This window comes from Nocardioides agariphilus (genome assembly GCF_015352445.1).
GTDB lineage: Bacteria > Actinomycetota > Actinomycetes > Propionibacteriales > Nocardioidaceae > Nocardioides > Nocardioides agariphilus.
Window position 1 is genome coordinate 55381 of sequence record NZ_JADKPO010000013.1, and the last position, 56918, is coordinate 112298.

The window sequence follows — 56918 nt, forward strand, 5'->3', positions numbered from 1 at the left end:
CGACCGACCACCGCACCTGGTCGTCTCACCCGGCCGGACGGTCTTCCACGACATCCGCGACGGCCGGTGCTACGGCATCCTTCAGCTCGGTCAGCCGGCGTGGATCTCCGAACGCACGGGACTGCCCGTCGTCTCCGACCTGCGCTCGCGTGACGTCGCGGGAGGTGGGCTGGGCGCGCCATTGGGCAGCACCCTCGACTCGCTCTGGCTGGCCGGCACGGGTGGGCCGCGGGTCGCCCTCGACCTCGGGGCCATCGCCTCGGTCTCCGTCGTGGGTGACGAGGGCCAGGCCGTGCGGGCGTGGGACCCCGGTCCTGGCACCTGCCTCCTCGACGCGGCGGCGGCCCGTGTCACCGAGGGCCGCCTCAACCACGACGTCGACGGAGCTCTCGCGTCGGCCGGCGAGGTACGACCGGACCTGCTGTCAGTCCTGTGGGAGCACCCGCACTTCAGCGGCGACCAGCAGGTCGCCTTCGCCGAGTCGTTCTCGCCCGGCTACCTCGACGATGTGCTCGAGCGCGTGCCCGATGTGTCCGGTCCCGACCTGCTGGCCACGTTGACCGAGCTCACCGCGGCCACCGTGGCGCGCGCCCTGGCGCCGTACGGCGTGATGGAGGTCGTCGCGTCAGGTCGGGGAGTGGCCAACCCGGCGTTGATGGAGGCCCTGCGGGCGCACCTCGACGGCGTACCCCTCGTCCCCAGTGGCGAGCGCGGCATCCCGGCCGAGGGCAAGGAGGTGGTGCTCTGGGCGCTGCTCGGCTTCTTGACCTGGCACGGCCTGCCCGGGAGCACCGTCGCCACTGGAGCCCTGGAGCCGCGCGTCCTCGGCCGGATCACCCCCGGCCTGGAGCCGCTGCGACTGCCCAAGCCGGCCACCTGGCCGCCCCGCAGGCTGCGCGTCGTCACCCGCCAGGACCCCGAGGCGCCCGAGGTGCGCCAGGAGGCCTGGTGACGACCCTGAGGGAACACCGGCTTCCTCGCGGTCGTTGAACAGGCGTCCGATCGATAGAGTCGTGAAGACTGGTGCGCGTCACAGCGACGCCACCTCGGCCTCCAAGGAGGAGACCAGCATGCAGTCCAACAACCCCGTGTTCCGTCGCTCGGAGGCGTTCAACGGGCAGGCCAACGCCTACGGCAACCAGTCCTACGCCGGCAACGGCGCCCCCTACGCCGGCTACGGCGACCCCGCGACGTGGGGCACCGGCACCCCTGGCGGGACCGGCACCTACATCCCCACCCCGACCAAGCGGATGACCATCGACTCGGTCGTCCAGGCGAGCGCCATCTCGTTCGCGGTGGTCCTGGTCACCGCGATCGCCACCTGGGTGCTCACCCCCGAGATCACCACCACCACGACCAACTCCGACCTGTCCTCGCTCTTCGCGGCGATGACGATCGGCAGCCTCGCGGCCTTCGGCCTCTCCATGGTGAACTCGTTCAAGCGGGTCGTCAGCCCGGCACTGGTGCTGGCGTTCTGCGTGGCCGAGGGCGTCGCCCTCGGCGCACTGAGCAAGTTCTTCGACGCCAGCTTCGGGTCGCCGGACAACCACATCGTGATCAACGCGGTGATGGGCACCTTCGCAGCCTTCGCCGGCACGCTGGCGGCCTACAAGTTCTTCAACATCAAGGTCGGCGCCAAGTTCCGGACCTTCGTGATCGCTGCCATGTTCGGCATGGTCGGCCTGTCGGTCCTCGAGCTCGTGCTCGGCCTCTTCGGCTCTGGCACCGGCCTGTTCGGGGTCACCGGCCTGGGCATGCTCACCGCGTTCGCCGGTCTGGCCCTCGGTGTCTTCATGCTGATCCTCGACTTCGACCAGATCGAGCGAGGCATCGCCGCCGGTGTGGACGAGCGCGAGTCGTGGCGGGCGGCCTTCGGCCTGACCGTCGCCCTGGTCTGGATCTACACCAACCTGCTGCGGATCCTGGCGTTCTTCCAGCAGGACTGAACGACCGCTCCTAGCTAGGTCTACCCGGGAGGCCGGGGGTCATGGGACCCCCGGCCTCTTGGCTTGTCCGGACCCAGCCGGGTCAGGTCAGCGGGCTCTTCCTCGGCCTCGGGCCCTTCGGTGGCGAAGGTCGGCGTCTGGCGCCGGTGCCGCAGCTCGACCCACAGGCCTCGGACGCCACGCCGCGAGCCACCGACCTCGGTCCCGTCGATCTCGGTGCCGGCGGTCTTGACCGCCTGGATCGCGGCCGTGGTCACCGGCAGCACACCCTCGCCGCGGCGTGCCTCGGGCTCCGCCTCGTCGTCGGGTGCGAACCCAAGAGCCGCCAGCGTGGACGGCAGCATCACGTCGACCAGCCGGCGGTAGCCCTCGGCCGACGGGTGGAAGCGGTCGGGCCCGAACATGATCGCCGGCGCCGCCTCGAACTCCGGCCCGAGGACCGAGGCCAGCGAGACCGTGCGCCCGCCCTCCTCGACGACCGCGATGGTCTGAGCGGCGGCGAGCCGGTGGGACCAGGCGCGGCCGACCTGCTTGAGCGGCGGGGCGATCGGCTTGACGGTGCCCAGGTCGGGACAGGTGCCGACCACGACCTCCACGCCCGCGGTGCGCAGCTGCCGCACCGCCTCGGACAGGTGACGCACGGACTGCGAGGGCAGCACGCTGTGGGTGACGTCGTTGGCGCCGATCAAGATGACCGCGAGATGGGGTCCCACGGGCAGGGCGCGCGCGACCTGGGCGCCGAGGTCGGAGGAGCGGGCACCGATGAAGGCGTAGGAGCGCAGGTGGACGCGTCGGTCGGCCTTCTCGGCGATGCCGCTGGCCAGGAGGGCGCCGGTGGTCTCCACGACCCGGCTCACGCCGTACCCGGCTGCGGCGGAGTCGCCGAGCAAGGCGATCCTGATGGCCGGACTCGGCCGGCCCCGGCCGTACCAGCCGGTCGCGTCAGGCGGCGGGCCCGTGGTCTCGCCGATCGCCCGGCGAGCCAGCTTGGCCTCGGCGCGCAGCAGGCCGTAGAGGCCCGCACCGAGCACCGAGAGTCCACCGCCGCCGTACGCGGCGGCTGATGCCAGCTTGCGTGCCGCCCCCGCCTTCCCCACCTGATCAGGTTATCCGCCGGGCAGAGCCCGGCTGTGATTCGCGAGCACCCGCCGGGTCCGCCTAGCCTGCGGGAGTGCAGTACGTGAACTCCTTGCTCGAGCTGATCGGTCACACCCCCTTGCTGCGCCTGTCGGCCTCGCTCGACGGCGCCGGAGGGACGGAGGGCGCGGGGCCGCTCGTCCTGGCGAAGGTCGAGTACCTCAACCCCGGCGGTTCGGTGAAGGACCGCATCGCCGAGCGAATGATCGATGCGGCCGAGGCATCGGGTGAGCTGAAGCCCGGCGGCACGATCGTCGAGCCGACGTCCGGCAACACCGGAGTCGGGCTCGCGATGGTCGCGCAGCGCCGGGGCTACCGATGCGTCTTCGTCTGCCCCGACAAGGTCAGCGAGGACAAGCGCAACGTGCTCAAGGCCTACGGCGCGGAGGTCGTGGTCTGCCCGACAGCCGTCGCGCCCGAGCACCCCGACTCCTACTACAACGTCTCCGACCGGCTCGCCTCGCAGCCGGGTGCCTGGAAGCCCGACCAGTACTCCAACCCCAACAACCCGCGCTCCCACTACGAGACCACCGGCCCCGAGATCTGGGAGCAGACCGACGGGCGCATCACGCACTTCGTGACGGGGATGGGCACCGGCGGCACCATCAGCGGCGTCGGCCGCTACCTCAAGGAGCAGAACCCCGCGATCCAGGTGATCGGCGCCGATCCGTCCGGATCGGTGTACTCCGGCGGGACCGGCCGCCCGTATCTCGTCGAAGGCGTCGGCGAGGACTTCTGGCCCGAGACCTACGACCGCGACATCGCCGACCGGGTCATCGAGGTCAGCGACGCCGACTCGTTCGCGATGACGCGGCGCCTCGCCCGCACCGAGGCACTGCTCGTGGGCGGCTCCTCGGGGATGGCGGCCCAGGCGGCCAAGGTGCTGGCTGCCGAGCTCGCCGAGACTCCTGAGGGCAAGGACGCCGTGATCGTGGTGCTCCTGCCCGACTCGGGGCGTGGCTACCTCACGAAGATCTTCAACGACGAGTGGCTGGCCCAGTACGGCTTCCCCGTCGACGGCGCCGCTGGCTCCGGGCGCACCGTCGGCGAGGTGCTGCGCGGCAAGTCCGGCCGGCTGCCGGACCTGGTGCACACCCACCCCAACGAGACCATTGCCGAGGCCGTGCACATCCTCGAGGAGTACGCCGTCTCGCAGATGCCTGTCGTGCGCGCAGAGCCCCCCATCGTCGCCGCCGAGGTCGCCGGATCGGTCTCCGACCGGGTGCTGCTCGACAAGCTGTTCACCGGCCAGGCCAAGCTGACCGACCCGGTCGAGGAGCACATGTCGCCGCCACTGCCGACCATCGGCTCGACCGAGCAGGCGACCGACGCCGTCACGCTGCTCGAGGGCGCCGACGCGGTGCTGGTCCAGGAGGACGGCAAGCCGGTCGGCGTCCTGACCCGGCAGGACCTGCTGGCCTACCTGGTGCGCGGCTGAGCCACCGGAACCAGAGAAGTGGCTGGGGGTGGGACCTGGACCAGGTCCCACCCCGGCGTGACGTGCGCACAGCCCCCTGTGCCGTCGTCCTGCCACAGCTGAAAGCCTGTGCCGTTCAAGCCCCCCAGCTCTGAACGGCGGTTCAGCCAGTACGAAAAAGATAGCGGTTGCGTCCGACTTGTACGAAGAAACGGCGCTTTTCGGTGCATTACCGCACGATTTCGACCGTATCCGGACTAGTCCTCCCCGAAATCCGTACCGTGGCCCAGCAGGTGTGGGGGGTCAGCGGGCGGCATCGCGGCACTCAGCGGGTGTGCAGTCGACCCACCGCTTCAGCCGCGCCATCAGGTCCTGGGCCCACGGCTTGTCATGGTCCTCGGCGAAGACGTTGACGTCCTCCCACGGACGGTCGTAGCGGTAGAGCTCCCAGGCGTAGTCGGTGCCCTGCCAGGAGGGGTCGAGGTCCAGACGCACCAGCAGTCCTCGCGCGCCGCGCACCGCGACGTAGGACGGGATGATGTCGATGGTGCCGCCGGACCCGGTGTCGAGGTCCACCTCGCCGGGCGCCGACTTGGCGTAGGTGTGTTCGAAGAACGCGTACCTCGCCGTGGCCGCCCCCGGAGTCGCCAGGGTCTCGGCGAAGGAGATGCCCGAGCGGAACGGGGCGGGCTCCAGACCCGCCAGCTCCTCGAAGGTCGGCGCCAGGTCGATGTTGTTGACGAACTGGGTGCGTTCGCCCGGCACGACTCCCGGGCCGGTCACGATGAGCGGCACCCGGGTGTCGGAGTCGTACGGCGCACCCTTGCCGCCGTTGAGCTGGTGCTGGCCGAGGTGGAAGCCGTTGTCGGCGGTCAGCACCAGGTAGGTGTCGGGGCCGATGGCCTGCCGGATGCGGGCCACCATCCGGTCGATGGACTGCACCATCCGGGCGCGGTCCTGGTACTGCCGCAAGGCCTTTGCGTCCGTGAGCGTGATCTCGTTGGTCCGCCACGCCGGCGCCGGAGCCGTGCTGCCGTCCGCACGCAAGTAGGTCGGCTGGTTGTCCTCGCGCGGGTCGCCATAGCCCTTGAGGTCCTTCAGTCGCAGATCGGCACACGCCTTCGCCCCGCAGTTGCCTCCGGGGTGCAGGCGGCTCGGGCGGTCGGCCATCGCGGCAGGGAACATGTGCTGGCCGGGATAGGCCGGAGCCAGCTGGGCGTGCGGACCGTAGACCGCGACCTCCAGGAAGTACGGGCGTCGGTCGCCGGCGTGCTTGGCGATGAAGGCGATGGCCTTGTCGGCGGCGACGTTGGTGGCGTACTGGTCATCGATGCGAGGGTCGTCGCGAGCGGGGAGGTCGTGAGAGACCATCTGGAGGTGACCGTCACGGTCGATCCGGGTGGTCTCGAAGTTCCAGCCGTTGTAGCCGCCGCCGAGGATGGCCTGGAAGTCGCTCCAGCCGGGCAGTCTCGGCGGCGGGACCAGGACGCCGCCACCGACGTCGACGGGCTCGTAGTGGTTCATGTACTTGCCGACGAAGCCCGTCGTGTAGCCGCTGTGCTGCAGCGACACGTTGAAGGCACGCTTCAGGTTGCCGTTGGCCGCGAACGCCTCGAAGCCGCCGATGGGGCTGCCGTAGTCGTTGGGGGTGTTGGTGAGCACGCCCGTCTGGTGCGGCGCCTGACCGGTGAAGATCGAGGCCCGGCTCGGACAGCACAGCGAGTCGACCACGAAGGCGTTGTCGTAGGTCGCGCCCTCGGACTGCATGCCCAGCGCGTTGGGCATCGTCGCCAGCAGTTCGAGGGAGAAGTCGTCCATCAGCACGAAGACGATGTTCGGGCGGTAGCCCAGAGCACGGTCCGCAGGCACGTCCCGGCTGGTGCTGGAGCTGTGCTGGCGTGGGTGCTCGCCGCGGACCTCCGCCGATGGCGTGGCATGTCCGCAGCCGGCCAGAGCTGCGACCGCCGCGAGGAACGCCGCCGCCGTCGCGGCGCGGCGTCGCAGGCTCGATGCCCCGAGCGACAAGGCGATCTCCGTTCCCCGTGAACAGCCGCCATTCGACAACGCCTGCCCACAAAGAGGACTACGCCACGCCCCCTGAGGTTGCCTCGGACCTCAACTGGTCTGGACCACTCGGTGGGCGCGGTGGGCCGCGGCCTCGACCAGGACGGCGTTCGCCTCGTCGACGCGTTCGACCCAGGCCTGGGCCTCGGCCGGCGACTTGCCGAACTCGACGTGCCGCGCGACCAGTCGGGCTCGCCTCACGTCGTCGTCGGTCTCCAGCTGCACGACCTCGTCGAGCTGGTCGCGGACCGCCCGCCACTCGGGCCGGTCCAGCAGCAGGTAGTTGCCCTCGGTCACCACCAGCTCGACCTCCGGAGGTACGACGAGGGCGGCGGCGATCGGCTGCTCCAGGTCGCGCTCGAACCCCGGTGCGTAGACCGGGTGGTCGCGCTCCTCGCGCACTCGCCGCAACAGCGCGGCGTACCCCCACGCGTCGAAGGTCTCTGGCGCGCCCTTGCGGTCCAGGAGGCCGAGGGCCCGCAGCCTGACGTCGGCGAGGTGGAAGCCGTCCATCGGCACGTAGGCGGCGGGCACCTCGCTGGCCGCGACCAACCCCAGCGCGTAGGTCGTCTTGCCGGCGCCCGGCTTGCCAGCGATGCCGACGATGCGGCGGGAATGCCGCGCCTGGGCCGTCACGCCGGGCACGATAGCCGGGTGCCGCCTCGCGAGTTCGACCATGTGCTGCTGACCAGGTTCAGCGCCGTGATGTCACCGGGCGCCGAGCCGGCGGGCGAGGAGTGGCTGCGCTACCGCCTCGCCTTCTTCGACGACCTGCTCTACCCGTCGGTGATCTCCCAGACCGGCGTCCAGGCGGGCCGCGACTTCACCTGGCTGGTCCTCTTCGACGACCGGTGCAGCCCGGAGTTCCGACACGACGTCGAGTACCTCGCCGCCGACGTCTTCACCCCGATCTGGACCCACGAGGACTTCCGGCGGGACTCGTTCGCCGAGCACGTTGTCGCCGCGACCGACCGCGACGGCGGGCCGGCGCCGTACCTGATCACCACCCGCATCGACTCCGACGACGGCATGGCGGTCGACTTCATGGAGACCGTGCAGGCGCAGTTCGCGCGCCAGGACAGGTTGTTCGTCAGCCTCACGCGAGGCGTGCAGGTGGACCGCTCGGGTGCGGTCTACCTGAGCAGCCAGATCTCCAACGCCTTCATCAGCCTGATCGAGCGACGCGAACCAGGTCGGCCGCCCGACACGGTCTACGTCGCCAAGCACGCCCGCGCCCGGGCCCACGGGCCGATCCGTGAGGTGCGGGCACCCGTGATGTGGATGCAGGTGGTGCACGACCTCAACGTCGCCAACATGATCAACGCGCCACGGACCAGCCCGCGCATCGTCGCGGAGCGGTTCCGTATCGACCTGGCCTACGACACCACGATCGGCGGGCGCGCCCTGCTCGGTGCCCGGGTCCGGCAGGCCGGGAAGCTGGCTCGGCTGTGGGCGGCGCACCCGGGCGAGCTGACCAAGTTCCTCGAAGCCCAGGCCGCTCGCGCGCGCGGCACGCACGACCGGCCGCAGGACGACGGCAAGACGCTGACGGACCGGGCGCTGGGACTGGACCGCGATGTCAGGTTCTGGTGGGCGGGCTCGGGGCTGCGACGGCGCGCGGAGAGAGCCAAGCGTGACGCGCGCGCGACCAAGTGGCGGGTGCAGCGCCGGCTCAACGAGTCGCTACCCGCGACGCCACGAGTCGTGGCGGGCGATCTCGACGCCGTGCTCGCCGAGGACCGCGTTGTCCTGCTCGCGGAGTACTCGTTGGGGCGGGACCTGCGACCCGAGTCCCTGAGCGGGGCGGCGGCCTGGGCCGAGGCGGGCATCCCCGTCCTTGTGATCTCGGCACGCGACGCCTGGTCGCGGTGGGGGCCGATCCTCGACGAGCTGCCCAGGGGCGTCGCTGTCGTGCAACGGCCCAACGTGGGCTACGACTTCGGGTCCTGGGGCGCCGCGCTGACGGCCTACCCGTCGATCGCCTCGAAGCACCTCGTGGTCCTCACCAACGACTCGCTCGCCGGTCCCTACGGTCCGCTCGACGACCTGGTGGGGCGCATCGAGGCGTCGTCGGCGGAGGTGTGGTCGGCGACCGGCAACCACTTCCCCCAGGACCACATGCAGAGCTACCTGCTCGCCTTCCGCGACGGAGTGCTGGGTCGTGAGCCGCTGCGAGGGTTCTTCGCCGACGTGCGCGCCCAGGAGACCAAGAAGGCCGTGATCCAGACCTACGAGTTCGGGTTGAGCCAGCTCGTGCAGCAGCACGGTCTCAGCGCAGAGGTGGGCTGGTCCAAGGAGGCCCTCGGCATCTCGTCGTCGGCGGACTCGGTGCTCGGCGGCTGGGCGCGCATGCTCGCGACCGGGTTCCCGTTCGTGAAGCGCACGCTTCTGGAGCAACGGCGGTTCGCCGACCTGCGCGGCCCGATCGCAACAGTGGTCCAGCAGGAGTACGGCGTGGAGCTGTGAGCGTCTAGCCGGGGGATCGGCGGCGACGTCGGGGACGGCCGCCGAGGTCCCGGACCTGGTCGCGCAGGTCGTCGGTCTCGGCCTCGAGCACGAGGACGCGCTCGATGCCCGCGAGGTTGAGGCCGGCGTCGAGGTACATGGTGATCCGTCCGATGCGCTCGAGATCGCGCTCGCTGTAGCGACGCGTGCCCCCCGGAGTGCGCGCCGGCATCAGCAGCCCCCGGGTCTCGTAGATCCGCAGCATCTGGGGATCGACGCCGGTGAGCTCGCCGGCGACGGAGATGGCGTAGACGGCGAGATCCGGGTTTCTCGTAGTGGCGATGGAGATCGCTCCTCTCGAGGGCTTGCGTTCGGGCTATTGCGTATGATACATGAAATCTATGTCAACCACTATCGATCTTGGATAGGGCTGACAGAGGACAGAGACATTGGAGACATCCCATTCCCTGGAGGTGAGACATGTTGATGCGCACCGACCCGTTCCGTGAGTTCGACCGGCTCGCCCAGCAGCTCGTGGGCGCGGGCACGACATCTCGTCCCGCTGTGATGCCGATGGACGCCTGGCGCGAGGGTGACACCTTCGTGCTCGAATTCGACCTGCCGGGCGTTCGCGCCGAGACGGTCGACATCGATGTGGAGCGCAACGTGCTGACCGTCAAGGCAGAGCGACCCCCCAAGAACGGCGACTGGGAGATGCTGGCCTCCGAGAGGCCCAGCGGCCTGTTCAGCCGTCAGCTCGTGCTCGGTGACAACCTCGACCTTGAGAAGGTCGGCGCCCACTACGACGCCGGCGTGCTGCGCCTGACCATCCCGGTGGCCGAGCGGGCCAAGCCCCGCAAGATCGAGGTCACCACGCAGTCGCAGGAACCCACCGCGATCGGTTCCTGACCTGGCGGTCGTCGATGTCGGCCGCCGTCCACGCGCCCGGCTGGGAGGTCCCGCGCGCCGTCACGCACGGTGCGACGGCGGACACGACCTGGATGGACATCGTGTTCGCGGAGGACGACTGGGTGCGTCGTGAGTTCGACGAGCTGGTCGCGGCAGGCTGGGGCGGCTCCCGCCCGACATGCCCTCACACGAGGCAGGGAGCGCACGGACCGCGGAGGTCAGGGCCGCGGAGCCGCCCCTCCGGTCAGCGACCGCCGGCGCGAGCCAGGACCACGGCCCCGTGGCTCGCGCCGGCACGCGGGCCGCCTGTGCGCGAGCCCGCAGACCACACGCAGAGGAGGTGAGACACGGCACCTGCGAACCGGGCGAGTGCGACCACCCGAGTCGATGACGGGTGGTCGCACTGGCTCCGGTCAGCGCCCGGGAAGGTCGTCGATCAGCCCTTGGACCAGGTCGAAGGTCGCGCGGTCGGCCGCGGCGACCAGGCCGCCTTGGACCTCCCGCTGCGGGTGGTACGCCGCGCCGCGGAAGTCGCCGAGGAACCCGCCCGTCTCGGCGAGCAGCAGCGAGCCGGGAGCGTGGTCCCACGGTGCCCCGTGGCCGTAGACCGCGTAGTCGGCCTCGCCCTCGACGATCTTGGGGTAGTCGACTCCGCAGCACACCCACGTCAGCTCCAGCACCTTGAGCGCGCCGACGGCGCGACCGATCCAGCGCCGGCGCGAGGTGATGCCGCGCAGCTCCTGGCCGAGCGGGGGCCGGACCAGGCGCTCGCGCCCCGCCGAAGAGATCCGGTAGGCGCCCGACCCCTGCTCCGCGACGTAGGCCAGCTCGTGCTGGGGCTGCCAGATCCACGAGCGCACGACGGTGCCGCCGCGGATCTCGGCGACCATCATGGCGTGGTCGGGTGAGCCGCTGACGAAGTTCTTGGTCCCGTCGACCGGGTCGACGGTGAAGGCGTGCTCGGCCGCGGCGAACCTGTCGAGCACGGTCGCATCGGCCGAGGTGGCCTCCTCGCCGAGGATCACGGCGTCGGGGTAGGCCGCCAGCAGGGCGGCGGTGATCAGCACCTCGGCCTCGCGGTCGGCGACCGTCACCAGGTCGCCCGGGTTCTTCTCGGCGACGTCGTCCTTGCCGAGGCTGCGGAACCGGGGGTTGACCACCTCATCGGCCACGTCTCGCAGCAGCGCCAGCACCTCGTCGGTCTCCACGCGCCCAACCTACCGAGACGGACACGGCCTCCGTTTCTTGAGCACCGGGTCTAGCGTGTGAGGCGTGACTCGACCAGCAACCGTCGGTGAGCTCCGCGCGAGCGGGCACGTCCAGAAGACCCTGCGGGAGGAGCTGCGCGACAACCTCCTGGCCAAGCTGCGGTCGGGGGAGGACGCGTGGCCCGGTCTGCACGGCTTCGACGACACGGTCATCCCCCAGCTCGAGCGGGCCCTGATCGCCGGCCACGACGTCGTGCTCCTGGGGGAGCGGGGTCAGGGCAAGACCCGCCTGCTCCGCACGCTCGTCGGACTGCTGGACGAGTGGACTCCGGTGATCGCCGGCAGCGAGCTGGGCGAGCACCCCTACGAGCCGATCATCCCGGAGTCCAGGCGACGCGCGGCCGAGCTGGGCGACGAGCTGCCGGTCGACTGGAGGCACCGCGAGGAGCGCTACGCCGAGAAGCTCGCCACCCCTGACACCTCCGTCGGCGACCTGATCGGCGACGTAGACCCGATGAAGGTGGCCGAGGGCCGCAGCCTCGGTGACCCGGAGACCATCCACTTCGGGCTGGTGCCGCGCAGCCACCGGGGCATCGTCACGATCAACGAGCTGCCCGACCTCGCCGAGCGCATCCAGGTCGCCCTCCTCAACGTGATGGAGGAGCGCGACATCCAGATCCGCGGCTACATCCTGCGGCTTCCGCTCGATGTGCTCGTGATGGCCAGTGCCAACCCGGAGGACTACACCAACCGCGGGCGCATCATCACCCCGCTCAAGGACCGGTTCGGCGCCGAGATCCGCACGCACTACCCCGTCGAGCTCGAGGACGAGATGGCAGTCATCGGCCAGGAGGCCACCCTGCTGGCCGACGTACCCGACTTCATCGTGGAGATCCTGGCCAGGTTCACCCGCAACCTGCGCGAGTCCAGCTCGGTCGACCAGCGCAGCGGGGTCAGCGCCCGGTTCTCGATCGCCGGCGCCGAGACCGTCGCGGCTGCGGCGCTGCACCGGGCCACCAGCCAGGGCGAGGACGAGGCCGTCGCGCGGCTGGTCGATCTCGAGGCTGCGGTCGAGGTGCTCGGGGGCAAGGTCGAGTTCGAGACCGGCGAGGAGGGGCGCGAGGAGGAGATCCTCACCCACCTGCTGCGCACCGCCACCGCCGAGACGGTGCGCCAGCACTTCCGCGGCATCGACTTCACCCTCCTGGTCGATGCCATCGAGGCCGGCTCGATGGTCACCACCGGCGAGCAGGTGACTGCGCGCGACTTCCTGACCGGGCTTCCGGTGCTCGGCGAGTCGGAGCTCTACGACGACGTGTGCGACCGCCTCGGTGCCACCAACGACGGTCAGCGCGCGGGCGCGATCGAACTCGCCCTGGAGGGCCTCTACCTGGCCCGCAAGATCAGCAAGGAGTCCGGTGGTGGCGAGACGGTCTACGGCTAGGCACCGCTACTCGCCGTACGACGGCGGGCCGGACCCGCTGGCGCCTCCGGTCGACCTGGCCGAGGCGCTCGACGCCATCGGCCAGGACGTGATGGCCGGCTACAGCCCCGAGCGGGCGATGCGCGAGTTCCTCCGGCGCGGGGGTCAGGAGCGCACGGGTCTGGACGAGATGGCCCGTCGCGTGGCCGAGAAGCGGCGCGAGCTGACGGCGCGCCACCACCTCGACGGCACGCTGCAGGAGATCCGGGAGCTGCTCGACCGGGCGGTGCTCAGCGAGCGCGGGCAGCTGGCCCGCGACGTCGACATGGACGACTCCGAGCGGTCCTTCCGCCAGATGCGGCTCGACAACCTGCCCTCCTCGACGGCGGCAGCGGTCAGCGAGCTCTCGTCGTACGACTGGCAGAGTAGCGATGCGCGTGCGGACTACGAGCGGATCAAGGACCTGCTCGGCCGGGAGGTGCTCGACCAGCGCTTCGCGGGGATGAAGCAGGCGCTCGAGAGCGCCACCGACGAGGACCGCGAGGCCGTCAACCAGATGCTGATGGACCTCAACGCGTTGTTGGCCAAGCATGCCCGTGGCGAGGACACACCCGAGGACTTCGACTCCTTCATGAGCAAGCACGGCGACTACTTCACTGAGGCGGACGGGGGGAGACCGCGCAACGTCGAGGAGCTGATCGACGCGCTGGCCCGGCGGGCCGCCGCGGCTCAGCGGATGCTGAACTCGATGTCGCGCGAGCAGCGCGAGGAGCTGATGGCGCTGTCGCAGCAGGCGTTCGGGTCACCGGCGCTGATGGACCAGCTCTCCCAGCTCGATGCCAACCTCCAGGCGCTGCGACCCGGCGAGGACTGGTCGGGATCCGAGCGGTTCGACGGCGAGGAGGGGCTGGGCCTCGGAGATGGCACCGGCGTGCTGCAGGACCTCGCCGACCTCGACGACCTGGCCGAGCAGCTGGGCCAGACCTACGACGGTGCGCGGATGGACGACCTCGACCTCGACAAGCTGGCCCGCCAGCTTGGCAACCCGGCGGCGGTCGACGCGCGGACGTTGCAGCGGCTCGAGCAGGCGTTGCGCGACAGCGGCTACCTCAAGCGGACCAGCGACGGGCAGCTCCAGCTCTCGCCCAAGGCGATGCGCCAGCTCGGCCGGGCGCTGCTGCGCGACGTCGCCACCCGGTTGTCGGGCCGTCAGGGCCAGCGCGACGTGCGCACCTCCGGCGCCGCCGGTGAGCGTTCCGGTGCCACCCGCGCCTGGGAGTTCGGCGACACCGAGCCCTGGGACGTCACGCGCACGGTGACGAACGCCGTACTCCGGGAGGCGAGCGATCGGTCCCCAACGACAGGCTCTCCCGGCGAGTCGTCGCCGTGGGGGGCCGAACGGCGCGGCGTGCGCCTCCACATCGACGACGTCGAGGTGACCGAGACCGAGGCCCGGACCCAGGCGGCGGTGGCGCTGCTGGTCGACACGTCGTTCTCGATGGCGATGGACGGGCGCTGGGTGCCGATGAAACGTACGGCGCTGGCGCTGCACACGCTGATCCGATCGCGGTTCCGTGGCGACGCGCTGCAGCTGATCACCTTCGGCCGCCACGCGCAGACCATGGACATCGAGCAGCTGACTGCCCTCGACGCGCGCTGGGACAAGGGCACCAACCTCCATCACGGGCTGTTGCTGGCCAACCGCCACTTCCGCAAGCACCCCAACGCCCAGCCAGTGCTGCTGGTCGTCACCGACGGTGAGCCGACCTCCCACCTCGAGCCGGGTGGCGAGGTGTACTTCGAGTACCCGCCGCACCCGCTGACCGTCGCCTACGCCGTCCGCGAGCTCGACAACGCCGGGCGGCTCGGCGCCCAGACCACCTTCTTCCGGCTCGGTGAGGATCCGGGGCTCGCGCGCTTCATCGACTCGATGGCCCGTCGGGTGGGCGGACGAGTCGTCGCCCCGGAGCTCGACGACCTCGGAGCGGCCGTGGTCGGGTCCTACCTGGGTTCGCGCGGGCCGGCCGGGTCGACGTACGGCCACTACGGCGACTGGTTCGGCGGTCGGGGGTTCTGGGTGGGGAGCTGACGAGTGTTGCGGGCCTGACAGACGGAGCCTCACCAGCCACCGATTCTATTGACGTGACCCCACGCTCTCTGCTCGTGCTCGCTGCCGTCGCCGCGCTGGCGTTCGTCGGCGGCGCCGCGACCGGCTGGTCCGGTGCCGAGACGCAGCCCCAGTCGTCGTCCTCGCGCCCGGCTCCCGAATGGCTGTACGTGCTCGACGCCGGGGCCGGCTCGGCCGACGCGACCACGTTGACCCTCGAGCAGACCGACGACTCGGTCGACGCGTTCACCGACCGCCCCGAGCGCGAGGCGAAGCAGGTGGCTCTGCGGACCCTGGTGTCGGGGTGGGACGAGGTGGGTTTCGGTGACGACCCGCCCAACGCGTCGTTGACGTTCCAGGACGAGTCGGGCGAGCAGGTCCGCACGATCGAGATCGCCGAGCCTCGGCTGGAGGGCGACACCCTCACGTTCCGCTACCGGTTGCTCTCGGGGGATGGCGCGCGCGCCACCGCGACGTTGCCCGTGAGCTTCGGTGCGCTGACGCTGGTCGTCGACGACTCCCCGGGCCCGCCGCAACGCGGTGGCGGCGCCGTTCTCGGTGACACCGCCGGGACCGGCCCCAGCGACGCGACCCTCGTCGTGGTCTCCAGGGACGCGTGGGTCACGGCCACGGCCGGCATGAGCTGCGCGGAGGACGGCAGCTCGAAGGTCTGCGACCGGGTCGAGCAGGACGCGGACGGCCAGCAGGCAACCTGGACCGCCTATCTCACCATCCAAGCCGTCGGCCAGACGGACATCGACGTGACGATCCAGGACCTCGACGATCTCTCCGGCCAGGGCTGGTCCTTCGAGGCCGAGGGCGTCGTGGACAACCTGTTCGTCCGGCTGCAGGTGACGGGCCTGCCGGCTTCGGTCTCGACGTACGGCATCGACCTCGAGGGCTCGCTCGGCAGGGCCAGTGTGGGGTACGACTCGCGTTTCGAGAAGGTGGCCGGCCCGACGTACGACCCGTCCGGGCAGAACCTCAGCGTCAGGCAGTACTGACCGTGCGCAGGTGACTCGGCCCGAAGCCCAGACGGATCGGGTCGAGTGTCGTGATGCAGACAGAAGGTCCCCGCCGGTGTCGATTGACTCATCCCATGCACAAGTTCTTCGCCGCCACGCTCGCCGCAGCTGTCATCACCGGGATCACGATCTCCGGGGTCTCCCTCTCCAGCGCGGAGGCCGAGGACCCGTCCGTCGGCTCTCCGGGCGTCCTGTCCGGGAACCAGGTGTCGGTTCCCGGCGTCGGGTCGCCGGGCACCGGGTCCGGCAACGTCGTGGGCGGGCTCGGTCTCGTCGCGACCGCCAGCGAAGCGACGCACCTGACGCTCACGGGGGTGACCGCCGCCCAGCTCGCCGACTTCAAGCACGAGTCCTTCCCCACCACGGCCGGCCCGTGGACCTACCACGACGAGGTACGCCGGGCGTTCGACACGCAGCAGCAGACCTACTGGGCGTACTTCGAGCTGCCGAACGGCATCACGGCCCACGACCTCAGCGCCACGATGAGCGTCGACACCTACCAGAGCTCGGTGTCCGAGTCGGTGTCGGCCAGCGACCTCGGTCCCTACGTGATGCTCCGGTGGACCGGTGTCCCCGACGACGTGACCGTCTACGGCCTGGACTTCCGCCTGGTGGCCGACGGCTACGAGATCAGCGACACCCTCGACATCGACCTCTACGACCGCGGCTCGTACCGGATCGAGAGTCGCGACACGCAGTACTCCTCGACCCCGTGATGCGCACCCAGAGGCTCTGAGTCGAGGCTCAGCCGGCGGCCGGAGCGAACCCCGGCAGCGACTCCTCGAGGATCGCCTTGAACGGCGCCTCGGCCTCGAGCTGGCTGAGCAGACCGATGCCGCCGAGCCAGGTGCGATGGATGAGCAGGTAGCTCGGCGGCAGGTTGATCTTGGTGGCGATCGTGTAGGACGGCGAACGGGGGTTCTTGATCCGCATGAACTGCTCGGACATCCACTCACGGGTGAACCGGAACCGCTCGACGCGAGTCGGCTCGACGAAGGGGTTGAGGTAGTCGAAGACCGCCTGCGGCTCGATCCGGATGTTGTCCTTGACGAACCCCTCGCGGCGCAGGCCCTCGAGCAGCGCGTCGGGGTCCTCGTCGACGGCGAGCCTCATCAGCCGACCCATCGCGGCGGGCAGCGACCGCTCGGGCAGCCGGGCCACGGCACCGAAGTCGAGGACGCCGAGCCGACCCGGACTCCCGTCGGGGGCCGGGAGCACCCGGAAGTTCCCCGGATGGGGATCGGCGTGCAGCATCCCGGTCCGCGCGGGGCCCGCGAACAGAAAGCGCACCAGTCGCTCCCCGTAGTGGTCGCGCTCTTCCCGGGTGCCGTCGGCGACGACCGACGCAAGCGATGCGGGTGACTCCATCCACTCGCTGACCAGCACGCGCTCGCCGGCGGCGACCACGTCGGGTACGAAGATCTCCGGATCGCCGCGGAAGGCATCGGCGAACGCCTGCTGCGCCTCTGCCTCCAGCAGGTAGTTGAGCTCGTCGGCGGCCCGGGCCTGGAGCTCCGCCACGAGCGGCTTGATGTCGATGCCGGGGAAGACGGGCGCTACTCCCTTGGCCACCCGGGCGAGCTGGCGCAGGTCGCCGAGCAACGCGTCGCCGGCGCCAGGGTACTGCACCTTGATCGCGACCTCGCGGCCGTCGTGCCATCGCCCGCGGTGCACCTGGCCGATGGATGCCGCGGCCGCGGCCGTCTCGTCCATCTCGACCAGCTGGTCGCGCCAGTCGGCGCCGAGGGCGTCCTCGATCTCCTCGTAGGCCATCGCCGCGGGCATCGCCGGTGCGGAGTCCTGCAGGGCGGTGAGATGGGCGCGGTAGGGCGCGATCAGCTCCTCGGGCAGGGCGGCCTCGAGCACCGAGAGGGCCTGCCCGAACTTCATCGCGCCGCCCTTGAGCTCGCCGAGGGTGCGGAAGAGCTGCTCGGCCGTGCGCTGTTGAACGTCGGTGAGCACGGATTCGGCCGACTTGCCGCCCAGCCGCTTGCCGAGCCCGAGCGCCTGGCGGCCGGCGTACCCGAGCGGCAGCGCCGCGAGCCGTGCGGTCCGCACGGCGGCCTTGCGCGGGAGCTCGGTCACGCCCTCATTGTCCCCGACCCGTGCAACAGGTTGGAAAGCTCCTCGATCCCGTCGACCAGACGGGTGCCGGGTCGAGCCCAGGAGGCGTTGGCGTCGACGGCATGCACGAGTACGCCGGTGGGCAGCGCGCCGCTGGCCACGAGCTCGTCGGCGAGCACCTGGCTGCCCTCGCGGTCGTAGCCGCAGGGCGCGACGATGACGACGTCGGGTCGGGCGGCGTGGACGTCGTCCCACGTGACGCGACGTGACTTCTCACCTGGTGTGGCGAGGAGGGGAACGCCCCCGGCGATCTCGATCATCTCGGGGATCCAATGGCCCGGGGCGAAGGGCGGGTCGGTCCATTCGAGGAACATCACTCGCGGCTGCTGGGTGCGCCAGGCCGACCGTGCCCAGATCGCGGCCAACCGCCTGCGCTGGTAGGACACCAGGTCGGCGGCCTCCTCCTCGTGGCCGGTGGCCTTGCCCACCATCTCGATCGACGCGAAGACCTCGTCGAGCGTGTGGGGGTCGATGGTCAGCACCTCGGCCGTGCAACCCAGGTGGGCCAAGGCGTCGTCGACGACGGAGACGTCGACCGCGCACACCGCGCACAGGTCCTGTGTGACGACCAGGTCGGCATCGAGTCCGGCGAGGGCACCCTCGTCGAGGTGGTAGAGGTCCTCGCCACGAGCCATCGCGCTCGCGACGAAGGTGTCGATCTCGGCGGGCGTGAGTCCCGGCGGCATCGCGCTGGTCGAGACGACACGACGGCTGCGTGCCTCCTCGGGGTAGTCGCACTCGAAGGTCACGCCGACCACGTCGTCGCCCGCCCCGATGGCGAAGAGGATCTCCGTGGTCGACGGGAGGAGGGACACGATGCGCACGCCCCTATCCTCGCCCACGTGGACGACCCGACGTACACCGTGCTCGCGCTGCTGGCGCTGGCGGCGCTGGCGGCAGGGTTCGTGGACGCGGTCGTGGGTGGTGGCGGCCTGATCCAGCTGCCGGCACTGCTCATCGGGTTGCCACACGCCGCTCCGGTCCAGCTGCTGGCCACCAACAAGCTGGCCTCGATCTGCGGCACAACCGTGAGCAGCGCGACGTACTACCGCCGGGTCAGGCCCGATCCCAAGACCTTCCTCCCGCTGATGCTGTTCGCCTTCCTCGGGTCGGCAGTCGGTGCCGTCGTCGCCAGCCACGTGCCGAGGTCGGCGTTCGACCCGATCGTCTTGGTGGCGCTGGTGGTCGTCGGGGCCTACGTCGTGCTCAAGCCCGAGCTCGGCGAGGTCACCGAGCTGAGGTTCGCCGGCGGGCACCACACGGTGGCGGCCGTGCTCACCGGGTTGGCCGTGGGCTTCTACGACGGCGCGCTCGGGCCGGGTACGGGGAGCTTCTTCGTGTTCAGCCTGGTGGGGCTGCTCGGCTACTCGTTCCTCGAGGCCTCGGCCAAGGCGCGGCTGGCCAACTGGGCCACGAACCTCGCCGCCCTGTGCGTGTTCGTGCCGCAAGGGGCAGTGCTCTGGAAGACCGGCCTGGTGCTCGGTGCCTGCAACCTGGTCGGCGGCTACCTCGGTGCGCGTACGGCGGTCTCGCGAGGCGCGAGGTTCGTGCGGGTCTTCTTCATCGTCGTGGTCTCCGGCTTCATCGTGCGGATCGGCGGTGAGGTACTCGGGGTGTGGTGAGAAGTAGCGTGCGGGCGTGAGCGACTTCGCCCGGACCGACCCACCCGCGGCCGCTGACGAGGCCACGATGCTGCGGTCGTTCCTCGACTACTACCGCGCCACGATCCTGCGCCAGACCGAGGGACTGACGGCCGAGCAGCTCGCGACGCCGCTGCCACCGGCCACCATGACGCTCGGCGGGATCCTCAAGCACCTGTCCTGGGTCGAGAACTGGTGGTGGGTGCAGGTGCTCCAGGACGGGCCCGAGCTGGACTGGGTGGGGGACGGCTTCGCCGACGATCCGGACTGGGAGTGGCACTCCGCGAAGGACGACGACTGGCAGCTGCTCGTCTCGCGCTACCAGGCCTCCATCGCCGTCGCTGACGAGGCGCTCGATCGCGTGCTCGCCTCGCCTGAAGGCCTCGACACGTTGGCCAGGCGGGCCCGCCACGGTCGGCATGCAAGCGTGCGCTGGATCCTGGTGCACCTGATCGAGGAGTACGCCCGCCACGCGGGCCACGCCGACCTGATCCGTGAGGCAGTCGACGGGGCCACCGACCTCTGAGCCTGCGCCGGGTCCCACGACTGGTCTGGGTTCTGGCGGCGATGATGTGGGGACACCGTCATGAGCTGGAGTCAGGACGGCATGGCCTCGATGATCGTCTGCACCTCGGTGGGCACCGCTCTCGTCAGGCGCCAACCGGCCTGCTGCAGCAGGTCGGCGTACTCGTCGAGGGTGCGTTCGCGGCCACCGACCAAGCTCAGCATCCAGAGGTCGATGTCGCTCGCCTCGAACTCGTCCGCGTCGTCGGGGACGACGAACTCGAAGAGCAACAGCGTCGCGTCCTGCGGCGCCGCGGCGCGGACCGCACGCAGGATCGCCAGGGCTTCGTCGTCCGCCCAGTCGTGGATGATGTTCGACAGCAGGTAGCAGTCGGCCGCGGGGAGCTGATCGGTGAAGAAGCTCCCGGGCTGCACGGTGATCCTGTCGTGTGGTGGCAGGTCCTTCACCACTTGAGCGCGGTCGACGAGGATCCCCCGCGCTGCAGGCACGGCATCGAGAACGGCGCGGAGCAGGTGGCCCCTGCCCCCGCCGACGTCGGCCACCACGCCGAAGCGCGAGAAGTCGTAGTGGGGGATGGTGCGGGCGATCCGCCGCACGGTCATGGCGGTCATGCCCTCGTCGTACACGTGCGACTCGTCGGGATGCGTGTCGAGATATCCGAAGAAGCCAGCGGGGTCGTGGAAGGTCGCGCCGGGTCGGCCGGTCCTGACGGTGTCCTCCAGCGACTCGAGTGACTGCCAGATGATCGGCAGGCCCAGCATCCGCGTCAGGGGCAGGAGGCCCGAGGGGCTGTCGGACCGCAGGACCTCCGAAGCGTCGTTGTTGCGGACACCTGCCTCCTCGAAGGCGAAGACTCCCAACGACGCCAGGTGCCGCAGTATCCGCCCGAGCGCTGTCGGGTCGACTCCGAGAGTCTTCGCGACCTCGGCGACCGGCCGTGGATCGTCGGAGAGTACGTCGGCGATGCCGAGGTTCGCGGCTACATGCACACAGCGCGAGTTGAGGTACGACTCAGCGAGCTCCCCGATGAGCGCGTCGGGCGAGACATCGGCCACGAGGGCAGCATGCTCCTGGCTCCGCCGTTGCGAAACCCCCGGCGTTACGAGGCTGCCTCGGGGCCGATGCCGGACGTCGACGTGGCTGCGCCGCCGGCGCCCTCCTTGAGCTCCACGAAGATGACGTGCGTCGCCGTCTCACCGATGTTCTCGCCGTGGTGCTCCTGCGCCGGTAGCCAGTTGGTCGTCCCCGCCTCGAGCTCGACCTCGCGCTGGTCGTCACCCCACACCAGGCGGCGCCGGAAGGACGACAACGTGTACATCACGCTGTCGGGGTGCCGGTGCGGCGTGGTGATGTCGCCGGGCTGGTCGGTGTACTCCAGCACCCGCACCCGCTCGTTCTCGAAGACGACCTTGTAGTGCTCGGGATTGCTGGTAACCGGGTCCTGGCTCATGCGGCCAGCATGCCGGGGTCGGGTCAGTGAGGGAACCACCGCGAGAACATCAGGCCGGGAACGGAACCCCCGTCGTCGCGTGGCACCTGTACCCGTTGGGGTTCTTGAACAGGTACTGCTGGTGGTAGTCCTCGGCGTAGTAGTACGTCGCGGGGTCGGCGTCGTCGACGAGCTTGATCTCGGTGGTGATCGGGTCGAGGCCGCGGCGGGCGAGCTCCTCGCCGTACTCCTTGGTCAGGTCGCGGGCGACCTGCTCCTGCTCGGGGGTCGTGGCGTAGATCGCCGAGCGGTACTGCGTGCCCACGTCGTTGCCCTGGCGCATGCCCTGGGTCGGGTCGTGGACCTCGAAGAAGCGCTTGACCAGCTCGGCGTACGTCACCACGGACGGGTCGAAGACGACGCGCACGGCCTCGGTGTGGCCGGTGCGTCCCGAGCACACCTCCTCGTAGGAGGGGTTCGGGGTGTAGCCACCGGCGTAGCCGACCGACGTCGACCAGACGCCCGGCTTCTGCCAGTAGAGCTCCTCGGCCCCCCAGAAGCAGCCGAGGCCGAAGATCGCGACCTCGAAGCCGTCGGGGATCTCGGTGGTGACCAGGGGCGCGTCGAGGACGAGGTGCTGGGAAGAGAGGTGGAACGGCCGCTCCGGTCGGCCGGCCAGGGCCTCCTCGGGGGCGGGGAGCGTGGACTTGGAACGGGTGAACAACATCGGGCCTCCTTGGCTTTCACCCTCCCCAACCACCGTGGCCGCCCAGACGTTCCACCTGCAGATGACAGAACTCTTACGCCGGCTCGATAGCGTGCTGGGGTGAGTGATCAGCAGCATCGCACCAAGGGCGGCTTCGAGACCCGCGCCATCCACGCCGGCTACGAGCCCGACGCGGCGACGGGGTCGGTGATCCCGCCGATCTACGCGACCTCGACCTACAAGCAAGACGGCGTGGGCGGGCTGCGCGGCGGTTACGAGTACAGCCGCTCGGGCAACCCGACGCGCACCGCCCTCGAGGGCAACATCGCCGCGTTGGAGGAGGGCGAGCGCGGGTTCGCGTTCGCGAGCGGGCTCGCGGCCGAGGACACCGTCATCCGAGCGCTGTGCAACCCCGGTGACCACGTGCTGCTCCCGGACGACGCGTACGGCGGGACGTTCCGGCTCTTCGACAAGGTCGCTACCCGATGGGGTCTGGTCCACGACCCCGCTCCGGCGAGTGATCTCGATGCCGTGCGCGCCACGATCCGACCGGGGCAGACCCGCCTGGTGTGGGTCGAGACGCCCACCAACCCCCTGCTCAACATCGGCGACATCGAGGCCATCGCCTCGATCGCCCACGACGCCGGCGCGCTGCTGGTGGTCGACAACACCTTTGCGACGCCCTACCTCCAGACACCGCTGACACTCGGGGCCGATGTCGTGGTGCACTCCACCACCAAGTACGCCGGCGGTCACTCCGACGTCGTCGGCGGCGCAGTCGTGGTCAAGGACCTCGACCTCGCCGAGCAGATCGCCTTCCACCACAACGCCATGGGCGCCGTTGCCGGGCCGTTCGACTCGTGGCTGGTGCTGCGCGGCCTCAAGACCCTCGGGGTGCGCATGGACCGGCACTGCGACAACGCCGAGAAGGTCGTGGAGTTCCTGGCCGGTCACGAGGCCGTCTCTCACGTCTACTACCCGGGCCTGCCCGACCACCCCGGCCACGAGGTCGCGGCCCGGCAGATGAAGCGGTTCGGCGGCATCGTGAGCTTCCGGGTGACCGGCGGCGAGCAGCACGCCGTGGACGTGTGCGGCCGCGCCGAGGTGTTCACGCTGGGTGAGTCGCTCGGTGGCGTCGAGAGCCTGATCGAGCACCCCGGGCGGATGACCCACGCCTCGGTCGCGGGCACCGAGCTCGAGGTACCCGCCGACCTGGTCCGGCTCAGCGTCGGCATCGAGACCATCGACGACCTGCTGGTGGACCTCGACCGTGCCCTCGGCTGATGATCGGTTGGTTGAGGAGGGCGCGCTAGCGCCCGTCTCGAAACCTGGTGGGCACCAAGACGTCGCCGTCTGCGTCGACTTCGGCTCCACGTTCACCAAGGCCGCGCTCGTCGACCTGACCGAAGGCCGCATCGTCGCGCAGGCCGCTCATCCGACCACGATCGAGACCGACGTGCTCGACGCGTACGACGCCTGCCTGGCCCAGCTCGTCGCCGCCGACCCGCGAGCCGCCAGTGCCGACGTACTCGCCTGCTCGTCGGCTGGAGGGGGCCTGCGGATCGCCGTGGTCGGCAACGAGGAGCTGGTCACGGCCGAGGCCGGACGTCGGGTCGCCCTCTCCAGCGGCGGTCGCGTCGTCGAAGTCATCGCCGCTGCGGGTCGTGCGCCTGACAGTGCGCTGTACCGCACTCTCAACCACACGACCCGGCCGGACGTGGTGCTGCTGACAGGCGGCACCGACGGAGGCAACACCCAGGTCGTCGTCGATGCCGCCAAGGGCATCGTGGCCGGGGGGTGGACCGGCCCCGTCGTGTACGCCGGAAACGTCGACGCGCGCGCCGAGGTCACCGCCGCCTTGGGGAGCACGCCCTACGTCGTCGCCGACAACGTCGTGCCCCGCATCGGTGTGCTGAGCCCCGAGTCGGCCAGGCTGGCGATCCGCGAGATGTTCTTGTCCCACGTGATCGGCGGCAAGCACCTCAGCAAGAGGGCCGACTTCACGGCGATGGTCACCGGTGCCACTCCGGACATCGTCCTCACGGGTGTCGAGGTCCTCGCCCAGATCGCCGGCGACGTCGTGGTCGTAGACGTCGGCGGCGCGACGACCGACGTCCACTCGGTGGTCCAGCTCGACCCCGAGGAGGCCACGCTCTCGCGCGAGGTGGTGGCGACCACGCCCGTCACGCGCACCGTCGAGGGCGATCTCGGCATGCGCTGGTCGGCCACGTCCACGGTCGCCGCGGCCGAGCTGGGCGACCTCGTTGCGGCGGCCGAGGTCCGGCACGCCGACCCCGGGTTCCTGCCACGTACCGACGCCGAGTACGCCGAGGACGAGGCCATCGCACGTGCCGCGGTCGGCCTCGCACTGCGCCGCCACGCCGGTCGCAGCCAGGTGGTGGTCGGACCCGACGGCCGGGTGGTCGAGCGCACCGGCAAGGACCTGCGCGAGGTCGACCTGCTCGTCGGTTCTGGGGGCGTACTGCGGCACGGACGCGACGGCGTCGAGCAGCGCGTCTTCGAAGACAGCATCGGCGAAGTCGCCGGCGGGTGGCAGCTGCCGGTGCGGCCCCGGTTCGTCGTCGACCGTGACTACGTGCTCGCCGCGGCCGGGCTGCTGGTCGAGCGCTACCCCGACGCCGCCGAGCGCCTCGTGCGACGTCTGGCCGATTCATCGGGGTGAGCCGCCCCTCCCTCAGTGCCCTAGCCTGTCCCGCGTGGGCAACGGTGCTGACGAGTCGCGGTCAACGGTGTCCGACGACCCCGGCACCGAGCGGCTGACAGGGCGCCTGGCCCATCAGTGGCAGCAGCTGTCCACGCTGCGCGGCGCACGACGTACGACGTACGAGCCCGAGCCGGTGGCGGGCGGCAGCTCCAACTTCTCGCGGGCCCACGTGCCGTGGGGCGTGGACCTCGCGGCCGCGTGGGCCTGGCGGTTCCTGGTGATAGCGGCCGCCGGATACATCATCGCCTCGGTGATCGGCCACCTGCTCGTGATCGTCCTGCCCGTCGTGATCGCCTTGTTCATCGCCGCCCTCGTCGAGCCGCTCGTCAGCTGGCTCGAGCGCCGCGGCCTGCCGCGCGGGGCAGCGACGGGGCTGGTCGTGGTCACCGGGATCGCGTCGGTCGTCGGTCTGCTCTTCTTGGCCGGCAACCAGGTGGCCAACGGGGCCCAGGACCTCGCCGACTCCGTGTCCGAGGGCTTCGCCCAGATCGTCGACTGGCTCAAGACCGGGCCCTTGCACGTCAGCGACAAGGAGCTCAACGACTACCTCGACCGGGCCCAGGAAGCCCTGAGCAACTTCGCCCAGGAGGGCAACTACCTCTCCCGCGTCGGCGAGATCGGCACGGTCGTCGGACACCTCCTGGCCGGGTTCTTCATCGTGCTGTTCTCCAGCTACTTCTTCCTCGCCGACGGCCAGCGCATCTGGTCGTGGTTCGTGCGCCTGTCGCCGAGGGCGAGCCGGGTGCTGGTCGACGGATCGGGCAAGGTCGCGTGGGTCTCGCTGACCCAGTTCGTGCGGGCCACCGTGATCGTTGCTGCCACCGACGCCGTGGGGATCATGATCGTCGCGGCGGTGCTGGGCGTCCCGTTCGTGATGGCGATCGGTGTGCTGGTCTTCCTCGGTGCGTTCGTGCCGATGGTCGGCGCCACCGTCGCCGGCACCGTCGCCATCCTGGTCGCGCTGGTCGACCAAGGCCCGATCACGGCGCTGTTCATGCTGGGTGGGGTGATCTTGGTCCAGCAGATCGAGGGCCACGTGCTGCAGCCGTTCCTGATGGGCAGGTTCGTCTCGGTGCATCCCCTCGGCGTGATCATCGCGATCGGAGTGGGCGTCATCGTGGCCGGCGTGCCGGGCGCGTTGATGGCCGTGCCGCTGGCCGCGACCGTCAACGCCGTGGCCCAGCACCTGGCCGCCAACACCAGACCGGGCGACGATCCCGAGGTGGAGCTCGAGGAGGACTACCGTGCCGACGGTGAGAGTCCGTCCGAGGTGGCCACACCTGACGAGGCGCCCGCCGAGCCCGAGGACCGCGACCCGTCCTACGGCAACCGTCGCGGCACCGATCCTGCAGACCCCGCCCCGGGGCTCCCCCCAGAAGTCCCTCCAGAAGTCCCCCCAGAAGTTCCCCCAGAGTCTCCCGAAGGAGGCAGCGCGTGACGACGTCAAGATCCGGGGCTGTGACCCTCGCCGACATCGAGACCGCTCGCGACGTACTCGAGGGCATCACCGTGGTGACGCCCATGGAAGGCTCGCGCTGGCTCTCGACGCTGGCCGGCGGCGACGTCCACCTGAAGCTGGAGAACCTCCAGCGCACCGGCTCGTTCAAGACCCGCGGCGCCTACGTGCGGATCTCACGCCTCTCCGAGGCCGAGCGCGCCAACGGCGTCGTGGCGGCCTCGGCCGGCAACCACGCCCAGGGCGTGGCCCTGTCGGCGACGCTGCTGGGCATCAAGTCCACGGTCTTCATGCCCGAGGGGGCGCCCCTGCCCAAGGTCAGGGCGACCGAGGCGTACGGCGCCGACATCCGGTTCCACGGCCAGTACCTCGACCAGGCCCTCGTCGCCGCCCGGGCGTTCGCCGAGGAGACCGGCGCGGTCCTGATCCACCCGTTCGACCACCCCGACATCGTGATCGGCCAAGGCACGTGCGGTCTGGAGATCGTCGAGCAGGTGCCCGACGTCAAGACCGTCATCGTGCCCACGGGGGGCGGTGGGCTGCTGGCCGGCATCGCCATCGCAGCGAAGTCGCGCAAGCCCGACGTGCGCGTGGTCGGGGTCCAGGCGGCTGGCGCCGCGGCGTACCCGAAGTCGCTCGCCGACGGCAGGCCCGTGGCCCTCGAGTCGATGCGCACCATCGCCGACGGGATCGCCGTCGGCTGCCCCGGGCAGGTCACCTTCGACGCCGTGCAGGAGTACGTCGACGACATCGTCACCGTCTCCGAGGACTCGCTCTCGCGGGCCCTGCTCTCGATCGCCGAGCGCGCCAAGCAGGTCGTGGAGCCGGCCGGGGCAGCAGCGGTCGCGGCGATGCTGGACGACCCGAGGCGCTTCGAGACCCCGGCCGTCGTCGTCCTCAGCGGCGGCAACATCGACCCGCTCCTGCTGGGCAAGGTGATCCGCCAGGGCATGGCCGCCGCCGGAAGGTACCTCGGCCTGCGCGTGCACATCCCCGACCTGCCCGGCGGTCTGGCGACGATGCTCACCGAGCTCGCCGGCACAGGTGCCAATGTCATCGAGGTCATGCACGAGCGCATCTCGCCAGCCCTGCACCTCGACGAGGTGGAGGTGCAGCTCCAGCTCGAGACCCGCGGCCCCAAGCACTCCGACCTGGTGATCCGCCGGCTACGCGAGTGCGGTTACGAGGTCTTCAGCTGAAGCCCGGTGGTTGAGGAGGTTGCGCGGCAGCGAGTGCGGTGACGAGGTCTTCAGCTGAAGCCCGGTGGTTGAGGAGGTTGCGCAGCAACCGTCTCGAAACCCGGTGATCGTCGAGCAGACCTGTTCTCGTCAGGTGATGTCGAGACAGGCGCCAGGGGACGCCTTCCTCAACCAGCGACGAACGGCTTGGCCTCGACGACCTGGACCTTCAGCTCCTTGCCGTTGGGCGCGGTGTAGCTGACCTGGTCGCCGACCTTGGCGCCGAGGATGGCCGAGCCGAGCGGCGACTCGGGGGAGAAGACGTCGATGGTGCCGTCGTCGAGGGCCTTGTTGCCGAGCAGGAACGTCGAGGTCTCAGCGTCATCGGGGTCGCCGACGAACTTGTAGGTGACCTTCATGCCCGGCTCGACGATGCCGTCGTCCTTGGGGGTCTCGCCCACCTCGGCGCGACGAAGCATGTCCTCGAGCTGGCGGATGCGGGCCTCGACCTTGCCCTGCTCGTCCTTGGCGGCGTGGTAGCCGCCGTTCTCCTTGAGGTCGCCCTCGTCGCGGGCGGCGCTGATGCGCTCGATGATCTCCTGGCGCACCGGGCCGCTCAGGTTCTCCAGCTCGGCCTGGAGCTTGTCGTAGGCCTCCTGGGTGAGCCAGATCTTGTCCTGGACGGGCTGCGTCATGGGTATCAGCTTTCTAGTGATGCGTGAGTACGGCAGTCGTGTCGCTCGTTGGTGTCGGTACGGCCTCGACGACTCATGAGGATCAGCACCGGCGGCTGCTCAACCGGTTGGTCGTGGGAGTCACGGGGCCATGTCGGGGCAAGCCACGGGAATGTTCGGAAATGCCAGGCTAGCAAAAGGCGGCCGGAAAGACCCGCTCACGTGAACTTCGGGGGTCAGCGCGGACGCTTCTGACCGGGGGTGGTGCAGCCGACAGACTCGACGGAGGTCGCCCTGCGATCGGTGCGTACGGCGACCTCGTTGCGGCCCTCCTGCGGTGCGAAGGATGCCTCGCCGACGACCGTGTGGTCCTCGGCGAAGGCCTGCACCCGGCAGGTCGCGATGACGCCGTCGCCGCGGATCACCACCTCGACGGTCGCGGTCACCGAGTGGTCGTCCACGATGTCCCAGCCGACCAGGTCGGAGCTGACGTCGGGCGCCGAGTGGAAGATCGTCGTCCAGGACAGCCACGCCAACCCGAGAATGCCGACGAGTCCCGAGGCAACCACGACCGCCGTACGACGCCATGGTTCGGGCCGCCCGTAGCGGTCGCCCACCTCGGCCGAGCGGTCGTCTGGGGCGTCGGTCACGGTGCCTAGACTCCCATCCGTGACGAACGCCGCTCCCAACGGACTCCGCCTGATGCATGTGCACGCCCATCCCGACGACGAGTCGAGCAAGGGCGCGGCGACCACGGCCAAGTACGTCGCCGAGGGCGTCGACGTCCATGTCGTCACCTGCACCGGTGGTGAGCGCGGCTCGATCCTCAACCCCAAGATGGACCGCCCCGACATCGCGGCCAACATCGCCGAGGTGCGCCGACAGGAGATGGAGCGGGCTCGCGACATCCTCGGCATCACCCAGGACTGGCTGGGTTTCGTCGACTCCGGCTGGCCCGAGGGCGACCCGCCGCCGCCGCTGCCCGAGGGCTGCTTCGCGCTGGTGCCGCTCGAGGAGTCGACGGAGCGGCTCGTGCGGCTGATGCGGTCGTTCAAGCCTCACGTCGTGACGACCTACGACGAGCGCGGCGGCTACCCCCACCCCGACCACGTCCGCTGCCACGAGGTCTCGGTCGCGGCGTTCGAGGCGGCCGGTGATCCCGAGCGGTTTCCCGACGCGGGCGAGCCGTGGCAGCCGCTCAAGCTCTACTACTCCCACAACTGGAACCGCCCCAAGATGATGGCGATCCACCAGGCGATGCTCGACCACGGCCTCGAGTCGCCCTACACCGAGCGTCTCGACGACTGGAAGCCCGACCCCGAGTGGGACGCGCGCGTGACCACGCGCGTCCCCTGCGCGGAGTACTTCGGGGTGCGCGACCAGGCGTTGCTCGCCCACGCCACCCAGATCGATCCAGACGGCCCGTGGTTCGTGGTGCCGCGCGAGATCGCCCAGACCGTGTGGGGCACCGAGGACTACGAGCTGGTCACGACTCACGTCGAGACCTCCCTCCCTGAGGACGACCTCTTCGCCGGGATCACCCCGGATCGCTGAGACCGTCCTCGTGGGGGATGATGGTCACATGCTCGTGCCGTTCCTCTGGCTGGTCGCCGACAACCCCGACCCCGTGCCCGAGGCCGACGACGTCACCGCCGGATGGATCGCCGCCCTCGTCTTCGTCTTCTTGATCGTGGCCGTCGTGTTCTTGGCGCGCAGCCTGGTCAAGCAATTGCGCAAGGCCCAGGCCGCGCGCGAGGCCGGGGTCTACGGCGACGAGCCGACGGATCCGCCTTCTGGTCCGCCTTCTGGTCCGTCTTCGGGCCCATCTTCGGGCCCATCTTCCGGGGCTACTCCGAAGACTCCCGGCGCTGCTTCGCGGTGAACTCCGAGGCTGCTGCCGCGGCGGGCGCCGGCATGCCGGCTGCCCTGGCCTCGCGGTAGGCCGTGACGTTGGCGGCGGTCGCCGCCATGGCCTGCTTGACCTTGCCGCGCGCGTAGGTCACCGAGTGCCCGGCGCCCACCCCGATGCTCATCCCGACCTCGACGGCGTCCTGGTCGGCACCGAGGTAGAGGAACTGCCAGGAGTAGTCGTTGGTCTGCCGCTCGATGAGCTGCTTGAGCTGAGTGTGGGTCCACTCGCGACTCGCGTTCTCCAGGCCGTCGGTCATGATCCCGACGATGACCGTGCCGGGCCGCTGGTCCTCGGGCAGAGCGGCCAGCCGCTTGCCGGCGTCGGTGATGATCCGGGCCACGGAGTCGAGCAGGGCGGTGGTGCCGCGAGGCTGCAGGACCAGGGACGGTACGTCGGCGATCGGGCGGTCGGCGTACACCTCCTCGTAGGCGTCGTCGAACTGCGCCAGCGTCACCTTGCACTCGCCGGCTGTCTTGCGCTGTTCGGCGATGAAGGCGTCGAAGCCGCCGACCGTGTCCTCCACGATCGTGTTCATCGAGCCCGAGCGGTCGAGGAGGAAGTAGAGGTGGGTCAGGTTGGGATTGGTCATGGCGGTCTCCTTGGGTGCCTAGTTGTTGGGGCGTCTGGGTCGAAAGCGCATCGGGGCGGGCGGCGCCGCCCCCGGTGGCAGAGGCTGGTGGCGGCCCTGCTCGACGTCGTACCTGGCCCGCTCGACCCCGGCAGCCGTCACGCGGCCGTCTTCGGACTGGTAGGCCGCCAGCGTGCGTGTGCGCGCCAGTCGAGGCCCGACCGCGTTCTCGCTGAGCCCCGCCATCGCCCCCGCTCCCCGCAGTGTCTCGCCGTCGACGACCACCGCCGCCATCGCCTCGTCGATGGCGGCCGTGATCAGCTCCTGCGCCTCGCGTAGTCGGGGAAGCGCCGTCCCCGGGTCGTCGGGGTCGACCGCCGACAGCGCGTGCCGGGCGTGCTCGACCGCCGACTCGATCGGGTTCGACGAAGCGTCTGCGTCATTCACAGTTACGAGGGTACCGCAGTAACTGCGGTGACTCAAGATGTGCGTTTTCGGGATAGTCCGGTACGAACCGAACCCTGAAGCGACGCAGAGAGGGTTCCCTTCGTACCGGACTATCCCGAGGAGGGGGTCAGTCGCGCTCGAGGACGATGAGGCAGTCGTACGCCGTGGCGTCGCCGACGGGGCGGGGGACGCGGCCGGCGTGGAGGACGTCGTACGGCTCGCCCGTGAGGTCGGTGAGGATGTCGTCGGCGGTCATCAAGACGGTCGGGTCCTGGGGGCCGCCGACCCCGTCGGTGAGGTTGGTCGAGTCGTGCGCGACCCAGACGAGCCGGCCGCCGGGCTGGAGGGCGGCGAAGGCCCGGACGGCGGCGGCACGGCGCTCGGACTCCGCGAGCTGCAGGTAGGCCACGACCACGAGGTCGAACTCCGGGGGCCAGTCGGTCGTCGTGGCGTCGGCGACGATCCAGGCGATGCGGTCCGCGACGCCTGCTGGCTGTGACACGCCCTGCGCGAGGCGGCGTCCCTTGTCCAAGCCGACTGCGGAGAAGTCGGCGGCCGTCACGCTCCAGCCGAGCGAGGCGAGCCAGATCGCGTTGCGGCCCTCGCCGGCGGCGAGGTCGAGCGCTCGGCCGGGAGCGAGATCGGAGCACTGCTCGGCGACGAAGCGGTTGGGCTCGGCCGACCAGACGAGCCCGGACTCGGCGTACCTCTGGTCCCAGCCAGCTGCGTCCATGCCGGTCAGGCTACGGGGACTGCGAACGTCTCGGCCCGGCCGTCGACCCACTGCAGGTACGCCGTCCGGCCGGGCCGCGTGGCCAGCCAGGCGGGGGCTTCGGCGTCGAGAGCCAGCGCAGCGGTCGCGTCGATGTCGGCCCAGGTCAGGTCGGGGCCGATCACGGTGACCGAGGCCAGCGTCGAGGGCGCCAGCCCGGTGCGCGCGTCGACGACGTGGGCGCCGCGGTGGGCCAGCCCCGAGGTGGCGAGCGCTCCGGAGCGCAGCGGTACGACGGCTCTGACCCGTCGCGGGTCGGTGGCGTGCTCGATCCCGATGCGCCAGTCGGGCCGGTCGTGCGCCGCGACGTGGACGACCATGTCGCCGCCCGCGGAGAGGCAGAAGTCGGTGTCATCGAGGGCGCGCAGGTGCCGGGCCGCGCGCGCCACGGCCCAACCCTTCACCACGCCACTGGGGTCGAGGACACCGTCGCGCACCACGTCGAAGGCTCCACCTGACTCCAGCCGGGCCCGCTCGCCGAGGTCGAGGACCTCGCGTACGTCGTGCGGGGCGTCCGCCGTGTCGGCCTCGCCGCGTCCGAGGCGGCTCACCCAGGACTCCGCGCGATACGTGCTGAACACGCGGTCGACCTCGCGCAGCTCCTCCACCACAGCGCGCCACGCGTCGTCGGCCGCGGGCCCGCCGGCGTGCCGACCCCGCAGGGCCAGGCTGACCGGAAGCCCCATGACCTGCTCGACGCGACGGCGTACGTCGGCCGCCTCTCCTGACGTGATGGTCACAGGCCCGCCTGGTCGAGGGCGCTCTGCAGCGACTGCAGGTACCCGGTGCTGGTCACGGTCGCTCCGCTGACCATGTCGATCTGGGCGCTCTGCGCGTCGATGGTCTCCTGCACCAGCACGGGCAGGGCGTAGGAGTTGATCTCCTGGTCGCGTCCGTTGCCGTTGGGGTACTGCACGACGGACACGTTGGTGAGCTGGTCGCCGCTCACGGTCAGCTCGACCTGCACCGGTCCCCACTCGGTCTGCGCCACCTCGCCGGTGACCGTTGAGGAGCCCGAGGAGCCGGAGCCAGAGGAGCCCGAGGAGCCCGAGGACCCGGAACGCGAGGACCCCGAGCCCGAAGAGCCCGTGGCAGCAGACGGGGACCCGGTGTTGCCGCTCGAGCTGATGGCGGGCGGGTTCTGGGTGGCGGCGAGCGTGCTGCTGGTCGAGGTGTGGTAGCCGAACATCAGCACCACCACCGTGATCGTGGACAGCAGCCAGGCCGTGATGCGGCTCATCTCTGTCTCACCACGCGAAGATCTCGACGTGCAACTGGTCGACGGGAAGGCCGGCCTGCAGCAGTGCGGCGGTCAGGGCATCGGTCCACGCCGGCGGGCCGCAGACGTAGACATCGCGCTGGGGCAGGTCGGGCAACCACGCACGAAGGACCTCGGAGTCACTGGCACCGCCCACCGGTGTGTCGGCGCCCAGCCACGATCCGTCGTACCTGCGGCGTCCGGGCAGGTCGACGACCTGCAGGCCCCGCTCGGCGGCCAGGGTCCGGAGCTCGTGGCCGAAGAGCGGCTCGTCGGTGTAGCGCTGGAAGAGGACGGCATCGCCCGGCGCGTACGGCGCTCCCTCGGCGAGTGCCCGCATCGGGGTGATGCCGACGCCGGCGCCGAAGTACGCCACGAGCTGACGCGTGCGCGCTCGGTCGGTGAGTCGACCGAACGGTCCCTCGACCAGGGCGCGGGTGCCAGGGGTCAGCGACGCGATCGAGGAGCTGCCGTCGCCGGCGTCCGCGACCGTGATCCGCAGGGAGCTGCCGTCGGGCGCGGCCGACAGCGAGTAGGGGTTGGCCCGGGTCCAGCCTGGTCGGCCGAGGAAGCGCCACCCCAGGAACTGGCCGGCCTCGGCCCGCAGCCGGTCCATCTTCCGTCCTGTCAGGTACACCGACCACACGCCCTCGCCCTCGGGCACCACGCTGGTGACCCTCAGGTCGTGCCGCAGGTTGAGCCACAGTGGCCGGCCGACGCGGAAGACGAGGACGGCCGCCGCGGCGAGGCCCCATGCCGTCCACCAGAACACCGTGCGGCCGGGTGATGACGTGAAGTCCCTCCCGGTCCACAGCTGGTGCGGCAGGGCGAGTCCGACGCCGAGGTAGGCGTAGAGGTGCAGCAGGTGCCACGACTCGTAGCGCAGCTCGCGCCGCGCGGCCTTGATGCTGGTCGCGACGACCATGCACAACGCGACCGTTCCTCCGACGGCGAGCAGCATGCCCGGGTAGTCGACGACGAGCTGCCACAGCGTGCTGGGTACGGCGGACACCTGGCCGACGGCGTACCCCCAGGTGATCAGCACGACGTGGGCGAGCATCAGGTTGAACGATGTGAAGCCCACCAGGCGATGCACGTGCGCGAGGCGGTCCTGGCCGAAGGCGCGCTCGAGCAACGGCACTCGCGCCATCAGCAGCACCTGGGCCAGCAGCAGTACGGAGGCCACTAGTCCCGTGAGCCGGCCCAGCGACTCCAGCCCGCTCGCCCAACCTCCGAGCTCCTGGATGCCCCCGCCGGCGGTCCACCAGTAGGTGACCAGCAGCACGGAGAGCCACAGCGTGCTGGCGGAGAGGGTCCGCACCAGCCTGTCGATTCCGGTCATGAGTTCGAGGTCGAGCCCTCGGTAGTGCCGTCATCGGGAAGCTGCTGTCCCTGGTCGCCGTCGCCGTCGTCGTCGCGGTCACCGAAGCCGTCCGGAGGCTGACCCAGCTGACCGGGGAACGCGCCCTGCGGGCCGTTGTGCTGGGGTCCCAGGGGGCCGCCGTCGGGGAAGTTGCCCTGGAGGTTGCCGGGTCCGAACCGGCCCATGCCGTCGCGGTCGGTGTCAGCGGTGGCGTGGCCGAGCGCGAACCCTCCACCTCCGGCGACCAGCGCGATGCCGACCGCTCCACCGGCCAGGGCCAGCTTGCCGCGGTGACGAGGCTGAGGTGCGGGAGCGTACGCCGGCGCGGGTGCGGTCGGGTGCGCCACCGGCGGGGGTGTCGGCTGCTCCCACCTCGAACCACTCGTGGGCTGGGTGTCGTCGTCGCTCATGGAAGAAGACTGCGGGCCCGGGCTGAGCGCTGATGTGGCGGAACCTGTGAACCACCTGTGGGTCGGTCCTCGATCAGGCGACGTCGGCTTCCATGGCCGCGACGAACTCACCCTTGACCCGGCGCCATGCCTCGTCGCTCATCGAGCGACGCCAGTAGGGCGAGCAGCTCATGTCGCGTCGGGTCAGCCCGCGCTCGGTGAGCAGGTGCCGGCGGATGAGGCGGATCTCCTGGGCCTCGCCATGGACGAAGGCGTGGACCCGTCCTGCCGGGAAGTCGAGCGCGACGACCGAGTCGGCGAGGAGAGCGCCGTCCTTGTCGACGTCGCCGCCTCGGTGCAGCCACTGCAGATCCAGGTTGCCGGGCGAGGACAGCGGCACCTCGTGGTCGGGACCGTCGCACACGAGCCGGACCACGACCGTGGCCCCACTCGCCATCGACTCGAGCGAGGCGGCGATGGCGGGGAGCGCGGACTCGTCGCCCACCATCAGGTGCCAGTCGGCCTCGGGGTCGGGGTGGTAGCCGGAGCCCGGGCCCTGGAACACCAGTACGTCGCCGGGCGCGACGTTCGCCGCCCACGGCCCGGCGACTCCGGAGTCGCCGTGCACGACGAAGTCGAGAGTGATGGTGCGGTGCGTCGCGTCCCAGGACCGCACCGTGTAGCGGCGGCGGACCGGCCACAGCTCCTGCGGGTAGGTCTCGCGCACGTCGGCCGGATCGAACACCGGACCGTAGGGCGCCTCCGCCGGCGGGATCGCCACGTTGACGTAGGCGTCGGTCTCCTCTGGCATCACGAAGCCATCGAGTCCTGGACCGCCGAGCACCACCCGCACGAGGGCGGGCGTGAGCTGTTCGCGGGACTGCACGATGCCATGGAAGACTGCCACGAAGTAAGGCTACCCTTACCGACTCTTTGGCGTCTGGGCGGTGTGCAACGGTCGTCGGTGACCCGTCGTCACGGCCCCAGGCATCCGATCGGGATGACGTGTACGCCGTCGGGTCGGCGGCCGCCGGCGCCTGTCGACGTGATCACGCCGAGACAGGCAGGTTCCTTGTGCCGGTCGGTATCGACGTTCCTGGCGAACTTGAGCAGGGACGCGGCCCCGGCGTCGACGTCGCGTGGGTTGAGCTTGACCTCGAAGGCTGCCCACTTGTTGTCCCGAGCGGTCAGCACGGCGTCGACTTCGTTGCCGTTCTCGTCGCGCCAGGAGTCGACGCGCCCTCGGTGCAGCTGCGCATAGATGCGGAGGTCACGGATGACCAGCGCCTCGAAGTGGAAGCCCAAGGCCAGGGGATCGGCCTTGAGTTCGGCACTGCCGATGTTCAGCGCGGCGGGTCCGATCGAGGGATCGACGAAGTAGCGCACGGGCGCGGTGCGGAGTCGGGCTCGCGAGCGCATGTGAGGTCGCCAGGCCGCGGAGTCGTCGGTGAGCCACAGGCGGGCGAGTGCATCGAGGTAGCCGGTGAGCGTCTCGTACGCGATTGGTCCGCCGTCGCCCCCGACGTCCTTGGCCAGATCGCTCAGCTTGACTGGCTGTCCGACGCCGCGACCCAAGGCTTCGAGTAGGCGGCGCAGATTGCCGGGGTTGCGGCGGTGGCCCATCTCGGGGACATCCACCTCCACGACCTGACGCAGGTAGTCGGCCAGCCAGTCGCGTGCGAAATCCTCGTCGGCGTCGAGCAGCTCTGGCCAACCGCCGGTGATGATGCGGCGGAGCAGATCGTCGAAGGACAGGTGCGTCCCCAGGCCCGTCTGGCGCTCGCCATCCAACAGGCTGGCCAGCGACATCTCCCCGGTCGAGTGGCCAGATTCGAACAGGCTCATCGGCCGCATCTGCATGACGGAGAACCGTCCCGCCCCGGAGTGCCGGTTCGCGTCGTCGCGAGGTCGCGCGGATCCGGTGAGGATGAAGTGCCCCTTCTCGGCGCGGTCGTCCACCTGGCGCCGTACGCGGTTCCAGATGTCGGGGGCGACCTGCCACTCGTCGAACAGGATCGGCGGTTCCCCGGCGAAGAGCGCTTGAGGATCGAGATCGAGCTGGGCGCGCGCTGCTGCGTCCTCGTCGAGACGGATGATGGTGTTGGCGACCTGCGATGCCGTGGCGGTCTTCCCGCACGCCTTCGGTCCCTCGATGAGGACGGCTCCCATCACGCTGAGTCGGGCCTCGAGCTCCTGGTCTGCGATCCGGGGTAGGTAGGTCGCCATGCGCTAACTCTAACGTTTGCGTAGATCGAAGTCGAACTTTTGCGGTCAATGAATCTGAAGATTCGGATCGCTTGAAGTCGAAGTTCTGCGGCTGCGCCGGGCGTGGTCTCGGTCGGCCAGCTCGTCGTCGTGGCGAGTGTGGAAGGGGACGTCGTGGGTGTTGCTGTTCATGGTTCCTCCTGTCAGGCGTTGGTCCGCGAGGATCGTGGGCGACAGGTAGGTGTGAGGGCCGAGGGGACAAGGGGGTCCCTCCTAGGCTGGACGGGTGTGAGTCGCGTCAGGCTCTCGAGAATCTGCCTTCGTGCACGTGCCACTCGTCAGGAGTCGTGGGAAATGGCCAACCGCCTCGCCTCGGCGACGAGTCCCTACCTGCTGCAGCACGCCGACAACCCGGTCGACTGGTGGGAGTGGGGGAGCGAGGCGTTCGAGGAGGCCAGAGGACGCGGCGTACTCGTCCTGCTGAGCGTCGGCTACTCCGCGTGCCACTGGTGCCACGAGGTTCCTCGCTTGGCGGCTGTCGACGGAAATCTGCGAAACCGCGGGTCAGCGGCCTAGTCGCGGTTCGTGTCGGATCGGCGAATGTCGCCGTTGGACACCGTTTCCGGGGCTTCGTGCATCACTCTCGTGCATCACTCGGGCTCGTTTGCTGGGCCTGCTCGAGGGCGGTTGTCGCAGCCGCCCAGTCGACTCGCTCCTGCTCGAGGCGAACCCGTCGGCCCAGTCGGTCGGTGACGAGATCGGTGTAGAGGTCGAGTTCGGCCTTTGTCAGGCGTGTCAGCGAAGACGTCGCCGGACGGTCCTCGCTGACCCAACGCTCGCGGTGCGCAAGCAGAGTCGCTCGGTCCATCAGGATCGAGCAGGCAGCGGGGAGCCAGGCGCGTAGACGGTCGAGGATCGCGAAGCCGTGGGTGTCGATGTCGCCCCAGTAGATGACCGGGATGTCGGCGAGCCAGGGGAGGCGGCCCACGCGGTCCACCTCGAAGCCCTTGCCCCAAATCACGATTCCGTCGTCGGGAACATCGACACTCAGATAGGTGACCTCATTCTCGATGACGATGGCCGAGCGAGGTGCGATCGCCAGCTCCCGCAGCTCTGTCGTTCGGAGAGCCAGCTCGGAGATAGGTGTTGGCAACCCGAGTGACGACGAGACGCGGATTCGCACCATCTCTGGCTTGGCGCGAAGGCCTAGGTCGGTGAGGAACCCTGCGGCCGTTGAGGACACCCCGAGCATCGCGGCGAGCACGGGCCGATGCTTCTCGGCGAACTTGGTGTCGACGCCCGGAGCGCTGATCTCGCGAAGGTACTTCCCGGTGTCGCGATGAGTATCGAGCCACTCGAAGGCGGCGAGGAGCTGGGGCATTTCCTCGGCAAGTTCGAGGGCGCGATGGGGATGGGCGAGCACCCATGTGCGCACCGCCGGCGTCGTGGCGGCGAGCTCCAACAGCTCGCCGAACCGGCCCACCTCTCGCCTGACGCCCAGGAGCGACCAAGCCTGGTCCATGGTCGAAACAACCACTCGCGACGGCAGTGCGTTGCGGCCGAAGTGGCGGCCACCGACCTGACCGAGCACGACGTCGTATCGGCGCCCGTTGTCGCTTCCCGCGCTGAGGGCCGAGATCCACTCCCGGGCCGCAACGAGGTCGTCGCCGATCTCCGATGCCTTGGGGCCTCGCACGGGAATCTCGATCGCAGAGAACGCCGCTGCTCCGGCATGGGCGCGCAGGAGCGAGCCGTCGTCCCAGCGCCGCCGGACCCTCTCCCGGATGTCGCGCCGAGTGGTCCAACCGTGTGTCACGATGCCCGCCCGTCACGGCGAGCGCGGTACTCCTCGATCGTCATGGTCTGGAGTCGGGAGAAGGTGCCGCCCGGATTGTCGACGAAACCGATGGCCTTCACATAGGGCTCGATCACGTGGACCTTCTGGAGTGGTGTCACGATGAGCAGCTGCAAGCCGAGCTTGGCGAAGAGCTCGAGGGCGTATCGGGTGGACACGTCGGAGCCGCGGCCGAACGCCTCGTCGATCACGGCGAAACGGAAGTCACGGGACTTCTCGGCGCCCCACTCCAGTCCGAACTGGTAGGCGAGCGACGCGGCCAGGATCGTGTAGGCCAGCTTCTCCTTTTGGCCGCCGGACTTGCCGTCCGAGTCCGAGTAGTGCTCCCACTCCTCGTCGGTCTCGAGGATCCGCTCGGAGGCGGAGAACACGAACCAGTTGCGCACGTCGGTGACCCGACGTGTCCACGCCTTGTCGGAGTCCGCATAGCCCTCGCGGCCGCGGAAGCGCTCGATGATGCGCTTGACGTCGAGGAACCGCTGCTCGGAGTAGTGGTCGTCGTCGCCTGACAACGCATCGTCGGTGGCGCTACGAAGATCGGACCGGAAGCTGGACACGTCCTGGTTGACGGTCGCTTGCTTCTCCAGGCGGATGTAGTGGCCCGGGTTGTACGGGATCGCGCCGAGTGCTTTGTTGATCTTCGATACGCGCTCGTCGATCTCCTCGGCCTGGCGACGCAGCCAGGAGTTGAACTGCGCCAGTTCGCGGATCGTCTCGGTGTTGAGCTGTCTCTTGAACTCAGTCTCGAACCGAGGGAGATCATCGTCGCGGACCGAGGCATGCAAGGCCACGTAGTCCGCCCGTGCCTCGGCCGTAGCGTCCATCTCGCTGCGCAACTCCGGCCAACGCCGCAGCACCTCCGCCATGTACTGGCCGAGGCTCTGGCTGAATCCACCGAGCTCCCGGTTAATGCGGTCGATCCGCCTGTACAGCTCTTCCGTCAGCCGTTCTCCGGCCTCTGGCCACTGGCTGGAGTGTGAAGGTCGGTTCCTTCCGAGTCGGTCCTCGAGAGCTTCGTACGCGTATTGCGCAGCCGCAAGATCGCTGGTTGACTGGTCAGCGACGAAGGCGTCGTCGCGAGCTTTCTCGGTCTCTGCAGCCTGCACGGAGGCCTGAAGCTTCGCGAGTCGACCGATCAACTCACCGACGTGCGTCTTCACGTCTTCTTGTTGCTTCTCCACGCGTCCGAGGGCGAGCTTGATCTCCGCAAGTCGAGACGAGCCAGCCTCGAGCCGTGCCTTCTCTTCCTCGTGCAGGGCAGCGCGTTCTCGTGCCTCCACGACGTCCAGCTCACTCCACGACGGGAATCCGGCAATCGAGGTGAACGCATCGAGGCGTTGCTGGGCGGCCGCCCGCTCGGCCTCAACCTCGCGCCACGACTTCTCCGCTGCTCGCTTGGTCTCCTCCAACTGCGCGAGCTCCTCGTGCAGGGCGGCGATCTTGCGCTCGTTGGCCCACCCGAGCACCCAGGTGCGCGGATCATCGACACGAGTGCGGTCGTCCTTCTCGTGCCGTTCACCCGAGCGGACCTGCCCCTCGCGGGTGACGGCGCGTCGTTCCTGTCCGAACTGAGCGAGCGTGTCCACGCATCGGTAGTCAGCGCGTTTGATCAACTCGTCGGCAAGGTAATCGGCGAAAGCTCCGGCCTTGGTTTCCAGGCAGTCAGCGAGGATCAGGCGGTCGTGCGCCGTCGGCCTGAGAGGGACACGGCGATCCGGAACGCGTTCGTAGACCAGTTTCGTGCCGATCTGGCGACCGTCCCGGCCGCGGTAGCTGAGTCGTCGCCCGTTGACCCACCTCGCAACCTCGTCGTAGTGGACCTGGGGAACCAGCAAGGAGAGCGCGAATCCGCGAAGCACCCGCTCGGCGGCGCCGCGCCACTCGCTTTGGAGTTCGACGATGTCGAGCAGTTCGCCGGCGTATGGAAGCTCCTCTGGAGTCAGCCCAAGGTCCTTGCAGAGCTGCTCCCTCAGGTCGGTGTGGGAAGCAGGCAGGTTGCTGGTCCGCTTGGTCAAGCTGTCGAGCTCGTCGGTGAGGACCCCGGCTTCGCGATCGATTCGCGAGATCTCGCCCAGCAAGCGGGCAGCGTCATGGCCGATCTGGCTGCGCCGCAATTCGAGCTCGGCACGCGTGTCCGCGATGGTGGTGGTAAGAGAGCTGAAGTCGCTTGGGTTCTCGACCGCTGCGTAACCAGCCTGCTTGACAGCGGCGTCGAACAGCGTGCGGCGTCTGGCACGTTCTTCGGCCTGTTCACGAGCCGCGCGGGAAAGGCGCTCAAGCTCGCCGATCCGGTCTCCGCCGGCTCGCGCCCGTTCGGCGATCAACTCGTCTCGCTCGGATTCGAGGCGTCTGGCCGACACCTCTAGGTCGGACTTCTCGGTGAAGAGCCGCTCAGCCTCACTCTTCTGGGCAGCAATCTCCTCGCCGAGCATCTGGGAGCGTGCCTCGGCGACGAAGAGTCGAACAGCGTCACGCTGCCGTTCATGATCCGCGCGCTGGGTAAGCGCCGCGTCGTACTTCTCGGCCGTCGCGACGATGGGAGCGAGGGCTTCCAGCTGCTCGCGCGCCCGCTTGACTGCGTCATGAGCCTTCGTCAGATCCTCGAAGTGGGCGATGATGTCGCGCACCCGACCGCTGGCGTCTGATGGCTCAAGCATGTGATCGCGCACGAACTCGTTGAGATTGCCGACCGACTTCATCGATACCGTCTGGTGGAAGAGGTCGAGCGCCTGCTCAGAACGGATGCCGAGAAGGCGGCGCAGCGAGGTGCCGTACTTGGGGAAATCGTCGAAGATCTCAGCGCCGCTGGCCCGGAGGCGCTTGCGAAGGTCGCGCAGATCGGAGCCGAAGTCAGCGAAATCTGTCGCGATAGCGAGGGCCTTACTCGCCGTGACGAAGAACCGGTACGGCTGGCCTGTCTGTTCGCGCTGTTGGAAGACCTGGGCCAGGGTGACGCTTTCGCCGTAGCCGTCGTTGACGAAGACGCCGAGGATCACCGAGTAGGTCTTGGCGCTGGTGCGGAGGCCGATCGCCCGTGAGTGACCAGATGCCTCGACGCGCTCGGACTTGTAGTGCCCTTCGACATACGAGCGCAGTGTCCGCTCCTTGGCCTCTGCGCCTGCGGCCTTGTTGTAGGCGATCCGGTTCGCGGGCATCAGCAAGGTCGTGATGGCGTCGACGATCGTGGATTTGCCAGAGCCGATCTCTCCGGTGAGCAGCGATGTCTCAGCACCAGGAGTCAACCGCCACACCTGCTTGTCGAAGGTGCCCCAGTTGAAGACCTCGACGTGATCGAGGCGGTATCCGGCGCGACCGCTGCTGCTGAGTTCGACTGCGGAGAACAGTCCCTCATTCATCGGGGGCCCCCTTTCCGGCGTACTGCTTCAACTTGCCGGCGAAGTCCGAGAGGGTCTGGGCATCCACGTAGGCCTTGAGGATGCGGCGCACTTCCCAATGGTCGGGCTGTCCGCGCAACGGCCGCAGGAAGCCGAGCTCGACAGCCTTCGCGATCGTGCGCTCCGCGTGATCGGTGACGCGCGCTTCGTTGGAAGAGTCGGCTTGAAAGACGCGCAGCATCTCCAGGATCTGGTCTCGCGTGAGGACCAGTCGGCCTTCACTTCCTGCGGTTTCGAACTCGAGCAGACGCTTGCGCAGGAGCACCAACAGTAGGGAGACGTTGTACGTCAGCGTCCGGCGCCTGACCAGTCGTGGCAGCGCCTCTTCGTCCTCCCCGTCGGGACGTGATCGCAGGTAGGCGTAGCCCTCGGAGTCGTCGACCACGATCTCGACGCCGATGGTCGCGAAGTGATCGCGGACACCGGCGCCGGAGCGTTCCAGTGTCAGCCAGGTGTCCTCGTCGAGCTCGCGGTAGACGACGCCTTGCATCAGTCGGATGATCGCGGACGCGATCGCATGCGCGTCGCTCATGTTCGCTTCACCGTCACCTTCGCAAGCCTGATACGTCGGGCGTGGTCGGGATCCTCGGGGTCGTTGATCTCGAGCAAGGTCTCGTCGCTGTGGTCCATCTCGACCTCGATGTCGTCGTCGGCGAGCGCGAGATATCCGACCAGCTCGGCCGCGCCCTGTTCAATCGGGTACATCGCGATGATGTCGCTCAGGAGAGCAGAACTGTGCTCGGGCAGGAGGGCGCGGATGTTGCCAGCCAGTCGTGCCGAGTCGATGAAGGTCTGGTTGAAGAGCAGGTCAGCCTCCAGGTCAGCGTCCTCTGCTGGCGGGATCAGGCTCTCGACCTCGGAGGCGGGTGGCGACGAGTACAGCGGTCGCTCGAAGGGCAGCGAGATCTCGATGCCAGGTTCGTCCACCTCCAAACCAATCGCGGGCGGGTCTGCGCGTAGTTCGAGGGCGTTTGCCTCGACGGCGCGAACCAGTTCGAGAACACGTCGATTCTCAAGCCAGACCTGGTCGTCCAGGAAGCGACGCAACTGTTCCGAGATCTGCCGCACGGTGCCCTGCGCTCGCTCGGCGGCCTCCGCCCAATCGTAGTGGATCGACCGCACGCGGTCATCGTGCTCCACCGCTGCCAAGTTGCTGACCTTCGACAGCAGATCGGAGAGCTCATCTTGGCGGGACTCGGAGAGAAGGAAGTCGTAGAACGACTGGAAGGTCCGACCTTGGTCGGATCCGGCGATGTCGGAGCGTGAACCCATCAGGTCAGCGAGCAACTCGCCCTTACTGCCGTCCCATGCCGCGATCCGCTCTCGTGCTGCCCTGTCTAGGCCGCGGAAGTTCTCCTCCACCTCACGGAAGTCGCTCAACAGGTCGCGAGCGGTCGACGAGAACTGCTGATAGCGATCTCTCACGCCGGTTTCGTCCAAGACGGGGACCTGGCCGGCTTCAACCGCAGCGATCTGCGCATCGATCTCGTCGCGCTGACGCCGTAGCTCTGCCAGTCGCAGATCGGGGTCGGACTCGGATCCGTGCACGATCTGCCTCAGCAGCTCGACGATCGTGTGTAAACGCGACTCGGTGCCGACGAAGCTCCGCGCCTTCAGCGACTCGACCCAGGCGTACGCCCGCTCGAAGGCTGGGGTCGCCTCGTAGTGGACCTCGTCGTCACCGGCCGGATAGAACCGACGAAGGAAGCCGGCTTCGGTGGCCGACCAGTCCTCCAGATAGGCGCGCGGATCTTTCGGAAAGCGGGTTTCGCCTTCGTCGCCGTCGGCCTCGCGATTGAGCGCGTAGAGCTGATCATCCAGGGCCGCTGCGACGACGCTCGCCGAGGAAGCGCCGCGGTTGTTCTGGACGAAGAAATCACCGAGGAACGAGAGGATCAGGCTCGCGTTGTTGGCGCGCAGCAGGCGCCAGGCAGGGTGCCTCGCCCGCAGAGCGTCGATCGCCTCGTAGTCCACCCGCGAAGCCTACGGATCAGGTCCGACACGATTCAGCAAACCTGACTGATCAAGCCAGCGCCGACAGCAGATCCTGGGCCAGGAAGCTGACGGAGGCGGAGACGGTGTCCGGCTGGCCGACACCTTCTTCGGCTCGTCCCGCCATCGTCGATCCGAGCGCATCTGGTCCCGCGGCAAAGAGCTGCTGGACGAACTCGAGTGCCCGGGTCGTGGCCCGCTGCGAAAGTTCCTCCGCGAGGAGTTGCCGAATGGTCTCGGCGAGCTCGGAGGTTTCGGTCGCGACGAGCAGCCGGTAGATGTCGTGGGCGTCCTTGTCGTTGAGGCGGTCCGGGGTGTCGACACGTTCGCCGAGCTTGTGGAGCTTTGCCACCAAGAGCGCGGCGGGGCCGGCGACATTGATGACCTCGCTGCGGCCGTCGCCGTCCAGGGACTGAACCCTCATGGGGGACTGGTCGATGATTGCTGCTTCGAGTCCGGCAGCTCGCCGAGCCGAGTGCTTGTCATGTGGCGGGATCCGAACGCCACGGCGACTCCCTGAGCCGGCAAGGTTCTCGGGAACCATGAGGTCGACGGGGATTCCGTTGGGCGACATCCAGGCGCCGGGCTGCCTGGTCACCGGGTTGAGGATGAAACCGGCGCGTGTCATCGCTTCCTCAAGGAGTGGGTCCTCGCCGAGCGCTCGGGCGTCGATCGCCAGATCGGAGTCCTTGGTCGCCTCAGCGATGGCGAATGTCGCATGGCCGGTGTGCAGATAGATCGCCTGAGCACCGATGAGGATCACCGAATCCTTGTGCGCCTCGAGAGCCGCGACAGCGTCCAGCAGAGCGGCACGCGCCTCAACGATCAAATTGTCGGCGCCAGGCATCCGGGTTCTCCTTCATCCAATCCAGCAGGAATTCGCCTTCGGCGGGGTTGCGGCCGGGACCTCCAAGAAGATCCGCGGCTGCCTGGCTTGGCGCGACGATCGTGATGTCGCGCCAGGTCGAAGTGCGTTCGAAGACCACGGGCGAGCGCGGTGCAGCGAGGATGACATTGGCCCCCGACTCAACGGGACGCAGTCCGAGATCCGCCGCCAGAGCCATCGGATCCTCTGCATAGATCAGTCCCAGACGAGCCTCGGCGTAGGGAGCATAGGGCTGGGTCGCCAGCGAGCCACTCACTGCGTAGCGCTGCGGTGACGTCGTCTTGCCGAGCTTCTGGACGACGCTGTCGACGCCGCGTGGTTCGAGGAATCCGCGCGTGCTGTTGGCGTTGAGGACTGGAGCATCTTGGCTCCAACGCCGCAAGAGCTCGGGCCAGTCGACCTCGGTGATTGGTCCGCGGTCTACTCGCGAGAGCAATCCCTCGTTCTTCAGGTAGTCGACGAGACGGTAGGCAGCGCCGATGGACGCCCCAGCGACCTTCGCCAGCTCGGGAACCGTGAGAGGCGGCGTGTAGTCGGCCAAGGCTCGCACCATCAGCGCCGCCGGCAGCCCGTTGAGACTCGTGGTCGGCCGGCCGACTCCCCGCCACGGATCGGCAGTCGCGCCGCGTTCGGAGATGACGACGAGCGGCTTCTCTGCGCTGATGAAGATGTTTCCGGTTGCGTCGATGTAGGAGACGTCGCGCTCACGGAGCAGGTCCTGGATCTGCCTGCTGAGGTAGCGCGTCGCAAGCAACCACGGTTCCGCCTCGTCGGTCTGTCGCGCGAGGCGCTCGGTGATGTAGCGCTGTTTGCCTAGCAATGAGAGCACGTCAGCGCGCGTGATCGTGCGCTTGGTTTCTACGCGGTAGGTAAGGACAGGTGAGCCGAAGCGCTCCAACTTGAGATTGGCGTCGACCTCGGGGTGGGTGCTTGCGGTGATCTGGACGTCCCAACCTGCCGGCAGAGTTGCTTGGAGTCGCTCGGATGCGCGCAGCAGCAAGTCCCGCTCGGACACTGGTTCTGGTCCGTCCGGCAGCACTGTAAGGGGTCGCCGCTCACTGGACACTTCTCGATAATAGCGAAGTTCCGTCTCGTGCGGAACCAAGCAGTTTCCGGAAACAATCCGACAGTGTTGGTTTCTGGAAACTCATGCCGAATCCCGTCGTCGCTTCGACTGGGGGAGTAGGTCGACAAGACTCCCATCCTCGCGGCCCCGGCGCGACAAGCGCCTCCAGCGCCGCCTCGGCCAGCTCCGCGGCGTAGCAGTTCGTCGAAGGACAGGTGCGTCCCCAGGCCCGTTTGGCGCTCGCCATCCAACAGGCTGGCCAGCGACATCTCCCCGGTCGAGTGGCCAGACTCGAACAGGCTCATCGGCCGCATCTGCATGACGGAGAACCGTCCCGCCCGGAGTGCCGGGTGGCGTCGTCGCGAGGTCGGGCGGATCCGGTGAGGATGAACTGCCCCTTTTCGTCGCGGGCGTCCACCTGGCGCCGCACGCGGTTCCAGGTGTCCGGGGAGACCTGCCACCACTCGTTTCCACGGCTCGCCCTCACCGGCTGGTGCACGGAACATCACCTGGTACTTCGTGCCACCGTTCTCCGGCGCGTCGAGCCGCACGCGCCACGGTCGCGCGCTGCCGCCCAGGGTTCGCGGCTCTTCCCTGCGCGAGCGGCGTGGGCTCCTTCCGAGCGGCCAAGGGGGTCCCTCCTAGGCTGGACGGGTGTGAGTCGCGTCAGGCTCTCGAGAATCTGCCTTCGTGTATCACTGGTGAGGAAGTGATGCACGTGCCACTCGTCAGGAGTAGTGGGAAATGTTCAACCGCCTCGCCTCGGCGACGAGTCCCTACCTGCTGCAGCACGCCGACAACCCGGTCGACTGGTGGGAGTGGGGGAGCGAGGCGTTCGAGGAGGCCAGAGGACGCGGCGTACCCGTCCTGCTGAGCGTCGGCTACTCCGCCTGCCACTGGTGTCACGTGATGGCCCACGAGTCGTTCGAGGACTACCAGACCGCGGCCTACCTCAACGAGCACTTCGTCAGCGTCAAGGTCGACCGCGAGGAGCGGCCCGACGTCGACGCGATCTACATGCAGGCAACGACCGCGATGACCGGACACGGGGGCTGGCCGATGACGGTCGTGCTCGACCACGACGGCAACCCGTTCTTCGCGGGGACCTACTTCCCCGACCGGGCGCGCGGTGGCATGCCGGCGTTCGCGCAGGTGCTGGAGGCCGTTGTCACCGCGTGGGAGCAGCGACCGGACGACGTACGCCAGGTCGCCGAGGACCTGCGCGACCACCTGCGCGGAACCGTGGCCGCGACGTCCGCACCGATCGACGACGGCGTGCTGGCGGGTGCGGTGTCGCGGCTGGGGTCGGACTTCGACGCGTCGTACGCCGGCTTCGGAGGGGCACCGAAGTTCCCTCCGTCGATGGTGCTGGAGCAACTGCTGCGCCACGCCTGGCGGACCGGCTCGCAGGCGGCTGCGGCCATGGTCGAGGCGACGTGTGAGGCGATGGCGCGCGGCGGGCTCTACGACCAGCTCGGCGGCGGGTTCGCGCGCTACTCCGTCGACCGCGGGTGGGTGGTGCCGCACTTCGAGAAGATGCTGTACGACAACGCCTTGCTGCTCGGTGTCTACGCGCGGTGGGGTACTGCGCTGGGGCTGCGCGTGGCCTCCGAGACGGCCGACTTCCTGGTGCGTGAGCTGGGCACGGCACAGGGGGCGTTCGCCGCGGCGCTCGATGCCGACTCCGAGGGCGAGGAGGGTCGCTTCTATGTGTGGACGCCCGCGCAGCTCGCGGAGGTACTGGGCCAGGAGGATGGTGACTGGGCAGCGGCGCTGCTCTCGGTGACCGCGGCAGGCACCTTCGAGCACGGGTCCTCGACCCTCCGGCTGCACCACGACCCTGATGACCTCACCAGATGGAACGACGTACGCCGGCGCCTGATGGCGGCGCGCGACCTGCGCGTGCGGCCGGCCCGAGACGACAAGGTCGTGGCCGCCTGGAACGGGCTGGCCATCTCCTCGCTCGTCGATGCCGGACGGCTGCTGGGACGCGAGGACCTCGTCTCGGCGGCGCTGCGAGCCGGCGAGGTCCTGGCCCGGCTGCACCTGCGCGATGACGGATCGCTGTTGCGCGTCTCGCGCGATGGCGTCGCCGGTCGGCACCGAGGAGTGCTGGAGGACCACGGTTGCGTGGCCGGAGCCTTCCTTGCGCTCGCAGGCGCCACCGGCGAGCTGACCTGGCTCGACCGCGCGCGGAGCGTGCTGGACCATGCGCTCGAGAGGTTCCGTGCCGACGACGGCGGGTTCTTCGACACCGCATCCGATGCCGAGGTGCTCATCACCCGCCCGCGTGACCCGTCGGACAACGCCAGCCCCTCGGGTCTCTCAGCGATGGTGCACGCCCTGGTCGCTGCGGCATCGATGACCGGGGAGGGCCGCTACCTCCAGGCCGCCGAGGAGGCGCTGGGCACGGCCGCGTCGCTGGCGATGCAGGCGCCCAGGTTCGCAGGCTGGTCGCTCGCGGCCGCGGAGGCGCTGGCCGCCGGACCGCTGGAGGTCGCGATCGTCGGCGCTGCGGGCGCCGCGCGCGACGAGCTCGAACGCACAGCCCGCCGCGCACCCGGCGTCACCGTCGTGGTGGCCGAAGCAGGCGACACCGGCATCCCGCTCCTGCAGGCCCGCCTCCCCGTCGACGGCGCCCCCGCGGCGTACGTCTGCCGCCACATGGTCTGCGACCGCCCGGTCACCACCCCTGTCGAGCTGGGGGCACTGCTCGCCGCGCGGTAGTCCCGTGCTGTGGGGTCGTCGTCGCCCCCTTGAGGGATGGCCGAGGTCGGGCGCGTCACGGGGTGGTGTGAGAGACCACCCAGAACCTCTCGCTGCCACCGGCGACGTCCTTCTCCAACACGATGCCGCGGCCGCGCGCATAGAACTTCTGGGAGATCACACCGGGTTCGAGACGGCTCCACTCGAAGGTCCGCACGATGCCGACGTACTTCCCGCCGGGCGTCTTCACAGATGGCAGCCGCTGCACGACCCAGGCCTGGTCCTCGGCCTCGCCCTTGGCGTACTCCATGTACGCCGCCTGCGACGGCCGCGGGTCCGCGGGCATGATGATGCCGGCCACGGCGCCGTCGATCCCGGCCTCCCAGGATCCCTCGCGGTCCTCGAGTCGGCCCTGTTCGTCGTAGGTCGCGGTGTCCTCGCCGAAGTACCAGACGTTGCCGTCCTGGTCGGCGGCGTACCAGTCGTCGGTCTTCTCAGCGAGCGTGCCGTCGGGCCGGCGTACGACGTCGTGGACGACCGTCGTGGTGACGCCCGCGACGACCCGGGTGCGGGTCGTGACGACGACCTTCTCCTTGAAGTGCTCGCCCTCGTCGGTGCCGCGCAGCCGCGTGAGCAGACCCGGTGTCAGGGGGAAGTACGGGTTGTCCGTCGGGTGCTTGAACAGCTGCGGGTCCGGGTTGCCCGAGGGCGGGCCGGCCAGGGGCGCGGCGGCGCTGGTCGTGAGCAGGGTGCCGACGGCGGCGGCTGAGGCGGTCAGCACGGCGATGGTGCGAGTGGTCATGGCGCCAACAGTCCTCAGGTCCGCTGAAGCCAGCCTGAACGCCCGAACGCCACCCTGTCGACGTCTAGCGCCTGTCTCGAAACCCGGTGAGCGACTCAGTCACCTGGTTTCGAGACGGTTGCTGCGCAACCTCCTCAACCAACAACACCCCCCCGCTGGTTGAGGAAGGCGCGCGCTAGCCTTGCGGTGTCACCGGATCGCGAAGACGACCGCCAGTCCGATGACGACCATCGCGCCGACCACCATCAGGGTCCAGGACGTGAACCGGTAGCGGCAGTAACGGCACGTGGTCGCGAAGGCCGAGACCATCTCGCCGCACTCGGGGCAGCGCTTGACGATGCGCGGCACGGCCGGAGACCTACTCCGAGACCCAGTCGAGCACCGCGGCGGCGAAGTCGTCGGGCCTCTCCATCGAGGGCAGGTGGGCGACGTCGCCCCACACGATCGCGCGCGCTCCGCGCACGTTGGCGAGCACGTGGTCGGCCGCCAGCCGGATGCTGTCGATGTCGAGATCGCCCACGACCACCAACGTGGGCGCGCTGATCTCGTCGAGGCGCTCATGAGCCTCGGGGTCGAGCTCGTCGTCGGCCTCCCACACCTCGTCTGGCCAGTCGAGGGTGAGGTCGAAGTTGCGGCGCTGCATGGTGCGTACGGCGTCGCGCACCGCGGCCGGCACGACATCGGGTCCGCGATGGGGTCCGTCGACCCAGGCCGCGACGTTGGCCTCCACGGCGGCGTCGATGTCGCCGGCCTCCATGGCCGCCCCCTCGAGCTCCCAGGCGGCAGCCAGCTCGTCGGTCCTCTCAGTGAGCAGTGCTCCTCCGGGGGCCGCGAGCAGCAGTGAGGCGACGAGCTCCGGCCTCTCCAGGGCGAGCTCGGCGGCCACGCCCGCGCCGAACGAGCAGCCGACCAGGTGCGCCCGCCGCAGTCCGAGGTGGTCGACCACCTCGAGTACGTCGGCCCGCCCCGACCAGGGCCCGTCGGGTCGCGCCGTCGACTCGCCGTACCCGCGCAGGTCGACGCGGATGACGTCGTGGCCGGCCGTCAACGCCGGCCAGATCGGGTCCCACATCCGGCGGTCGCAGATGCCGGCGTGGAGCAGGAGGATCGGGGTCGCGCCGGTCGGCCCGGAGCGTTCATGAGCGAGCATTGCTGCCAGCCAACCGCCCGCCGGCCCTCGAGGGCAATGCGTTTACGCCAGGCACGCGGAGTTGCCCGAGCTGGTCAGAGCCCGAGCTGCGTCAGGAGGCGGGAGGCGAAGGCGTCGCGGGGGAGGTCGCTGGTCAACAGACCGAGGCCGGTGTGGAAGGCGACCGCGACCAGGCTCACCGCGGCGATGCCGACAGCGATGCGCTGCCAGGCCCGAGGGCCGCGGTCGCGGGTGGTGATGACGCGGCCGTGGGCGCGTTCGAGCCAGCGCACGAAGACGGTGGAGACCAGCGTGCTCACGATGCTGGCCACCACGGCACCGATGACGGTGCCGACCAGGCCGAGCCTGGTGCTGAGCACGGTCGCGGTCGCGGCTGCGACGGCTCCGGCGATGACGGCGGGATAGGTCAGGGAAGGGCGGTTCTCATCAGACATGTCGTAGAGGGGACGAACCAGCGTCTGGTCGGGTTGCCATCCGGCGACGTGACGCCGGACACGCTGGCTCAGCGGAGGGCGTAGGTCGCCATCGAGACGCCGACGTAGTGCGTCACGAACGCCAGGATCGTGAAGGTGTGGAACACCTCGTGGAACCCGAACCACTGCGGCCACGGGTTGGGCCGCTTGAAGCCGTAGACGACGCCGCCCATCGTGTAGAGAGCCCCGCCGGCGATCACCAGCACGAGCACGGCGGTGCCGATGCCGACGCCCAGCCGGTCACGCGATCCCTCGGCGAACCCGGGAATGAAGAACACCGCCGCCCAGCCCATGGCGATGTAGATCGGTAGGTAGAGCCACCGCGGCGAGTCGACCCAGAACACCTTGAACAGCACGCCCATCGCGGCCACCGACCAGATCGAGACCAGCAGGATGGTGCGTTGTGCTCCCTCGAGGAGGAGCAGACTGAACGGCGTGTAGGTGCCGGCGATGAGCAAGAAGATGTTGGCGTGGTCGAAGCGCTTCAGGTAGGCGTGTGCGCGCGGAGACCAGCGTCCGCGGTGGTAGATCGCCGAGACGGTGAAGACCAGCAGCGCGGACACTACGTAGATCGAGGAGCCGATGCGCGTCGATGCGGTCGGCGAGAGGGCGATGAGCACGATGCCCGCAGCCAGCGTGAGCGGTGCGGAGCCGAGGTGGAGCCAGCCGCGCAGCCGGGGCTTGATCTCCGCAACCGTCTCGCCGACCACCTGTCCCACGGACTGGGCGATCGACTCGCGCGCAGAGCGAGCGGCATCGTTCATCTCGTTGAAGTTAGCATCGGCACCGTGGGTGAGTGGAAGGAACACATCAGACGCCTCCTGTACCCCGCATACGAGGCACGCATGCTTCGCACCCTGCAGAAGGACCGGCTTCCCCAGCACATCGGCGTGATGCTCGACGGAAACCGGCGCTGGGCCAAGTCGGTCGGCGGTGACTCCGCTCACGGCTACCGCGCCGGCGCCGCCAACATCGAGCCCTTGCTGGAGTGGTGCGAGGAGGTCGGCGTCGAGGTGGTCACGTTGTGGCTGCTGTCGACCGACAACCTCAACCGGCCACCTGACCAGCTCGTCGGCCTGCTCGGCATCATCGAGGGAGCCGTCAGCTCGCTGGCCGACCAGGGCCGCTGGCGGGTGCATCCGGTCGGGGCGCTCGACGTGCTCCCGACGGCCACCGCCCAGGTGCTCAAGGATGCCGAGGACCGCACCAGCGACGTCGACGGCATGATCGTCAACGTCGCCGTCGGCTACGGCGGTCGTCGCGAGATCGCCGACGCGGTGCGGTCCCTGCTCCACGAGCACGCCGAGCGCGGGACCAGCCTCGAGGAGCTGGCCGAGGTCATCGACGTCGAGCACATCGCCGAGCACCTCTACACCAAGGGTCAGCCCGACCCGGACCTGGTCATCCGCACGTCCGGAGAGCAGCGCCTGGGTGGCTTCTTGCTGTGGCAGTCGGCGCAGAGCGAGTTCTACTTCTGCGAGGCCTACTGGCCCGACTTCCGGCGCGTCGACTTCCTGCGTGCCATCCGCGCCTACACCATGCGCGAGCGCCGCTACGGCAGTTGAGTCGAGTGCTGCAGCCGACCCACTCGATGCCGTCGCGAGCCGACGTGCGGGTCGCGGTCCAGGTATAGCCCAGCTCGGGCGTCTCCACGCTGGTAGTGGACACCGGACGCGAAGTGTTCACCGCGGATTCGGGCGTGTTGCCGCGAAGGGCAGGAAAGGCGTCGTACTTTCGAGACATCGGTGGGTGGGGAAGCCCGCCGAACCTGGGAGGCAAGTTCGTGACCTATCGCGACCGTGCGGGGGAATCGGCCCATCGGGCGCTCCCTGTGCGCGGGAGCCGGCACTCCGGCTCACCCCCACCTTCCCGGTCCGACCGCGTGATCTGACGACAGGACCGGGGCAGGGGTGCCCGCGCCGGTCAAGAGAGGTGCCCAGTGGTTCGACCAGCGGCCCCATCAGTGGCCCCAACGGTGGCTCGGTCTCAGGCTCAGACCCGCGCGAATTCCTCGAAGGCCCGGACGTCCTCGATGGCGGCGACGAACCGGACGTTCGTTCTCGACACCAGCGTGCTCCTCGCCGATCCCGGCGCTCTCAAGCGGTTCGCCGAGCACGAGGTCGTGCTCCCGGTCGTGGTCATCACCGAGCTCGAGGGCAAGCGGCATCATCCTGAGCTGGGCTTCTTCGCCCGCACCGCGTTGCGGATGCTCGACGAGCTGCGGATCACCCATGGCCGCCTCGACGAACCCGTGCCGGTCAACTCGATCGGCGGCAGCAGCGGCACCCTCAGCGGCACTCTCAGGGTCGAGCTCAACCACACCGACCCGGCCGCGCTGCCGTCGGGCTTCCGGCTGGGCGACAACGACACGCGGATCCTCGCCGTCGCGCGCAACCTCTCCGACGAGGGACACGCGGTCACGCTGGTCTCCAAGGACCTGCCCCTCCGGATCAAGGCCTCGGCTGTCGGCCTCGACGCCGAGGACTACCGCGGCGACACCATCAGCGACTCCGACCCGGGCTACTCCGGCCTGGCGGAGCTCGACGTCACTGCGGCGGACCTCGACGAGCTGTACGACGACGGGTCCATCGACCTGCCCGCCGCACGCGACCTGCCGTGCCACTGCGGCCTGGTGCTGCTCTCCGACCGCGGCACGGCCCTGGGTCGCGTGGGACCCGACAAGCAGGTCCGCCTGGTGCGCGGCGACCGCGAGGCCTTCGGGATCCACGGGCGCTCGGCCGAGCAGCGCGTGGCGCTGGAGATGCTGCTCGATCCCGAGGTCGGCATCGTCTCGCTCGGTGGGCGCGCGGGCACCGGCAAGTCCGCCCTGGCGCTGTGCGCCGGGCTGGAGGCGGTGCTGGAGCGCCGTCACCACAAGAAGGTCGTGGTCTTCCGACCGCTGTTCGCGGTCGGCGGCCAAGAGCTCGGGTACCTCCCGGGCTCGGAGAGCGAGAAGATGTCGCCCTGGGCCCAGGCGGTCTTCGACACCTTGGGCGCGATCACCTCGCGCGAGGTCATCGACGAGGTGCTCGACCGCGGCATGCTCGAGGTGCTCCCCCTGACCCACATCCGCGGCCGTTCGCTGCACGACGCCTTCGTGATCGTCGACGAGGCGCAGTCGCTGGAGCGCAACGTGCTGCTGACGGTGCTCTCCCGGATCGGTGCCGGCTCGAAGGTCGTGCTCACCCACGACGTCGCCCAGCGCGACAACCTCCGCGTCGGACGGCACGACGGCATCGTCGCGGTGGTGGAGAAGCTCAAGGGCCACCCGCTGTTCGCCCACGTCACCTTGACCCGGTCAGAGCGTTCGCCGATCGCCGCCCTGGTCACCGAGATGCTGGAGAACGTGACGCTCTAGGACAACTACCGGGGCTGCAGAGACCCCTGTGACGAATGTGGCGAATTGTTACGTTCCTCCTGGGGGTTTCTGGACCGATATTTTGCCCAGGCACCGCCCGACGCGGCAGGGTGACGTTCATCGTTTCGTGACCTGGCGGCTCGGTGCCCCGGATCGGAACACCCCTGCTCCATGTTCCAGCTCCATGTATCGGCTTGATCGATTCAGCAGCACCCCCTGTCCTGACGTCGACCCAGAACCTTTCCCCTGTGAGCTCATCGCATCGCGCCTCCCGCGCCCAGGCACGTGACCTGCGCGGCGAGCAGACGGCTGCCCGCAAGCCGGGTGGCGCGCACAGCCGCAAGCACGCGGCGGCGCGCTCGACGGCAGGTCGCACGGCAGTGCGCACGGCAACGGTGACAAGTGGCCTGGCCTCGGTTGCGACGGCGGTGGCCGTCGGTGGCGGGATGCTCTCGGCCGGCACCCCGGTCATGGACGCCGCAGGCGAGCTGGCCGCAGCCGCCGCCGGTCCGTCGATCCCCACGCTGTCGGCCGACGACCTGGCCGCTCGAGCCAGGGTCCCGGTCTCACGCACCGACCGCCGCGACAACGTCGACGCCGACAAGGCCCAGGCCCTCGCTCAGACGGCGAGCCAGGCGGTCACCGGCAAGGAGAGCCTCTCCCAGGAAGACCCCCGCACCATCGCTCGGGCCCTGCTGGCGGAGTTCGGCTTCTCGGCCGACCAGTTCGGCTGCCTCGACTCCCTGTGGACGAGCGAGAGCGGCTGGCGGGTCACCGCAGACAACCCGCACTCCTCGGCGTACGGCATCCCGCAGGCACTGCCCGGCTCGAAGATGGCCTCGTTCGGCGCCGACTGGGCGACCAACCCGGTGACCCAGATCCGCTGGGGTCTCGACTACATCAACGACCGCTACGGGAGCCCGTGCTCGGCATGGAGCTTCAAGCGCGGTCGTGGCTGGTACTGACATTTGTACGGGCTTGTCGTGCGTGGTACTGACCACTAGACAGGAATCGGCGGTTTAACCTTCCTGGGCCTTGACCGTCCACCACTCTGGCCGGACTGGCCACGGGGGCTTTCCTCTGTGGCACACCACGGGGAGGAAGCAACAAAGTGGGCACACACAAGCCACGGCGATTCACGGCGGTCACGGCCGCCATCGCCGCCATCGCCATGACCGGCGCCACCTTGGCGGTCGGCCTCGGGTTCGGTCCGGCCGAAGCCAAGCCGCCGCCCAAGCCCGGTCCCGTCACCGGTCTGCAGATGACCCTGACCAAGCCGGCCGACAACTTCCTGGTCGAGGCGACCTGGAACGCGGCCACCAACGCCACGACGTACGACGTCGCGCTGAGCGACGCCACGACCGGTGCACCGCTCGCCGGCAACTCCGTGGCCATCACCTCCTGGTCGACCTTGGTGAACCTGACGGGAGTCACCACCGTGCGCCTGACCGTCACGCCGAAGAACCAGCGCCCGGGCACTCCCACGTCGATCACCCAGGACGTCCCCGACATCAACGCGCCCTTCGGCACCTACACCGTGTCCTGGGTCGACCTCACCGGCACGATCACCCAGACCTCGCTCAACGACGACGGCCCGATCGGGGAGGTCACCCGCACCGTCGACTGGGGTGACGCCACGACCCCTGAGGCCTGGACCACAGGCGACACGATCGACCACCTCTACGCCGCCGAGGGCCTCTACCGGCCGACGGTCACCTTGGAAGACGGTGTCGGCAACACGCGTGTCGTGGTCCTCGACCCGATCGTGCCCGGCGACGTGACTGCGCCCACGGGAACGTTCACGACCGCGCCTTCGACTGCCTGGCAGCAGCTGACCATCGTCAACGTCATCCAGACCGCGCTCAGCGACGACTTCAGCGCCGCGGCCGACGTCGACCGCTGGATCAGCTGGGGTGATGGCGGTGAACCGCAGGCGTGGGCCCAAACCATCAGTCTGGCCCACGTGTACGCCACGGCTGGCACCTACACACCCCAGGTGATCTTGAAGGACGAGGCCGGCAACACCGGCGCGGTCGACGCCCAGCCCGTCACGGTCAAGGCAGACATCGTCGCCCCCGTCGTGAGGATCACCCTGCCCAACAGGGCCGTCCGCGCAGACGTCTCGGCGTGGAGACAGGTGCACGGCAAGGCCACCGACACCAACGGCACCGGCGTCGACACC

The 56918-nt window shown here is 69.4% G+C and carries 54 protein-coding genes and 1 pseudogene (2 of these 55 only partly in view); 23 read left to right on the top strand and 32 right to left on the bottom strand.

Annotated elements, in window-relative coordinates:
- On the top strand, positions 1–952 hold the 3' portion of the coding sequence (locus ISU10_RS11285; protein ID WP_194696505.1) for an anhydro-N-acetylmuramic acid kinase. The gene continues 251 nt to the left of window position 1, outside the view; the window shows 952 of its 1203 coding nt (coding positions 252–1203); its start codon lies off the left edge, out of view; its stop codon occupies positions 950–952.
- 61 nt (positions 953–1013) lie between these two features.
- Positions 1014–1946: a Bax inhibitor-1/YccA family protein gene (locus tag ISU10_RS11290; RefSeq protein WP_370865176.1), complete on the top strand. Its 933-nt coding sequence runs from the start codon at positions 1014–1016 to the stop codon at positions 1944–1946.
- A 20-nt stretch (positions 1947–1966) separates the two neighbouring features.
- On the opposite strand, the gene ISU10_RS11295 is transcribed toward ISU10_RS11290, so the two are convergent.
- The gene (locus ISU10_RS11295) at positions 1967–3043 is read right to left on the bottom strand and encodes an SGNH/GDSL hydrolase family protein (protein WP_194696506.1); all 1077 of its coding nucleotides are present in this window, start codon (positions 3041–3043) and stop codon (positions 1967–1969) included.
- Positions 3044–3117: 74 nt separating this feature from the next.
- Here ISU10_RS11295 and ISU10_RS11300 point away from each other — a divergent pair, with 74 nt between their 5' ends.
- Positions 3118–4521, top strand: a complete 1404-nt coding sequence (locus ISU10_RS11300; protein WP_194696507.1) for a cystathionine beta-synthase — start codon at positions 3118–3120, stop codon at positions 4519–4521.
- Positions 4522–4803: 282 nt separating this feature from the next.
- On the opposite strand, the gene ISU10_RS11305 is transcribed toward ISU10_RS11300, so the two are convergent.
- Together ISU10_RS11305 and ISU10_RS11310 are read right to left on the bottom strand one after the other, a co-directional pair.
- Entirely contained in the window at positions 4804–6525 is a 1722-nt protein-coding gene (locus ISU10_RS11305) for a sulfatase family protein (RefSeq protein ID WP_194696508.1), read from the bottom strand.
- A 90-nt stretch (positions 6526–6615) separates the two neighbouring features.
- Entirely contained in the window at positions 6616–7200 is a 585-nt protein-coding gene (locus ISU10_RS11310) for a nucleoside/nucleotide kinase family protein (protein WP_370865178.1), read from the bottom strand.
- Between the two features lie 18 nt (positions 7201–7218).
- Here ISU10_RS11310 and ISU10_RS11315 point away from each other — a divergent pair, with 18 nt between their 5' ends.
- Positions 7219–9030, top strand: coding sequence for a glycosyltransferase (locus ISU10_RS11315; RefSeq protein WP_194696510.1), 1812 nt, complete (start codon positions 7219–7221; stop codon positions 9028–9030).
- Positions 9031–9034: 4 nt separating this feature from the next.
- Here the strand turns inward: ISU10_RS11315 and ISU10_RS11320 are convergent, their stop codons facing one another.
- Positions 9035–9358, bottom strand: a complete 324-nt coding sequence (locus ISU10_RS11320) for a MerR family transcriptional regulator (protein WP_370865205.1) — start codon at positions 9356–9358, stop codon at positions 9035–9037.
- Positions 9359–9489: 131 nt separating this feature from the next.
- On the opposite strand from ISU10_RS11320, the gene ISU10_RS11325 reads away from it, so the two are divergent.
- Positions 9490–9918: an Hsp20/alpha crystallin family protein gene (locus ISU10_RS11325; protein WP_194696512.1), complete on the top strand. Its 429-nt coding sequence runs from the start codon at positions 9490–9492 to the stop codon at positions 9916–9918.
- 413 nt (positions 9919–10331) lie between these two features.
- Here ISU10_RS11325 and ISU10_RS11330 read toward each other — a convergent pair whose 3' ends face one another.
- Positions 10332–11126, bottom strand: coding sequence for an inositol monophosphatase family protein (locus ISU10_RS11330; protein ID WP_194696513.1), 795 nt, complete (start codon positions 11124–11126; stop codon positions 10332–10334).
- Positions 11127–11190: 64 nt separating this feature from the next.
- On the opposite strand from ISU10_RS11330, the gene ISU10_RS11335 reads away from it, so the two are divergent.
- The 4 genes from ISU10_RS11335 (at position 11191) to ISU10_RS11350 (ending at position 16397) form a co-directional block, all read left to right on the top strand.
- On the top strand, positions 11191–12570 hold the full coding sequence (locus ISU10_RS11335) for a magnesium chelatase ATPase subunit I (protein ID WP_194696514.1): 1380 nt from the start codon (positions 11191–11193) through the stop codon (positions 12568–12570).
- The gene (locus ISU10_RS11340) at positions 12548–14638 is read left to right on the top strand and encodes a vWA domain-containing protein (RefSeq protein ID WP_194696515.1); all 2091 of its coding nucleotides are present in this window, start codon (positions 12548–12550) and stop codon (positions 14636–14638) included. The genes ISU10_RS11335 and ISU10_RS11340 overlap by 23 nt, the downstream gene beginning before the upstream one ends.
- Positions 14639–14691: 53 nt before the next feature.
- Positions 14692–15660 (top strand): hypothetical protein, encoded by a 969-nt coding sequence (locus ISU10_RS11345; protein WP_194696516.1) that lies wholly within the window; start codon positions 14692–14694, stop codon positions 15658–15660.
- A 95-nt stretch (positions 15661–15755) separates the two neighbouring features.
- Positions 15756–16397, top strand: a complete 642-nt coding sequence (locus tag ISU10_RS11350; protein WP_194696517.1) for a chaplin — start codon at positions 15756–15758, stop codon at positions 16395–16397.
- A gap of 28 nt (positions 16398–16425) precedes the next feature.
- On the opposite strand, the gene ISU10_RS11355 is transcribed toward ISU10_RS11350, so the two are convergent.
- Positions 16426–17766, bottom strand: a complete 1341-nt coding sequence (locus ISU10_RS11355; protein ID WP_194696518.1) for an ABC1 kinase family protein — start codon at positions 17764–17766, stop codon at positions 16426–16428.
- Positions 17763–18629, bottom strand: coding sequence for a cobalamin-binding protein (locus ISU10_RS11360; RefSeq protein WP_194696519.1), 867 nt, complete (start codon positions 18627–18629; stop codon positions 17763–17765). The genes ISU10_RS11355 and ISU10_RS11360 overlap by 4 nt, the downstream gene beginning before the upstream one ends.
- A gap of 18 nt (positions 18630–18647) precedes the next feature.
- Between ISU10_RS11360 and ISU10_RS11365 the strand changes: the two genes are divergently transcribed.
- Together ISU10_RS11365 and ISU10_RS11370 are read left to right on the top strand one after the other, a co-directional pair.
- Positions 18648–19427: a TSUP family transporter gene (locus tag ISU10_RS11365; RefSeq protein WP_194696520.1), complete on the top strand. Its 780-nt coding sequence runs from the start codon at positions 18648–18650 to the stop codon at positions 19425–19427.
- A gap of 16 nt (positions 19428–19443) precedes the next feature.
- Positions 19444–19971, top strand: coding sequence for a DinB family protein (locus tag ISU10_RS11370; protein WP_370865182.1), 528 nt, complete (start codon positions 19444–19446; stop codon positions 19969–19971).
- Positions 19972–20042: 71 nt separating this feature from the next.
- Here ISU10_RS11370 and ISU10_RS11375 read toward each other — a convergent pair whose 3' ends face one another.
- The 3 genes from ISU10_RS11375 to msrA are packed head-to-tail and all read right to left on the bottom strand — an operon-like array spanning position 20043 to position 22127.
- Positions 20043–21026, bottom strand: a complete 984-nt coding sequence (locus ISU10_RS11375; RefSeq protein WP_194696521.1) for a methyltransferase — start codon at positions 21024–21026, stop codon at positions 20043–20045.
- Positions 21027–21070: 44 nt separating this feature from the next.
- Entirely contained in the window at positions 21071–21421 is a 351-nt protein-coding gene (locus tag ISU10_RS11380) for a cupin domain-containing protein (RefSeq protein WP_194696522.1), read from the bottom strand.
- A 49-nt stretch (positions 21422–21470) separates the two neighbouring features.
- Entirely contained in the window at positions 21471–22127 is a 657-nt protein-coding gene (msrA, locus tag ISU10_RS11385; protein WP_194696523.1) for a peptide-methionine (S)-S-oxide reductase MsrA, read from the bottom strand.
- 99 nt (positions 22128–22226) lie between these two features.
- On the opposite strand from msrA, the gene ISU10_RS11390 reads away from it, so the two are divergent.
- Genes ISU10_RS11390 through ilvA form a run of 4 tightly spaced genes read left to right on the top strand, consistent with a single transcriptional unit; the run spans position 22227 to position 27486 of the window.
- On the top strand, positions 22227–23390 hold the full coding sequence (locus tag ISU10_RS11390; RefSeq protein ID WP_194696524.1) for a cystathionine gamma-synthase: 1164 nt from the start codon (positions 22227–22229) through the stop codon (positions 23388–23390).
- Between the two features lie 7 nt (positions 23391–23397).
- On the top strand, positions 23398–24789 hold the full coding sequence (locus ISU10_RS11395; protein ID WP_194696525.1) for a glutamate mutase L: 1392 nt from the start codon (positions 23398–23400) through the stop codon (positions 24787–24789).
- A gap of 34 nt (positions 24790–24823) precedes the next feature.
- The gene (locus tag ISU10_RS11400; RefSeq protein ID WP_370865185.1) at positions 24824–26269 is read left to right on the top strand and encodes an AI-2E family transporter; all 1446 of its coding nucleotides are present in this window, start codon (positions 24824–24826) and stop codon (positions 26267–26269) included.
- Entirely contained in the window at positions 26266–27486 is a 1221-nt protein-coding gene (gene ilvA / locus ISU10_RS11405) for a threonine ammonia-lyase (RefSeq protein ID WP_194696526.1), read from the top strand. Before ISU10_RS11400 ends, ilvA begins: the two co-directional genes overlap by 4 nt.
- Positions 27487–27653: 167 nt before the next feature.
- Here the strand turns inward: ilvA and greA are convergent, their stop codons facing one another.
- Positions 27654–28160, bottom strand: coding sequence for a transcription elongation factor GreA (greA, locus tag ISU10_RS11410; RefSeq protein ID WP_194696527.1), 507 nt, complete (start codon positions 28158–28160; stop codon positions 27654–27656).
- Between the two features lie 215 nt (positions 28161–28375).
- Positions 28376–28789, bottom strand: a complete 414-nt coding sequence (locus ISU10_RS11415; protein ID WP_194696528.1) for a DUF4307 domain-containing protein — start codon at positions 28787–28789, stop codon at positions 28376–28378.
- 52 nt (positions 28790–28841) lie between these two features.
- Between ISU10_RS11415 and mca the strand changes: the two genes are divergently transcribed.
- Together mca and ISU10_RS11425 are read left to right on the top strand one after the other, a co-directional pair.
- Positions 28842–29693, top strand: a complete 852-nt coding sequence (gene mca, locus ISU10_RS11420) for a mycothiol conjugate amidase Mca (RefSeq protein WP_194696575.1) — start codon at positions 28842–28844, stop codon at positions 29691–29693.
- 28 nt (positions 29694–29721) lie between these two features.
- On the top strand, positions 29722–30021 hold the full coding sequence (locus ISU10_RS11425) for a hypothetical protein (RefSeq protein ID WP_194696529.1): 300 nt from the start codon (positions 29722–29724) through the stop codon (positions 30019–30021).
- Here the strand turns inward: ISU10_RS11425 and ISU10_RS11430 are convergent.
- The 9 genes from ISU10_RS11430 to ISU10_RS11470 form a co-directional block, all read right to left on the bottom strand.
- Positions 29987–30640, bottom strand: a complete 654-nt coding sequence (locus ISU10_RS11430; RefSeq protein WP_194696530.1) for a vWA domain-containing protein — start codon at positions 30638–30640, stop codon at positions 29987–29989. The two genes, ISU10_RS11425 and ISU10_RS11430, sit on opposite strands and share 35 nt — an antisense overlap.
- A gap of 18 nt (positions 30641–30658) precedes the next feature.
- Complete coding sequence (locus tag ISU10_RS11435) at positions 30659–31066, bottom strand: hypothetical protein (RefSeq protein ID WP_194696531.1); 408 nt, start codon at positions 31064–31066, stop codon at positions 30659–30661.
- Positions 31067–31193: 127 nt separating this feature from the next.
- On the bottom strand, positions 31194–31799 hold the full coding sequence (locus ISU10_RS11440) for a class I SAM-dependent methyltransferase (protein WP_194696532.1): 606 nt from the start codon (positions 31797–31799) through the stop codon (positions 31194–31196).
- Positions 31800–31804: 5 nt separating this feature from the next.
- Entirely contained in the window at positions 31805–32578 is a 774-nt protein-coding gene (locus ISU10_RS11445) for an FAD:protein FMN transferase (RefSeq protein ID WP_370865189.1), read from the bottom strand.
- The gene (locus ISU10_RS11450) at positions 32575–33078 is read right to left on the bottom strand and encodes an FMN-binding protein (protein ID WP_194696533.1); all 504 of its coding nucleotides are present in this window, start codon (positions 33076–33078) and stop codon (positions 32575–32577) included. Before ISU10_RS11450 ends, ISU10_RS11445 begins: the two co-directional genes overlap by 4 nt.
- A 7-nt stretch (positions 33079–33085) precedes the next feature.
- Complete coding sequence (locus ISU10_RS11455; RefSeq protein ID WP_194696534.1) at positions 33086–34438, bottom strand: ferredoxin reductase family protein; 1353 nt, start codon at positions 34436–34438, stop codon at positions 33086–33088.
- A complete protein-coding gene (locus ISU10_RS11460; protein ID WP_194696535.1) occupies positions 34435–34869 on the bottom strand; it encodes a hypothetical protein in 435 nt (144 codons plus the stop codon). Before ISU10_RS11460 ends, ISU10_RS11455 begins: the two co-directional genes overlap by 4 nt.
- A 73-nt stretch (positions 34870–34942) precedes the next feature.
- Complete coding sequence (locus ISU10_RS24115) at positions 34943–35755, bottom strand: siderophore-interacting protein (protein WP_370865192.1); 813 nt, start codon at positions 35753–35755, stop codon at positions 34943–34945.
- Between the two features lie 68 nt (positions 35756–35823).
- Positions 35824–37074, bottom strand: coding sequence for an ATP-binding protein (locus ISU10_RS11470; RefSeq protein WP_194696536.1), 1251 nt, complete (start codon positions 37072–37074; stop codon positions 35824–35826).
- Between the two features lie 333 nt (positions 37075–37407).
- On the opposite strand from ISU10_RS11470, the pseudogene ISU10_RS11475 reads away from it, so the two are divergent.
- A pseudogene (locus tag ISU10_RS11475) lies at positions 37408–37569 on the top strand (DUF255 domain-containing protein); the annotation flags it as partial.
- Between the two features lie 121 nt (positions 37570–37690).
- Here the strand turns inward: ISU10_RS11475 and ISU10_RS24120 are convergent.
- Genes ISU10_RS24120 through ISU10_RS11505 form a run of 6 tightly spaced genes read right to left on the bottom strand, consistent with a single transcriptional unit; the run spans position 37691 to position 46196 of the window.
- Positions 37691–38869: a Wadjet anti-phage system protein JetD domain-containing protein gene (locus ISU10_RS24120; RefSeq protein ID WP_194696538.1), complete on the bottom strand. Its 1179-nt coding sequence runs from the start codon at positions 38867–38869 to the stop codon at positions 37691–37693.
- Positions 38866–42264 (bottom strand): ATP-binding protein, encoded by a 3399-nt coding sequence (locus ISU10_RS11485; protein ID WP_194696539.1) that lies wholly within the window; start codon positions 42262–42264, stop codon positions 38866–38868. The genes ISU10_RS24120 and ISU10_RS11485 overlap by 4 nt, the downstream gene beginning before the upstream one ends.
- On the bottom strand, positions 42257–42835 hold the full coding sequence (locus tag ISU10_RS11490; RefSeq protein WP_194696540.1) for a DUF4194 domain-containing protein: 579 nt from the start codon (positions 42833–42835) through the stop codon (positions 42257–42259). The genes ISU10_RS11485 and ISU10_RS11490 overlap by 8 nt, the downstream gene beginning before the upstream one ends.
- Positions 42832–44277 carry a DUF3375 domain-containing protein gene (locus tag ISU10_RS11495; protein ID WP_194696541.1) on the bottom strand — a complete coding sequence of 482 codons (1446 nt, stop codon included), beginning with the start codon at positions 44275–44277 and terminating at the stop codon, positions 42832–42834. Before ISU10_RS11495 ends, ISU10_RS11490 begins: the two co-directional genes overlap by 4 nt.
- A 49-nt stretch (positions 44278–44326) precedes the next feature.
- Positions 44327–45142: a GSU2403 family nucleotidyltransferase fold protein gene (locus tag ISU10_RS11500; protein ID WP_194696542.1), complete on the bottom strand. Its 816-nt coding sequence runs from the start codon at positions 45140–45142 to the stop codon at positions 44327–44329.
- On the bottom strand, positions 45114–46196 hold the full coding sequence (locus tag ISU10_RS11505; protein ID WP_194696543.1) for a helix-turn-helix domain-containing protein: 1083 nt from the start codon (positions 46194–46196) through the stop codon (positions 45114–45116). The genes ISU10_RS11500 and ISU10_RS11505 overlap by 29 nt, the downstream gene beginning before the upstream one ends.
- Before the next feature lie 795 nt (positions 46197–46991).
- On the opposite strand from ISU10_RS11505, the gene ISU10_RS11510 reads away from it, so the two are divergent.
- Positions 46992–48974 (top strand): thioredoxin domain-containing protein, encoded by a 1983-nt coding sequence (locus tag ISU10_RS11510; RefSeq protein ID WP_194696544.1) that lies wholly within the window; start codon positions 46992–46994, stop codon positions 48972–48974.
- Between the two features lie 55 nt (positions 48975–49029).
- On the opposite strand, the gene ISU10_RS11515 is transcribed toward ISU10_RS11510, so the two are convergent.
- The 5 genes from ISU10_RS11515 to trhA all read right to left on the bottom strand — a co-directional run bounded on the left by ISU10_RS11515 (position 49030) and on the right by trhA (position 52142).
- Positions 49030–49755 (bottom strand): hypothetical protein, encoded by a 726-nt coding sequence (locus ISU10_RS11515; RefSeq protein WP_194696545.1) that lies wholly within the window; start codon positions 49753–49755, stop codon positions 49030–49032.
- A gap of 189 nt (positions 49756–49944) precedes the next feature.
- On the bottom strand, positions 49945–50103 hold the full coding sequence (locus tag ISU10_RS11520; protein ID WP_194696546.1) for a hypothetical protein: 159 nt from the start codon (positions 50101–50103) through the stop codon (positions 49945–49947).
- Positions 50104–50113: 10 nt separating this feature from the next.
- Complete coding sequence (locus tag ISU10_RS11525) at positions 50114–50905, bottom strand: alpha/beta fold hydrolase (protein WP_194696547.1); 792 nt, start codon at positions 50903–50905, stop codon at positions 50114–50116.
- Between the two features lie 74 nt (positions 50906–50979).
- Positions 50980–51339: a hypothetical protein gene (locus ISU10_RS11530; protein WP_194696548.1), complete on the bottom strand. Its 360-nt coding sequence runs from the start codon at positions 51337–51339 to the stop codon at positions 50980–50982.
- Between the two features lie 68 nt (positions 51340–51407).
- Entirely contained in the window at positions 51408–52142 is a 735-nt protein-coding gene (gene trhA / locus ISU10_RS11535; protein ID WP_194696549.1) for a PAQR family membrane homeostasis protein TrhA, read from the bottom strand.
- A gap of 24 nt (positions 52143–52166) precedes the next feature.
- Here trhA and ISU10_RS11540 point away from each other — a divergent pair, with 24 nt between their 5' ends.
- The 4 genes from ISU10_RS11540 to ISU10_RS11555 all read left to right on the top strand — a co-directional run.
- Positions 52167–52943, top strand: coding sequence for an isoprenyl transferase (locus ISU10_RS11540; protein ID WP_194696550.1), 777 nt, complete (start codon positions 52167–52169; stop codon positions 52941–52943).
- A 467-nt stretch (positions 52944–53410) separates the two neighbouring features.
- Positions 53411–54736 (top strand): RNA 5'-3' helicase PhoH2, encoded by a 1326-nt coding sequence (gene phoH2 / locus ISU10_RS11545; protein ID WP_194696551.1) that lies wholly within the window; start codon positions 53411–53413, stop codon positions 54734–54736.
- A gap of 248 nt (positions 54737–54984) precedes the next feature.
- Positions 54985–55701: an aggregation-promoting factor C-terminal-like domain-containing protein gene (locus ISU10_RS11550; RefSeq protein WP_370865197.1), complete on the top strand. Its 717-nt coding sequence runs from the start codon at positions 54985–54987 to the stop codon at positions 55699–55701.
- A gap of 146 nt (positions 55702–55847) precedes the next feature.
- On the top strand, positions 55848–56918 hold the 5' portion of the coding sequence (locus ISU10_RS11555) for a hypothetical protein (RefSeq protein ID WP_194696552.1). It continues 264 nt past the right edge of the window; only the first 1071 of its 1335 coding nucleotides appear in the window; it begins with the start codon at positions 55848–55850; its stop codon lies off the right edge, out of view.

Excerpts from the sequence above, each read along its gene's own strand:
- ISU10_RS11325 (WP_194696512.1), top strand. The coding sequence starts at position 9,490 with ATGTTGATGCGCACCGACCCGTTCCGTGAGTTCGACCGGCTCGCCCAG.
- ISU10_RS11350 (WP_194696517.1), top strand. The coding sequence starts at position 15,756 with ATGCACAAGTTCTTCGCCGCCACGCTCGCCGCAGCTGTCATCACCGGG.
- ISU10_RS11380 (WP_194696522.1), bottom strand. The coding sequence starts at position 21,421 with ATGAGCCAGGACCCGGTTACCAGCAATCCCGAGCACTACAAGGTCGTC.
- msrA (WP_194696523.1), bottom strand. The coding sequence starts at position 22,127 with ATGTTGTTCACCCGTTCCAAGTCCACGCTCCCCGCCCCCGAGGAGGCC.
- greA (WP_194696527.1), bottom strand. The coding sequence starts at position 28,160 with ATGACGCAGCCCGTCCAGGACAAGATCTGGCTCACCCAGGAGGCCTAC.
- mca (WP_194696575.1), top strand. The coding sequence starts at position 28,842 with ATGCATGTGCACGCCCATCCCGACGACGAGTCGAGCAAGGGCGCGGCG.
- ISU10_RS11425 (WP_194696529.1), top strand. The coding sequence starts at position 29,722 with ATGCTCGTGCCGTTCCTCTGGCTGGTCGCCGACAACCCCGACCCCGTG.
- ISU10_RS11430 (WP_194696530.1), bottom strand. The coding sequence starts at position 30,640 with ATGACCAATCCCAACCTGACCCACCTCTACTTCCTCCTCGACCGCTCG.
- ISU10_RS11440 (WP_194696532.1), bottom strand. The coding sequence starts at position 31,799 with ATGGACGCAGCTGGCTGGGACCAGAGGTACGCCGAGTCCGGGCTCGTC.
- ISU10_RS11450 (WP_194696533.1), bottom strand. The coding sequence starts at position 33,078 with ATGAGCCGCATCACGGCCTGGCTGCTGTCCACGATCACGGTGGTGGTG.
- ISU10_RS11455 (WP_194696534.1), bottom strand. The coding sequence starts at position 34,438 with ATGACCGGAATCGACAGGCTGGTGCGGACCCTCTCCGCCAGCACGCTG.
- ISU10_RS11460 (WP_194696535.1), bottom strand. The coding sequence starts at position 34,869 with ATGAGCGACGACGACACCCAGCCCACGAGTGGTTCGAGGTGGGAGCAG.
- ISU10_RS11470 (WP_194696536.1), bottom strand. The coding sequence starts at position 37,074 with ATGGCGACCTACCTACCCCGGATCGCAGACCAGGAGCTCGAGGCCCGA.
- ISU10_RS11485 (WP_194696539.1), bottom strand. The coding sequence starts at position 42,264 with ATGAATGAGGGACTGTTCTCCGCAGTCGAACTCAGCAGCAGCGGTCGC.
- ISU10_RS11490 (WP_194696540.1), bottom strand. The coding sequence starts at position 42,835 with ATGAGCGACGCGCATGCGATCGCGTCCGCGATCATCCGACTGATGCAA.
- ISU10_RS11500 (WP_194696542.1), bottom strand. The coding sequence starts at position 45,142 with ATGCCTGGCGCCGACAATTTGATCGTTGAGGCGCGTGCCGCTCTGCTG.
- ISU10_RS11510 (WP_194696544.1), top strand. The coding sequence starts at position 46,992 with ATGTTCAACCGCCTCGCCTCGGCGACGAGTCCCTACCTGCTGCAGCAC.
- ISU10_RS11515 (WP_194696545.1), bottom strand. The coding sequence starts at position 49,755 with ATGACCACTCGCACCATCGCCGTGCTGACCGCCTCAGCCGCCGCCGTC.
- ISU10_RS11525 (WP_194696547.1), bottom strand. The coding sequence starts at position 50,905 with ATGCTCGCTCATGAACGCTCCGGGCCGACCGGCGCGACCCCGATCCTC.
- ISU10_RS11530 (WP_194696548.1), bottom strand. The coding sequence starts at position 51,339 with ATGTCTGATGAGAACCGCCCTTCCCTGACCTATCCCGCCGTCATCGCC.
- trhA (WP_194696549.1), bottom strand. The coding sequence starts at position 52,142 with ATGAACGATGCCGCTCGCTCTGCGCGCGAGTCGATCGCCCAGTCCGTG.
- phoH2 (WP_194696551.1), top strand. The coding sequence starts at position 53,411 with ATGGCGGCGACGAACCGGACGTTCGTTCTCGACACCAGCGTGCTCCTC.